A 49,745-nucleotide genomic window follows, 5' to 3' on the forward strand; every position below is an offset into this window, starting at 1 on the left:
TTAGCGCGCCGCCCTGTCACGGCGGAGGTCGCGGGTTCGAGTCCCGTCGGGGTCGCTCCTTCATGAGGGGGCCGGTTCGTCCGGCCCTTTCGTGCAGGGTCCGGCCAGGTAGCTCAGTTGGTACGAGCGTCCGACTGAAAATCGGAAGGTCGGCGGTTCGACCCCGCCCCTGGCCACTCCCGAAGCCGCAGTTCAAAACCCTTCTGAACTGCGGCTTTACTGCGGGACTCAGCCGCTGAACCGCCGGCGCGCCGCCCGTGACCCACCCCGAGTTACCCCGTTTGACCGGGAGATGTCGCACGAGATATCGCACGCCTCCTGATCCTGGGGTTCAGGGGGGTTCAGGGTCAGGGCGCTGGGTCTTGTCCTTATGCTCGCAGGAATTCGGTGTCGTGCGCTCCCAGTACGCTCCATCCATGACAGCGGGGGCTTCCGATGCCGGTCACGCGTTCATCTCTTACGTACGAGAGGACGCAGAGCGAGTTGAAGACATCAGGCGCGCACTTGCCGCAGCCAAGGTCCCCGTCTGGACCGACAAGACCATGTTGTCGCCCGGGGATGATTGGCAACTCACTATTCGGCGCGCCATCAGTCGCGGGGCCTTGGCCTTCGTGGCGGTGTTCTCTGCGAACAGTCAGTCGCGCCAGTCCAGCTATCAGAACGAGGAGTTGCTCCTCGCAATCGACATATTCCGGACGATGCCCCCTGGCAAGATCTGGCTGATTCCCGTGCGCTTGGACGAATGCACACTTCCTGAGTACCCCTTGGGCGCAGGGCGCACGCTCGACAGCTTGCAGCGGGTCGACCTCTTCGGAGAAGACATCGAGAGCGAGCGCATCAAGCTGGTCGTCGCGGTCCTTCGGGCCCTGGACTTGGGGCACTCGGACGGGGCTACGGTGCGCGCAGCCGTAACGCAGGCAACAGGCGCGGACCGAGGTAAGGCGCTTGTCTCGGCGATCAAAGGGATGTTGCTCGACCCGGCTCGCCAACTGGAACTTGAGGACCTGCTCCTCGAGCAGGCGGCTGAGGCTCGTGATGCGTTGAGGGATCCCGAGCGCTTTCCCAGCGATATCGCGATTGCAAGGGATGAGGAGACTGCTCACCGGCTATCCGACTGGCTTTGGACTAGATGGGAAACTCTCCAGCCTTTGGCGTTTGGTCTTGCGACCTTGGCCGCGCACGCGAAGGAGCAGCACCTCGCGCTGCTCTCCCGAGTTCTCAAGACTGTGTCTGCCGACGCCGCCGGTCCTCGCTCCGGCCGGGCAGTGCTTCTGGACCAGGCGTACTACGCCCCCATCGTCCTCGCATATGCGAGCACCATGGGAGCGCTTTCTAGGCGCAACTACGCCGCGGTTCGCGCGACGGTCGTTGAAACAACCGTGAAGGACAAGAGCGGCCTGAGGGGCCCAGTCATGGCAATAGTGCATCCCGGACTTGTTGGTCAGACCTGGGACCCTCCCGTCCACTTCCTTGCTTACCGAAGTGACGCAACTGAGATGTCCCCGGAGACAAGTGGGGCGCTGATTGGTGGCCGCCGTGGCGGACGCAAAACTCCGATGTCCGACCATCTTCATGCTGTCCTTCGTCACGCGCTTGACAGCCTTGTCCCTGATGACGACGAGTACGACGACCTCTTCGACGAGACCGAGGTCCTGTTGGCCTTGGTCGCTGAAGACCTCGCACTGCAAACGAGGTCCGATCGAACGGTCGCGTGGATCCCAGGTGCGTGGGTCGGGCGATTCGGGTGGCGCGAACACTTCGCAGGTGAGGACGGGACGGCTCAACGAGTGACCGGGGACCTTGTGCGTGCGGGGAGCTCGGGGGGAGCGCTACGCGATGGGCTCTTTGGAGGCTCCCCCGAGCGGTTGCAGGCGGCGGTCGATGCGTACGTCGCCGAGCTCGGCACAAGCCGACACATGTGGTTTTAGCGGTCCAGCTGGCAGAGGCGACGACCCCTCGATTCCGGGCCGCTGTGGTGCTTGCGGCGTGGTGTGGCCTGAGACGCGGCGAGGTTTGTGCACTCCGCACCGAGGACGTCGACCTCCACAGGGGAGTCGTCCGGGGGAGGAAGAAGGTCGGCGTGAGCATCTCGTTCCACGACCTACGCCACACTGGCCAGTCGCTGGCGGCGGCCACCGGGGCGAGCCTCGTGGACCTCAAGCAGCGGTTGGGCCACTCCTCGACCGCCGCAGCGCAGCGGTACATGCATGCCGTCGAGGGCCGGGACTCACAGATCGCCGCGGCCCTCTCCGACATGGCGCTCCACGGGGATGCCACCAAGCTCCCCCGCCGGCTCTGAGACGTCGATGTTGCCCGCCGGAACGCTCGAACCTCGCAGGCGGCTACGCGCCGTCGCGGTGGATCCGCAGGAGGGCGGCGAGCCCACGGACGACGAGCGTGCCGGGGTCGGCGTCGACGGTCAGCCGGCAGGCGGCCCACGGCTCGGGAAGGGCGGCCTCCGCGGCCGCCTCCTGCACGGCGTCGACGTAGCCGGGGTAGCGCGTCGTCCCGCCGGCGAGCACGACGCGCGCGGGGTTGAGGAGCGTGACCACCCCACCGACCGCCCGCCCGAGGGCCCGGCCCGCGTCCCGCACCACGCGGACCGCCTCGGCGTCCCCGGCCGCGACGAGCTCGGCCACCTCGGCCCCGGGGCGGCGCACGGCCTCCGTCACGGCGCGTCCCGAGGCGAGGTCGTCGAGCCGGGCCGTCGTGCCGCCGGCCAGGTCGACCGGCACGCTGCCCAGCTCTCCCGCCCACCCGGTGGTCCCGCCGAGCATCCGTCCTCCCGAGAGCACCGCGGCGGCGATGCCCGTGCCCACGACGACCACGACGAGGTCGCGCACCTCCGGGTGCGTACTGCGGGCCGCGGCGAGCGAGGCGCGCACGTCGTTCACGACGAGGTCGACCCCCCGGCCGGCGCCCGGCCCCCAGCCGGCGAGGCGGGGCAGCACGTCGGAGACGACGACGCGCCCCTCGGCGTCGACGAGCCCGGGTACCGCGACCCCCACCGACGCCACCGCACCCTGCCGCGCCGCGAACGCCGCCACCTGCTCGTCGAGGAACGCGCCGTCGGCGTCCGGGCCGGTGGCGCGGCGCTCCTCGTCGAGGACCTCTCCGCCGGGGGCGAGGGCGCGGAGCAGGAGCTTGCTGCCGCCGACGTCCGCGACGACGTCGACCTCTGCGGCACCGGGCACGTCGACCAGCCTAGGTCGACCGCGTCACGGGACCGTCACACGATCGCAAAGCGGTCGGCCGACGAACCGTCACACCGGGTTGCGAGGGTCGGAGGACACCAATCGACCGCCGTCCGCACGGGCGGGAAGGAGCAGACCGATGACCTCCGGTTCCATCGTCCTCGAGAGCACCGACCGCGTCGACGACCGCACCCACGCGATCGCCGCCGCCCAGCTGCGCGGCGAGGCCCGCGCCGCCGGACGCCGCCCCCGCGAGCTCGTGCGGGCCATCGCCAGCGAGCTCGAGCACCTGGGGATGCGCCCCAACCTCCCCGAGCTGACGCGCCGCTACCGCGCCGGCGAGTCCCGGCTCCCGCAGCACCTCGCCGAGGCCTCGCACGCCTGAGCGCCCGGGCGACAACGACTACGCCACCCTGCCGGCCCCCTCAGCCGTCCGACGCCGAGGAGGCCAGCAGGGTGGCGTAGTCCTGCGCCGTCAGCGGCCGGTCGGTCAGGGCGCCACCGGGCAGCGGCGCCTCGATGGGCGAGCCGTCGGAGGTGAGGACGACGTCGTCGACGCCCGGCACCGAGGTGAGGGTGAGGACGAGCTGGCCGGCCGCCAGCGGCAGGCGCCCGGCACCGGTCGGCAGGGAGCCCGCCCGCAGGTCGACCGTCGCCCGGCCGCCCTCGAGTGAGGTGAGCGTGGCCTGCACGTCGGGCCCGAGCGCGGTCGAGCGCCCGGCGGCCCGGTCCGCCTCCGTCGGCCCCTCGACGAGGAGGCGCAGCGCCTGCCCGACCGCGTCGCGCGACGAGCCCGGGTCCGCCACGGGGGACGCCGGCACCAGCCGGTCCTCCCGCACGAGGAAGACGAACGGACCCCGCGTCGCCGACTCCGTCGGGGAGGGCGCCGCCGCGTCCGAGGGCGCGAGCAGGTCGTACGGCACCGAGGCGATGGTGCTCGCCGGGGTGTCGTGCGGTGCGCCGCACCCGGCGAGCGCCGCCGCGACGAGCAGGACCGACGCGCCGACCGTCCACCGCCCGGCGGTCACGACCCGCCCTCCGCACCGTCGCCGCCGGCGGGCAGGCCGATGACGAAGGTCGCCCCACCGCCCGGCGTCTCCTCGACCCACACCCGACCCCCGTGCGCGCGGACGGTCTCGGCGACGAGGCTGAGGCCCAGGCCGGTGCCCGGGGTCGACCCCCGCGAGCCGATCCGGCTGAACCGGTCGAAGACCCGCGAGCGCTCGGCGTCGGGCACGCCCGGGCCGCGGTCGACGACGAGCACCTCCACCGAGCCGCTCCCCGACCGCAGGAGCACCTGCTCGACGCCGCCGCCGTGGCGGTCGGCGTTCTCCAGGAGGTTGACGAGTGCCCGGTGCAGCTGGGGCTTGCTGCCCTCGACGGGCGTGAGGGGCCCCACCACCTCCACCCCGACGTGCGCGCGCCCGGTGTCCGCGAGGGTGTGCCGCACGAGGGCCTCGAGGTCCATCGGTTCCGGATCGCGTTCGAGCACACCGGCATCGAGCCGGCCGAGCTCGAGGAGGTGCTCGAGCGACCGGTGCAGGCGGCGGACCTCGCGGTCGACGAGGTCCGCCGCCGCGCGCTGACGCTCCGGGTCGCGCCCCTGCGCGGAGCGCAGCACGGTCACCGACGTCATGAGGGTGGTCACCGGTGAGCGCAGCTCGTGGGCGACGTCGGCCGCGAACCGCGCGTCCCGCTGCATCCGTTCCTCGAGCGCCTCGACCATCGAGTTGAACGAGCCGACGATGACCGCGAGGTCCGGGTCGGAGGTGTCGGGCAGGCGCGTCGTCATCCGGCCCGCCGCGATGGCCGCCGCCGCCGAGGCGACGTCGCGCAGCGGGGCGAGGGTGCGCGCCGAGGCCGACCCGCCGAGCAGCGCACCGACGGCGGTCGTCCCGGCCGCGAAGGCGGCCAGCACCACGGCGAGGGTGCGCAGCGTCGACTGCAGCTCGGTCGTCGGCGAGATCTCGTAGACCGCGACCCCGACCGCGGGCACCGGGACCCCGACGACCACGGCCGGTCCGCCCGCGAGGGTCGTCCAGGCCCGCGACGCCCGCCCCTGCGCGGCCGCGGCCCGCACGTCGGCGGGGACGTCGGCCTCCCCGGTCTCGAGGGAGGAGGTGTACCACTGCCCCGAGCGGTCGACGAGGACGACGGCCCCGGGCGGCGGCGAGGTCTCGTCGAGGACGTCGCTGACCGAGGAGCCGGCGGTGAGCAGGCCCTCGCGGAGCAGCGCGGCGTCGACGAAGGCCTGGCGGGTCGCGGTCGCCTCGCGCTGACCGACGAGGTAGTGCCGGGCGGTGAGGTAGGTACCGACGGCCAGCAGGGTCGAGACGACGAGGGCCAGCAGGGCGAAGGAGGCCGTCGAGGTCGCCCGGATGCCCAGCCGCCCCGCCGCCGGCCTCACTGCGGGTCCAGCCGGTACCCCAGCCCGCGGACCGTGACGACGAGACGGGGGTCGGAGGCGGTGACCTCGACCTTGGTGCGCAGCCGCCGCACGTGGACGTCGACGATGCGCTCGTCGCCGAAGTAGCCGTGGTCCCAGACCCGTTCGAGCAGGACCTGCCGACTGAGCACGCGCCCGGCGGAGGCGGCCAGCTCGCGCAGGAGGTGGTACTCGGTGACCGTGAGGTGCACGACCTCCTCGCCGCGCCGGAGCACCGCCGCCCCCGTGTCGAGGACGAGGGGGCCGTTCTCCGCGTCGAGCACGACGACGTCCGGGGCGTCGGCCGTCTGCTCGGCGGAGCGGGTGGGCGGCCGGCGCCGCAGGGCCCGCAGCCGCGCGCTGACCTCCTTGATCTCGAACGGCTTGGTGACGTAGTCGTCGGCGCCGGCCTCGAGCGCGGCGACGATGTCGTGGGTGTCGCCCTTCGCGCTGAGCACGATGATCGGGACGTCGGAGCGGCGGCGCACCTCGCGGATGAACGAGTAGCCGTCCATGCCCCCGAGCATGAGGTCGACGAGGTGGAGGTCGACCTCGCCGAGGGACGGGTCGCGCAGCGCCTCCTCGGCGCTCGGGTGACCGGTGACCTCGTAGCCCTCGTCCTCGAGGGCCATGGTCACGGACGTGCGGATGCCGTCGTCGTCCTCGAGGACGAGCAGCCGGACGGACATCCCCGCAGTCTGCCAGCCGGCCGCTCGGCACCGGGCCGGCGCACCCGCTCGGGCGCAGGTTGTCACGAAACTGCAAAGTGACGGCGCGCCCACCGTCATCCCCGGTTGGGAGCCTGCGGGCATGACGACGCCCCCGCCCCCCGACGACCGCGAGGACGCCCTCACGCTCGCGCTCGACGGTGTCTCGGGCGCCGACGACCGCCGCCGGGTGCGCGCCGGGGTCGCGGCGGGGGTGGTGTCCGGCCGGCCGGTGCGGGTCGACCTCTCCGGGCTCGACCGGCTCTCGTCCCGCACCGTCGCCACCATCCTCTGGGCCCGGCGCAGCTGCGCCCTGCGCAACCTCGGCTTCTCGGTCGTCGGCGACCACGGGATGACGCGCCGGGTCCTGCGCGGGAGCGGCCTCGGCGGCGACGAACCGGGTGCCCCGTGGTGACCCGCATCGTCGGGACCGCCCTCGTGCACAGCGAGGAGGCCCGCGGCTGGCGCGTGAGCACGGTCGAGTACCCCGAGGGCCGGGCCCACATCGAGCACCGGTCCCGCCTGACGCAGGTGCTCGTCGGCGACCGGTCCGGCAGCATGGCGGCCCCCGGTGTCCCCTGCTACTCGACCGCCGCGTGCACCCCCGACGGCGAGCTGCTCGTCGCGGTGCGCTCGGCCCCGCCCGCCCTCGTCGTGACCACCGACGGCTGCCGGGTGCACCCGGCGGACGGGACCGGGCACGACAGCGTCTTCCCCGCAGCGGGCGAGCGGCTGATCCTGCTTTCCTGCAACGCCTACGAGGTGGCCCCCGACCTGCTCGCCGAGGAGGTCCGGGCCTCCCCCGGCCGGCTGGCGCTCGACGCGCCCGAGGACCTGCTCCTGGCGCTCCTCGGGCCGGGCGGCCGCGGGGCCGGCGCCGTCATCACCCACGACTGACCGACCCGAGGAGACACCGTGAACCACAGCCCCGCCTTCCTCGACGCGCTCGCCGAGGAGCGTGCCGCCATCGCCCTCCGGCTGGGCCTCGCCCCGACACCCGAGGACGCCGCCGAGGCCCGGGGGCGGTTGCGCGACCTCGATGAGCTCGAGGCGCGGGCCCGTCCCGACGTCGTCGGGCCCGAGGGCTGTCTGGGCTGAGCTCCCCGGCGCCGGCGCTCGCCCGTCGACCCCGAGCGCCCCCCGTCCGCCCCGGGGTCGATCTGGGGGTGACCCCTGATGCGCCCCGGCCCGGCCCCGCGGCACGGTGAGGCCCATGACGACGGTGTGGGGTCCGGGGGTGCGGCTGGCGGCCGGTGCGGCGCTCGCCGCCGCGGTCGTCGCGATGGCCCTGCCGCGGGTCACCGGTACCTCGTGGGAGCCGATCCTCGCCGCCCTCACCCGCCCGAGCCCGGCGCAGCTCGGGCTGCTCGCGGCGCTCTGGCTGGTCGGGCTGTGGGTGCACACCCCGTCGCTCACCGCGGCCCTGCCCGGCCTCTCGCACCGCCGGGCCCTGCTCCTCAACCTCTCCGGTTCGTTCGTCTCCAACCTGCTCCCCCTCGGCGGTGCCGCCGGCACGGTCGTCAACTGGCGGATGGCCCGCGGCTGGGGCTTCGGGTCGGCCGCGTTCGGCCGCTGGGCCCTCGTGACCAACCTCGCGGACACGGTCGTCAAGCTCCTCCTGCCCGGCGTCGTCCTCTGCTGGGTCGCGGTGTCCGGTCGTGACCTCGCCGGGCCGCTGACCGCCCCCGGGACGGTCGGGGTCGCGCTGCTCCTCGCCCTCGTCACCGGCGTCGTCGTGCTCGGGCGGGACGACCGCGCCGTCCGCCGGCTCGGCCGGCTGCTCGACCGGCTCGCCGCCCGCCTCCGGCCGCTCCCGGTGGCGCCGGAGGGCTGGGGCGAGCGCGCAGCACGGTTCCGGCGCGACAGCGCCCACCTCGTGCGCACCGGCTGGGCCCGGATGCTCGGGGGCAAGGTCGGCTACGCGCTGTTCCAGGCACTGCTGCTCTGGGCCTGCCTCGAGGTGGTCGGCGCCCCGGCCGCGCCGGTCGTCGTCGCGTCGGCGTTCGTCGTCGAGCGCCTGCTCTCGATGCTCGTCATCACCCCGGGGGCCACCGGCATCGTCGAGGTCGGGATGGCCGGCGCCCTCACGGCGCTGGGGGTGCCGGCCGCTCCGGCCGCCGCCGGGGTCCTGCTCTACCGCGCGTTCGTCGTCGGCATGGAGGTCCCGGTCGGCGGGCTGGCGCTCCTCGGGTGGTGGGCCGGTCGGCGGCGCGGGGCCCGGGCGGTCCGGCCCGTGGTCCGCTCGCACCCCGCCGACCGCACGGCCGGTCGGACGGCGCATGATGCCAGGAGCGACCCGACCGAAGGAGCACCCTCGTGGAGTACACCCGTCTCGGCAGCACCGGGCTCACCGTCAGCCGGATAGCCCTCGGCTGCATGAGCTACGCCGACGGCTCGCGCGGCAACCATCCGTGGGCCCTCGACGAGGAGACGTCGGGCGCGTTCTTCCGGCAGGCCGTCGAGCTGGGAGTCACGTTCTGGGACACCGCGAACGTCTACAGCGCCGGCACGTCCGAGGAGTTCGTCGGCCGGGCGCTGCGCCGGTACAGCCGGCGCGAGGACATCGTGCTGGCGACCAAGGTCCACGGCCGGATGCACGACGGTCCCGGCGGGAGCGGCCTGTCCCGCAAGGCGATCCTCGAGCAGGTCGACGCCTCGCTCTCCCGGCTCGGCACCGACTACGTCGACCTCTACCAGATCCACCGCTTCGACCCCGAGGTCCCCGTCGAGGAGACGATGGAGGCCCTCCACGACGTCGTGCGCGCGGGCAAGGCCCGGTACATCGGCGCCTCCTCGATGTGGGCGTGGCAGCTCGCGACGATGCAGCACGCGGCCGACCTCGGGGGCTGGACCCGGTTCGTCTCGATGCAGGACCAGTACAGCCTCCTCATGCGCGAGGAGGAGCAGGAGATGTTCCCCCTGCTGGCCCACCAGGGGCTGGGGTCGCTCCCGTGGAGCCCGCTGGCCCGGGGACGGCTGGCCCGGCCGTGGGGCGAGCAGACCGAGCGCTCGGGCACCGACGACTTCGGCAAGCGCCTCTACCGCGACTCGGACGCCGAGATCGTCGGCGCCGTCGAGCGGGTGGCGCGGGAGCGCGGCGTCGCGATGTCGACCGTCGCGCTCGCGTGGGTGCTGCGGAACCCGGTCGTCGACGCCCCCATCGTCGGCGCCACGAAGGAGCACCACCTGCCGGACGCCGTCGCCGCGCTCGACCTCGACCTCACCGACGACGAGGTCGGGGCGCTCGAGGCGGCCTACACGCCGCGGCGGCCCAGCGGCTTCTGAGCGGCCCGGTCAGCGCCCCGGCGCCACGAGGCCGCACGCGATGCGCACCCGCTCGGCGACCATCGCCATCGTCACGCGCGCCCGCACGGGGTCGTCCGTGAGGAAGTAGTGGTCGACGTCCGGGGTCACGTGGTGGAGGACCTCGACGCCCGCAGCCCGCAGCCGGGCGGCGTAGCGGTCGCCGTCCGGGCGCAGGGCGTCGCGCCCGCCGGTCATCACGACGGTCGGCGGCAGGCCGGAGAGGTCGTCGGCGAGCAGCGGCGACGCGTACGGCTCGCGGCGCCGGGCGACGTCGGGGAAGTAGACCCGTCGGACGAGGCGGCGCAGGTCGGGCCCGACCATCCCGGGCCGGTCCTCGACCGGGGAGGCGAGGTCGAGCGCGGGGACGCCGAGGACCTGGAGCACCGGCGCGTACGACCCGTGGTCGCGCGCCATGAGGCACACGGCGGCGGCCACCTGCCCGCCCGCGCTGAACCCGCTGACCACGAGGCGCCGGCCGTCGACGCCGTACTCGGCTCCGTGCGTGGCGAGCTCGGCGGCCACGTCGTCGCCCTCCTCCTGCCCGACGGGGTAGCGGGCCTGCGGCGCGACCGACCAGTCGACGTTGGCCACCGCGACACCGGCGGTGGCGGCGAGGTACCGGCACCACCAGTCGTCCATCTCCGGGTAGCGCATGACGAAGGCCCCACCGTGGAAGTGGACGACCACCGGCGGGGTGCCGTCCGAGTTCGTGTCCTGCGGACGGTGGAGGTCGACGCGGACGTCACCGTGCCGCGTCGGGACCCGCAGCCGCTCGGGCGCCGGCAGGTCCTGGCCGGCGAAGCGCAGCGGCTCCCCGTAGCGCACGGTGAACGGCGCGGACTTCTGCATCAGCCACGCCTGCGCGTCGTCGAGGAGGGTCACGCCCGGTGGTTCGTGGCGACCGGGTCCGCGGATGGCCGGGCGGTCAGGCCGGGTCGGGGTCCGTGTCCTCCGCGAGGACGGCCCGGACCCCGGCCGCCAGGACCGCCGCGTCGCTGGTCACCGCGAGGAACCCGATGCCGTGCGCCCGCAGGCGCCGGGCCGCGGCGGGCGAGCCGGCGAACGCGCCGACGAGCAGGCCCTGCCGCCCGGCGGCCGCGACGACCCGGGCCAGCGGCCCGTCCGGGTCGTCGTCGTCGAGGAGGGCCTCGACCGTCGTGCCGAGGGAGAGCGCGAGGTCGAGCGGGCCCACGAAGAGACCGTCGACGCCGGGTGTGGCCGCGATGGCCTCGACGTCGTCGAGCGCTCCGGGCGTCTCGACCATCACCCAGCAGCGGACCAGCTCGTTCGCCGCCTCCGGGTCCTGGGCCACACCTCCCCAGAGCGGCGCGAACGGTCCCCAGCTGCGTTCTCCCAGAGGGGGGTAGCGAGCGGCCAGCGCAGCCCTCTCGGCGTCGGCGGCGCTCGTCACGGACGGGACGACGACCCCCGCCGCACCGGCGTCGAGGGCCGCCCCGATCCAGGCGGCATCGACGGCCGGGACGCGGACCAGGAAGGGAGTGGGCACGGACGCCAGTGCCCGGCCGAGGACGTGTAGCGCGGCCCGGTCGACCGGCCCGTGCTGGGCGTCGAGGGCGAGCCAGTCGAACCCCGAGCCGGCCAGCCGCAGCAGCAGGTCGACGTCGGCGGTGCTCGTCCAGATGCCGCGGGAGGACTCCATCGCGCCATCGTGCCAGCCGACCGACGGGGTGACGCCGCTCTCGCGCGGCCCGCGCGACCCGGCCCCGGTGGGACGATGGACGTGGCGAGGCACGCGCCCTGCCGGTCGAGGTGCGGCGTCGGTGCACCGCCGGGAGGAGGAGGCCATGTCCGCCACCCACACCCACCCCACGCGCGGGTCCCGTCCGGCGCGCCGGCTCCGCCCCGCACCCCGTTCCGCGAACCTCGGCGGCCTCGTCGTCAACCTCGTGCTGCTCTACCTCGTCAACGAGCGGCCGGGCTGGGACGCCGTGCCGTTCCTCACCGGCGACACCCCGCTGGTCCTGCCGCTGGTCAACGCCGCGCTGTGGACGGGCGTCGTCGTCGAGGCGCTGGCCGTGCTGCTGCACACCCCCGGCTTCCGGGCGCTCGGTGACCTCGTGACGTCGGCGGTCGGCCTGACGGCGACGCTGCGGGTCTGGGACGTCTTCCCGTTCGACCTGACCTCGGGATGGCACCTCGTCGCGCGGGGCGTGCTCGTCCTCGCGGTGGTCGGCGGGGTCGTCGGGATCGTCGCGGCGCTCGTCCGGCTGCTCGGGTCACCCTGGCGCCCGCAGGCCTGACCGGCCGTCCGGCTCAGGACCCGCCGAGCGCGCGCACGGCGTCGATGGTGTCGGTCTCGTCGAGCGGCTTGTCGTCGCGGTAGCGCAGGACCCGGGCGAACCGCAGCGCCACCCCGCCCGGGTACCGCGACGAGCGCTGCACGCCGTCCAGGGCGATCTCGACGACCTGCTCGGGGCGCACCGTGACGACGTACCCGTCGGTGGGCCCGTCGGCGAGGTCGGTGAAGCGCTCGGTCTGCCACGCGAGCATCTCGTCGGTCATCCCCTTGAAGGTCTTCGGGGGGCGCCATGCACAAACGCTCGGTTCGCCTGATCAGCGGTCGCCGGGTGGTGTTTCGGGCATGGAACGCCTTGCCCGAGGCCAGCGGGTGCTCACGGATTGCGAGACTCGCGCATCGAACGAATGTTGAGTATGGCGCGAACAGCGTGTATGTTCGAACACATGAGCGAAGAGAACACCAACCGACCTGTTCGGAAGTCGCGGATCAGCCAAGCGGACATTCCGACCATGACGCTGCAGAAGTCGGTCCGCGTGCCACAAGCGCTCGCAGACAACTACGCCTCCCACCCCACTCGTCCCTTGGACGTGGCCTCCGCGTTGGACATGACGCCGTCCTCGGGGCCGTTTCGTCGCCTGTGCGGGGCTGCCGTTGGCTATGGACTGACCGATGGTGGGCCGAACGCTCCGACCATCTCCCTCACCAAGATGGGTGCCCGTGTCGTAACTCCTACCGAGGTAGACGACGACAAGAAGGCTCTCCGCGACGCTGCTCTCAAGCCGTCGGTCGCCAACAAGTTCTACACGCGCTACGACGGGTCTCCGCTCCCGCCGAAGAACATTGCCCAAAACGTTCTGGCGACGTTCGACGTGCCCACGGATCGAACGGGCGATGTCTACGAACTGTTGATCGAGAACGCGCGCTTCGTCGGCTTCCTCAAGACGATCAAGGACAAGGAGTACATCGACATCGGTGGTCCGATCGTGACTCCGGTGGAGAACCAGGGCCACGACGAGGACTTGGCGTTGGACGACGACTTTGAGGATGAGGAGGAGGCCGCGCCTCCAGCCACCGAGCAGCGCGAGGAACGGCGGGAGCACCCACCCACTCAGGCCTCACAGGACCCGGCCAAGAACGCCATCTTCCTCGGCCACGGGGGCAACAAGAAGCCGATGGAACAACTGATCAAGGTGCTCAACGAGTACAAGATTCCCTACAAGGCAGCGGTCGAAGAGCCGAATCGCGCGCGTCCCATTCCCCAGAAGGTGAGGGAGACGATGCAGGAGTGTGGCGCTGCGATTTTGGTCTTCACCGCCGACAAGGAGTACTTCGATGCCGATGGGAACAGCATCTGGCGGCCGAGTGAGAACGTCTCGCACGAACTCGGGGCGGCGTCAGTGCTCTACGGGGAGCGCATCGTGGTCTTCAAGGAGAAGGGGATCGATCTGGCGTCCAACTTCAGTTCCGTGGGGTACATCGAGTTCGAGAAGGACAAGCTCAGTGACAAGGGGCTTGACTTGTTCCGCGAGCTCGTGAGCATGGGGATCTTGAAGTTCTCGGTGGGCTGACGCCGACAGGCGATGGAGCGTCACGCCAAGAACGATCGGACGGCGTCGATCGTGTCGGCTTCCTCCGGGGTCTTGTCGCTCCGGTACCTCAACACGCGTGCGAACCGAAGGGCCACGCCCCCCGAGTAACGCTTGGAGCGTTGAACACCGTCGAAGGCAATCTCCACTACTTGCTCAGGGCGGACCCTCACAACCCAACCGTCATCATCGATCTTCAGATCCGTGAAGCGCTCGGTCTGCCATCTAAGGGTTTGGTCATCAAGGCCCTTGAACGTCTTGCCGACCATCACCCACCCGCCGGTGTCGGGGTCGCGGGCGCCGAGGTGGATGTTGGAGAGCCACCCGCGCCGGCGCCCCGAGCCGCGCTCGACGGCGAGCACGACGAGGTCGAGGGTGTGGGTGGGCTTGACCTTGACCCAGCCGCTGCCGCGACGACCGGCCGCGTACGGGGCCGCGGCGTCCTTGACGACGACCCCCTCGTGGCCGGCGGCGACGAGCTCGTCGAAGAAGGCGCCGGCCTCGGCGGGGTCGGAGGTGAGCAGGCGGGGCACGACGAGGTGGGGCGCGAGCGCGGTGAGGACGTCGTGCCGCTCCTGCGCGGGGGCGTCGACGAGGTCACGGCCGTCGGCGTGGAGGACGTCGAAGAGGTAGGTGGTCAGCGGCACCTCGGCCCGGAGCCGCGCGACGTCGGCCGAGCTCGCGGTGCGGGCGCCGGTCACCTGAAACGGTTCCGGACGCCCGTCGGCCCGGAGCGCGATGGCCTCGCCGTCGAGCACGAGGTCGCCCCCGGGGAGGCCGGTGACCGCCTCGACGACCTCGGGCACCCGCTCGGTGATCTCGTCGAGGCTGCGGGTGAAGACGGTGACCTCGGCGTCGCGCCGGTGGACCTGGACGCGGATGCCGTCGAGCTTGCCGTCGACGAGCATCGGCTCGCCGGCGAACCCCTCGACCGCCTCGTCGGTGGTCTTCGCCGAGGCCGCGAGCATCGGGCGCAGCGGGCGCCCGACGACGAGCCCGACCTCCTCGAGCGCGGGCCGGCCGCCGGACGCGGCGATCCCGGCGACGACGTGCGTCGACCCGGCGAGCATCACGGCCCGGCGCACGACGGCGTCGGGCACCTCGAAGGCGGCGGCGACCGCCCCGAGGACGACGCCGTCGAGCGCGCCCTGCCGGAGGTTGCCGGTCATCAGGGCGCGCAGGAACGCCTGCTCGTCGGCGGTGGCCCGGCCCATCAGGTCTGCGAGCGCGGCCCGGCGGGCGGCGGTGGAGCCGGCGCCGGCCGTGGCGGCCAGCCCGTCGAAGGCGGCATCGACCTCGGCGACCGTGAGCGACGACGCGCCCGCGGGCTCGGGCAGCGCCGACAGCGACCGGTACCCGACCCCGAGGCGGCGCTGCGGCAGCACCCCCGAGAGGAACGCGACGACCGTGCCGACCTCGTCGGCGTCGGCGCGCGCGAGCAGCCCGGCGATGGCGGCGGTCTTGGCCGTGCGCGACCGGGTGGCCGCGACCTCGCCCGAGACGGCGACGAGGTCGGCGAGCGCGAGGGTCATCCGGCCGGCTGCCAGGCCCCGAGCTCGTTGCCGGCGGGGTCGGTGAAGTAGAAGCGGCGACCACCCGGGAACTCGTAGGGCTCCTTGCTCACGGTGCCGCCGGCGTCGAGCACCGCCTGCACGGTGGCGTCGAGGTCGTCGGAGTAGAGGAGGACGAGCGGGCCCCCGGTGCCCGGCTCTCGCCCGGCGTCGACACCGCCGGCCTCGTCGTCACGACCCGGGACGCGGTAGCCGAGGTAGTCGGGGCCGTACTCGGTGAAGGTCCAGCCGAAGGCCCGCTCGTAGAAGGCGCGGACGGCCGGCAGGTCCGGGGCCCCGAGCTCGACGTAGTCGACGGCGTGGTGGGTGTGCGTCATCCCCGCACGCTAGCGGGACCCTCCGACACCAGGGGGGCGACGACGACCGACACAGTCGTCGATCGTCGTCAGCGGGCCAGGCGCATCGGGACGTGCGGGATGCCGTCGTCGAGGAACTCCGCGCCGTCGCGGGCGAACCCGAGCCGCTCGTACCAGTGCTCGAGGTGGGACTGCGCGTCGAGGACGACCGGCCCGCGGGTCGCCGCGAGCACCCCGAGCACGAGCTGGCGTGCCACCCCGGCGCCCCGCGCGTCCCGGGCCGTCGCCACCCGTCCCACCCGGACGACGCCCTCACCGTCGTCGAGGGCCCTGAGCGTCGCCACCACCGCGCCGACGCCGTCCTCCGCCCACCACTGGACGGTGCCGGGCTCGAGGTCGCGGCCGTCGAGGTCGGGGTAGAGGCACTCCTGCTCGAGGACGAACACGTCCTGCCGCAGCCGCATCAGCGCGTAGAGCACCTCGGCGGACAGGTCACGGGTCGGGGCGGAACGGACGACGGGCACGCCGACCACCCTAGGCACCCCCGGGACGGCCGAGCGGTGGGAGGCGCCGTGGTCAGGCGCGGGCGACCTCGGAGGCCTCGCTCGGGGTGCTGTCGCCCTCGCCGAGGACCGGCTCGTCGGCCGGCTCGACCGAGAGCGCGAAGTCGTCGCCGTGCCGGGTGGCCCCGGTGACGACCGCCTTCTCGACGGCGGCCACGGCGTAGCGCCGGCGCACGACGACCGGGTCCTGGCGCAGGTCCTTGACGAGCGCCCAGGCCAGCCCGACCATGACGAGCGCGAACGGCAAGGCCGCGACGATCGTCAGGTTCTGCAGCCCGGTCAGCGCCGAGTCACCGCCGACGAGGAGCATGACGGCGGCCACACCACCGGTCGCGACGCCCCAGAAGACGACGTTCCAGCGGCTCGGCTCGAGCGTGCCGCGCTGCGAGAGCGTGCCCATGACGATGGACGCCGCGTCCGCGCCGGACACGAAGAAGATCGCGACGAGGAGCATGACGACGACGGTCGTGACGCCCGCGAGCGGCATCGTGTCGAGCAGCCCGAACAGCTGGCCCTCCGAGGTCGACCGGCCCGCGAGGTCGGTGCCGTTCTGCTGCGCGTGGATCCCCGCGCCGCCGAAGATCGCGAACCACACGAGGCTGACCAGGCTCGGGACGAGCAGGACGCCGGTGACGAACTGGCGGATGGTGCGGCCGCGCGAGATGCGGGCGATGAACATGCCGACGAACGGCGTCCACGACATCCACCACGCCCAGTAGAAGACGGTCCACCCCGACAGCCACTCGGCCATCCCGTCGCCGCCCGCCGCGTCGGTGCGTGCGGACATCATCGCGAGGTCCTGGAAGTACGAGCCGACCGCGGTCGGGACGAGGTCCAGCATGAAGACGGTCGGACCCACGACGAAGACGAAGAGGGCCAGGGCGATGGCCAGCACCATGTTGATGTTCGACAGCCACTGGATGCCCTTGGCCACACCGGAGACCGCCGAGAGGATGAAGGCGACGGTGAGGACCGCGATGACGGCGACGAGCACGCCGTTGCCGACCTTCCCGATGCCGGAGACGATCTCGAGCCCGCTGCCGATCTGCAGCGCGCCGAGCCCGAGCGAGGCGGCCGAGCCGAACAGCGTCGCGAAGATCGCGAGCATGTCGATGACGCGACCGGCGCCGCCGGTGGCCCGGCGCTCGCCGATGAGCGGGATGAACGCCGACGAGACGAGCTGCGAGCGACCCTTGCGGAAGACGCCGTACGCGATGGCGATGCCGACGACCGCGTAGATGGCCCACGGGTGCAGCGTCCAGTGGAAGAGCGTCGTGGCCATCGCGGTCTGCACGGCCTGCGGGTTGCCGGCCTCGCCCGTGCCGGGCGGCGGGGTGACGAAGTGCGACAGCGGCTCGCTGACGCCGTAGAACATCAGGCCGATGCCCATGCCGGCGGAGAACATCATCGCGATCCACGAGACGGTGCGGAACTCCGGCTCCTCGTCGTCGGTGCCGAGCGGGATGTCGCCGAAGCGGCTCACCGCCAGCCAGATGACGAAGGCGACGAACGCCGACGCGAGGACGACGAACATCCACCCCATGTTCGTCACGGACCAGCCGAGGGCCGCGTCGGACGCCGAGCCGAGGGTGTCGGTGCTGAGGAAGCCCCAGGCGACGAAGGCGACGGCGATCACGGCGACGACACCGAAGACGACCTTGTCGACCTGAGAACCGCGCGACGGCTGTTCGACGACGTCGATCCCGAGGACCGGGTGGGGTGCCTCGCCGACGGCCGTCGTGGTGCGGGGCGGCTCCGTCCCGGGCGTCGGTGGCGGGGTGGTCTGCTCGGTCGTTCGGGTGTCGGTGCTCACTCTGCGTGCGTCCGCGGCGGGGTCGCCGCGGCCTCCGTCCATGGCTCGGCGTCGGGGGTACTCGGTCCTGTCAACCTGTCCACCAGACCAGAGACGCCCACCGGAGCCCAAACCGGCGGGTCGCCGAGGGCGCCGATCGGCCCACCCCCGCACCCTGTCTGACCTGCACGGATGCCGGGAGTATTCCGATCGGGCGACGAGACGAACCGCACAGGCGCTCACTCGACGAGGCGGTACCCGATGCCCGGCTCGGTGAGGATGTGCCGCGGCGCCGACGGGTCGTCCTCGAGCTTGCGCCGCAGCTGGTTGCCGTACACCCGCAGGTAGTTCGACTCCCGCCCGTACCCCGGCCCCCAGACGGCGCGCAGGAGGTCGGCCTGCGTGACGACCCGCCCCCGGTGCCGGGCGAGCTCGGCGACGAGCCGCCACTCGGTGGGCGTCAGGTGCACCGCCTCACCGCGGTGCGTGGCGGCCAGCGTCGCGAAGTCGAGGGCGAAGGCGTCCGTGGCCACCGGGGCGACCGCGGCCAGCCCGTCGTCCTCGCCTCCGCCGCGGCGCAGCGCCGAGCGCACCCGGGCCATCAGCTCGTCCATCCCGAACGGCTTGGTGACGTAGTCGTCGGCGCCCTCGTCGAGGGCCTCGACCTTGTCGTCGGACTGGTGGCGCGCCGACAGGACGACGACGGGCACCCGGCTCGTGGCCCGCAGACGCCGCAGCACCTCGACGCCGTCGAGGTCGGGGAGGCCGAGGTCGAGGACGACGAGGTCGGGCGGGGCGTCGTGGACGGTGGCCAGGGCGTCGAGCCCCGAGCCGACCTCCTCCACCTCGTAGCCGCGCGCCCGCAGGTTGATCCGCAGGGTGCGCCGGATGGTCGGGTCGTCGTCGACGACGAGCACCCTCTGGACCATCACGCTCCCTCCGCCACCGGCAGCTCGACGACCACCGTGAGCCCGCCACCCGGGGTGTCCTCCGCGGACACACTGCCACCCATCGCCTCGGCGAGCCCGCGCGCCACGGCGAGGCCGAGCCCGACGCCGTCGCCCGCCGGGGCGTCCCCGTACCGCTGGAACGGCAGGAAGATCCGGTCGCGCGCGGCCTCGGGGACGCCGGGACCGGTGTCGCACACCCGGATCTGGACGCGGTCACCCAGCCGGCTGGTCGCCACCCGCACCCGCCACGGCGGCTGCTGGTGGCGCAGGGCGTTCTCGACGACGTTGCCGAGCACGCGGTCGAGCAGGCCGGCGTCGGCGACGACGGTGCGGGCGTCGGCCCCGAGGTCCCAGACCACGCGCTCGGGCTCGGCCACCGCCGCGACGACACCGGGCACGACCTCGCCGAGGTCGACGGTGCGGGGGTTGGCCACGAGGGCGCCGGCCTGCAGGCGGGACATGTCGAGGAGGTTGCCGATGAGCACCTCGAGCCGGTCGGCGGAGTCCTCGATGGCCGCCTCGAGCTCGGCCTCGTCCTCGGGGCTGAAGGTCACCTCGGTCGAGCGCAGGCTGCCGATGGCGGCCTTGATCCCCGCCAGGGGGGTGCGCAGGTCGTGCGAGACCGCCGAGAGCAGGGCCGTGCGGGCGGAGTTGTCGCGGGCCAGGACGGCGGCCTCACCCGCCGAGGCCTGGAGCGAGCGCCGCTGGAGGATGGCGCCGGCGTGCGCGGCGAAGGCGGCGAGCAGGCGCTGGCGACCGGCGGGCACGGTGGCGCCGACAAGGACGAGCTCGTGGTCCTCGTCGGCCTCCTCGCGGGGCAGCCCCGGGGCGCGCAGGTCCTCGAGGGTGAGCGACGGGTCGGTAGCCGAGACGACCTCCATCCGGTGGTGCGCGTCCGGCCGGCGGACCACCGCGGCGGCGTCGGCGCCGAACATGTCGAGGGCCTGCTGGAGGAGCAGGGCCATCTGGTCGGTGGACCCGAGGAGGGTGTGGCTCAGCTCGGCGAGGGAGGCCGACTCGGCCTGCGCGCGCAGCGCCCGGTCGGCCCGCCGGGCGCTGCGGTCGACGACCCAGGCCACGGCGGCCGCGACGAGCACGAAGACGGCGAGCGCGACGGCGTTCTCGGGCTCGGAGATCGTCAGGCCGCCGGTCGGGGGCGTGAAGAACCAGTTGAGGAACAACGAGGACGCCACCGCCCCGAGGAGGGCCGGCCCCATCCCGCCGAGCAGGGCGGTGAGCACGCTGAGGAGGAGGAAGAGGGGCACGGTGAGCGGCAGGTCGGGGTCCTCGGGGAGCCCGGCGAGGACCTCGGTGAGGACGAACGGCCCCACGACGCCGAGGCCGTAGCCCAGGAGCTTGCGGCGCCGGGGCAGCCCGGCCCGCGGCGCCCGCCAGCCGCGCCCCGCGGCGAGCTTGTGCGTGACGACGTGCACGTCGATGTCACCGGACTCGGTGATGACCTCCTCGGTCGTGCTGGGGGACAACAGGGTCCGCCAGCGCGGGCGTCGGGAGGACCCGATGACGACCTGGCTCGCGTTGACGCCGCGGGCGAAGTCGAGGACGGCCTCGGCGAGGTCGTCGCCGGTGACCGTGTGGAAGGTGCCACCCAGCTCGTCGGTGAGCCGGCGCTGGGCGACGAGATCGGGCAGGGTCGGGCCGGTCAGTCCGTCGGAGCGCACCACGTGCACGGCGAGGAGCTCTCCGCCGGCGCCCCGCGCCGCGATGCGCGCCCCTCGCCGCAGCAGCGTCTCGCCCTCCGCCGCACCGGAGATGGCGACCACGACCCGCTCACGCGTCGGCCAGCTGGCGTCGATGCCGTGGTCGGCGCGGTAGGTCTCGAGGCCCTCGTCGACCCGGTCGGCCAGCCAGAGCAGGGCGAGCTCGCGCAGCGCCGAGAGGTTGCCCACCCGGAAGTAGTTGGCGAGCGCGGCGTCGACCTTCTCCGGCGCGTAGACGTTGCCGTGGGCCATCCGGCGGCGCAGGGCCTCCGGGGACATGTCGACGAGCTCGATCTGGTCGGCGGCGCGGACGACCGCGTCCGGCACCGTCTCGCGCTGGACGACCCCGGTGATCGAGGTGACGACGTCGTTGAGCGACTCGAGGTGCTGGACGTTGACCGTCGAGATGACGTCGATGCCGGCGTCGAGCAGCTCGTCGATGTCCTGCCAGCGCTTCTCGTGGCGCGAGCCGGGGGCGTTCGTGTGGGCGAGCTCGTCGACGAGGGCGACCCGGGGGGCCCGGGCCAGCAGGCCGTCGAGGTCCATCTCCTCGAGGGTGGTGCCGCGGTGCGTCAGGCGCGCCCTCGGCACCACCTCGAGGCCGTCGATCAGCGCCTTGGTGTGCGCCCGCTCGTGAGTCTCGACGAGCCCGACGACGACGTCGGTCCCGCGGTCGAGGCGGCGGTGGCCCTCGTCGAGCATCGCCACGGTCTTGCCCACGCCGGGGGCCGCCCCGAGGTAGATCCGCAGCCGTCCGCGTGCCATGGGCCCATTCTCACCCGCGGGTGAGACCCGCCAGCGCCACGTTGAGCTCCAGGACGTTCACGCGGTCCTGCCCGAGGAACCCGAGCGGGGCCTCACGCACGTGCTGGTCCACCAGCCGGAGCACCCGGGTCTGCTCCAGGCCCCGGGCCGCCGCGACCCGGGCCACCTGCCAGCGCGCGTACTCGGGCGAGACGTCGGGGTCGAGGCCGCTGGCCGAGGTGGTGAGCGCGTCGGCCGGGATCTGCTGCGGCGCATCGGGGTTGGCCGCGCGCAGGGCCTTCTCGCGCTCCGCCACGTCGGCGGCGAGGTCGGGGTTGGACGGACCGTAGTTCGAGCCGCCGCTCACGTCGCCGGAGGAGTCGGAGGCCGACGGGCGGCCCTGGAACCACTCCGGCCCGCTCGGCGGCTGGCCGAGGAGCGCGGAGCCGACCTCGCGGCCGCCGACGACGACCGGCTGGCCGTTCGCCCGGTCGGGCACGACGAGCCCGACGGCGAGGATCGCCGCGGGGTAGAGCACACCGCAGAGGACGGTGAGGACGAGCAGTGCCTTGAGCGCTGCGCCGAGCTGTCGGGTGGTGGTCACGGTGCTGTCCTTCAGAGGCCGGGGATCAGGGACACGACGAGGTCGATCGCCTTGATGCCGACGAACGGCACGACCACCCCTCCGAGCCCGTAGACGAGGAGGTTGCGGCGCAGCATGGCGTGCGCCGAGAGCGGGCGGTAGCGAACGCCCCTGAGCGCCAACGGGATCAGCGCGACGATGACGAGCGCGTTGAAGATGACGGCCGAGAGCATCGCCGACGACGGGCTCGAGAGGCCCATGACGTTGAGCGCCTGGAGCCCCGGGAAGACCCCGACGAACATGGCCGGGATGATCGCGAAGTACTTCGCGACGTCGTTGGCGATCGAGAAGGTCGTCAGGGCGCCCCGGGTGATGAGCAGCTGCTTGCCGATGGCCACGACGTCGATGAGCTTCGTCGGGTCGGAGTCGAGGTCGACCATGTTGCCGGCCTCCTTGGCGGCCGACGTGCCCGTGTTCATCGCCACGCCGACGTCGGCCTGGGCCAGCGCCGGGGCGTCGTTCGTGCCGTCACCGGTCATCGCGACGAGCCGGCCGCCCTCCTGCTCCTTCTTGATGAGCGCCATCTTGTCCTCGGGGGTCGCCTCGGCGAGGTAGTCGTCGACCCCCGCCTCCTCGGCGATCGCCTTGGCGGTCAACGGGTTGTCGCCGGTGATCATCACCGTGCGGATGCCCATCTCGCGCAGCTGCGCGAAGCGCTCGGCCATCCCCGGCTTCACGACGTCCTTGAGGTGGACGACGCCGAGGACCCGCGGGGCCTCCCCCGGTGCTGCCTCGGCCACGACCAGGGGCGTGCCGCCCGACGCGCTGATGCCGTCGACGTGCACCTCGAGGTCGCTGCCGACCGTGCCGCCGTTCTCGCGGACCCAGGCCGACACCGCGCTCCCCGCGCCCTTGCGGACCCGGGCTCCGTCGGGGAGGTCGACGCCGGACATCCGGGTCGTCGCGCTGAACTCGACGACCTCGGCGCCGGCGCGGCGCAGGGCCGTCACGTCACCGAGCGCCGATGCGTCCACGCCGTCCTCGACCGTGTACTCGACGATCGAGCGGCCCTCGGGCGTCTCGTCGGCGAGCGAGGAGAGGTAGGCCGCGCGGGCCAGCTCCTCGCGGGCCACCGAGTGCACCGGGACGAGCTCGCTGGCCCGGCGGTTGCCGTAGGTGATCGTCCCGGTCTTGTCGAGCAGCAGGGTGCTGACGTCGCCGGCGGCCTCGACCGCCCGGCCGGACATCGCGAGGACGTTGCGCTGGACGAGCCGGTCCATGCCGGCGATGCCGATGGCCGAGAGGAGCGCGCCGATGGTCGTCGGGATGAGGCAGACGAGCAGCGCCACGAGCACGACCATCGAGAGGCGCTGGCCGGAGTAGACCGCCATCGGCTGGATGGCACCGACGGCGAGCACGAAGATGATGGTCAGCGTCGTCAGGAGGATCGACAGGGCGATCTCGTTCGGCGTCTTCTGTCGCGACGCGCCCTCGACGAGCGCGATCATCCGGTCGATGAAGGTCTCGCCGGGCTTGCTCGTGATGCGCACGACGATCCGGTCCGAGAGCACCGTCGTGCCACCGGTGACGGCGCAGCGGTCACCGCCCGACTCGCGGATGACGGGGGCGGACTCGCCGGTGATCGCCGACTCGTCGACGGTCGCGACGCCCTCGACGACGTCGCCGTCGCCCGGGATGACCTGGCCGGCCTCGACGACGACGTGGTCGCCGAGCGCGAGCGCGGTCCCCGGCACCTCCTCCTCCGTGCCGTCGGCGGCCAGCCGGCGGGCGGTGGTCTCGGTGCGGGTGCGCCGCAGGGTGTCCGCCTGCGCCTTCCCGCGGCCCTCGGCGACGGCCTCGGCGAGGTTGGCGAAGAGCACGGTGGCCCACAGCCAGACGGTGACCCCGACCGAGAACACCGACGGGTCGAGGACCGACAGCACGGTCGTGAGGACCGACCCGACCCAGACGACCATGATGACCGGGCTGCGCCACAGGTGGCGGGGATCGAGCTTGGCGAACGCCGCGGGCAGGTTCTGCCAGGCGGTGAGGGCGAGGGACGACGTCATGAGAGGGCCTCCGCGATGGGTCCCAGGGCGAGGGACGGGAAGAACGTCAGGCCCGCGACGATGAGCACGGTGCCGACGACGAGCGTGGTGAACAGGGGCGTGTGGGTGGGCATCGTCCCGGCCGTGACCGGTCGCTTGCCCTGTGCGGCAAGCGAACCGGCGAGGCGCAGGACGAGGATGATCGGCACGAACCGGCCCACGAACATGCAGGCCGCGAGCAGCAGGTTGAGGTACGGCTGGTCCGCCGACAGGCCCGCGAACGCCGACCCGTTGTTGTTGGAGGCCGAGGCGACGGCGTACATCAGCTCGGAGAGGCCGTGCGGGCCGTCGTTGAGCCGCGCGTCGAGGGAGACGGGCAGGACCACCGAGAGGCCGGTGCCGAGCAGCACGAGGGCGGGCATCGTCAGGGTGACGAGCGCGGCACTGGTGATCTCGGTGCGGCCGATCGTCTTGCCGAGCAGCTCGGGGGTGCGCCCCACCATCAGGCCGGCGATGAAGACCGCGAGCACGACGACGACGAGGTACGAGTACAGACCCGTGCCGACACCACCGGGCGAGAGCTCACCGAGGAGCATGTTGACCAGCGGCACACCACCGCCCAGCGCGCTGTAGCTGTCGTGCATCGAGTTGACCGCGCCGGTCGAGGTGCCGGTGGTCGCGCCGGCGAATACGCTCGACCAGACGATCCCGAAGCGCTGCTCCTTGCCCTCCATCGAGCCGAAGGGCCCGGCGGCGGCGTGGGCCTCGGCCCAGGCGGCCAGGGCGATGCTGCCGACGAGCAGGAAGCCCATGACCCCGGCGGCGACGGCGCCCTGACGGCGGTCACGGACCATGAGGCCGTAGGTGTACGGCAACGAGAACGGGATGACGAGGATGAGGACGATCTCGAGGAGGTTGGTCCACGGCCCGGGGTTCTCGAACGGGTGCGCCGAGTTGGCGTTGAAGAACCCCCCGCCGTTCGTACCGAGCTCCTTGATCGCCTCCTGCGAGGCCACCGGACCGCCCTGGATGACCTGCTGGGTGCCGGTGAGCGTCTCGATGGTGTGCGGTGCCGCGAGGTTCTGGATGACGCCGCCGAGGAGGAGCAGGACCGCGCCGACCGCCGCGAGCGGCAGGAGCACGCGGACCGTCGAGCGGGTGAGGTCGACCCAGAAGTTGCCGAGCCGGTCGGCGTGCGCCCGCGCGAGGCCGCGCAGCAGGGCGACGGCCACGGCGAGCCCGGTGGCCGCGGAGACGAAGTTCTGGGTGGTCAGGCCGAGCATCTGCACCGTGTGCCCGGTGCCGGCCTCACCGGCGTAGGACTGCCAGTTCGTGTTCGTGGTGAACGAGACCGCGGTGTTGAGGGCGGTGTCCCAGTCCATCGTGCGACCGAGGTTCCAGGGCAGCCACCCCTGGACGGTGATGAGGACGAAGAGCAGGGCGACGGAGGCGACCGCGAACGCGAGCACCGAGCCGGCGTAGCCGGTCCATCGCTGCTCGGTCCGCGGGTCGACCCCGACGACGCGGTACACGGCGCGCTCGACGCGCCAGTCGGAGTCGTCGGTGAACACCCGGTGCATCCAGGTGCCGAGCGGCACGTGGACGGCCGCGAGGACGGCACCGACGAGGAGGACGGCCGCAGCCGTCTGGAGGGCGATGGTCACGAGAGGCTCCTCAGTACCGGTCCGGGCGCACGAGGGCGTCGAGGAGGTAGCCGAGGAGGAGCAGGCCGATGACGCCTGCGATCAGGTCTTCCCACATGCCGACCACGACACCAGCGGGGACGGATCGAGGCCGCGCCGGTGATGCCGCACTGACGGCGTCTTGACGCGTTCCTGACGCCGGTGGGAGCGGGTCAGCGGGCGCGGAACTCCGGGCGCCGCTTGCCGACGAACGCCGCCGCGCCCTCGCGGTGGTCCTCGGTCGTGGCGAGCGCGCGCTGGCCGACGTCCTCGCGGGCCAGCGCCGCCTCGACGTCGAGGGCCGCCGCATTGACCGCGGCCTTGGTGCGGGCCAGGGCGAGGGTCGGCCCGGCGGCCAGCGCCGCGACGAGCTCCGCGGACCGCTCGGCGAACCGGTCGGCCGGCACGGACTCCGCGACGAGGCCCCACGCGGCCGCCGTCGCACCCGGCAGCGCCTCACCGGTCAGCGCGAGCCGCATCGCCCGCGCCCGACCGACCGCCGCGGTGACGAGCGCCGTCGACCCGCCGTCGGGCATCAGCCCGATCCGGCTGAACGCGAGGACGAACGGCGCCTCGTCGGCCGCGAGCACGTAGTCGCAGGCCAGCGCCATCGGGACGCCGATGCCGGCCGCGACGCCGTGGACGAGCCCGACGACCGGCGTCTCCGAGCCCAGCAGCGCCCGGACGAGGTCGGCCCCCGCCTCGAGCACGCCCATCTGTGCCCCCTCAGCCGTCAGCGGCGCCCCGGCGCAGAAGCCCCGGCCCTCGCCGGTGAGGACGACGACGCGCACCGCCGGGTCGGCGTCGAACCCGCGGACCTCCTCCGTCACGGCGTCGCACATCTCCGGGTCGACCGCGTTGAGCCGCTCCGGGGCGTCGAGGGTGATCCGGCCGATGGCTCCGTCCGCCTCCACGCGGACCCGTGCGCTGCTCATCCCGCCATCCAACCGCACCCGACCGGGCGTCGCACCGGACGCCGTGCTGGACTGGGCCTGTGCCCGACCTCCTCGACGTCCCGCTCCTGCCCGCCCTCGTCCACGGCGCCCTCGAGCTCGAGCCGACCGAGGACGGCGGCCTGCGCCCCCACCGCCTCCCGGCGTGGGCCCGGGGCCAGAACACCGACCCGATGCTCGCGATCAACGAGGCGCAGCCCTCGGGCGTGCGCGTCGTCGGGCGGACCCGGGCCACCGTGGTCGAGCTCGAGGCCCTCGTCACGCGACGGGCGCTGAGCGGCGCCCCGGCGCGGGCGCTCGGCAGCGTCGACCTCGTCGTCGACGGCGAGGTCCTCGGCGGCGAGGTGGTGCCGAACGGCGACCTGCTGACGACGGACGTCACCACCGGCGTCACCGAGCTGACGCGGGGCGGTCCCGGCACCGTGCGCTTCGACCTCCCGTCCGGCGAGAAGGTCGTTGAGCTGTGGCTCCCGCACCAGGAGGGCGTCGAGCTCGTCGCGCTGCGGGCGGACGCCCCAGTGGAGCCCGTCCCGACCGACGACCGGCCGCGCTGGGTGCACCACGGCAGCTCGATCAGCCACGGCTCCAACGCGGTCCGGCCCACCGGCACCTGGCCGGCGGTCGCCGCGCGGCTCGGAGGGCTCGACCTCGTCAACCTCGGCTTCGGCGGCTCGGCCGTCCTCGACCCCTTCGTCGCCCGGACGATGCGCGACACCCCGGCCGACCTGCTCAGCCTCAAGGTCGGCATCAACATCGTCGGCGGCGACCTGATGCGCCGCCGCGTCCTCGGTCCGGCGGTCCACGGCTTCCTCGACACGATCCGCGACGGCCACCCGGACACCCCGCTCCTGCTCGTGACGCCCGTGCTCTGCCCGGTCCACGAGGACACCCCGGGCCCGGGGGCCGTCGACCCGGTCGCCCTCCGGGAGGGCCGGCTCGTCTTCACCGCGGTCGGCGACCCGGCCGAGGTGCCCGCCGGCCGGCTCACGCTCCGGGTCGTCCGCGAGGTGCTGGCCGAGGTGGTCGACCAGCGCCGGCCCGGCGACCCGCACCTCCACCTCGTCGACGGGCTCGGGATGTACGGCCCCGACGACACCGGGGCCCACCCCCTGCCCGACGCCCTGCACCCCGACGCCGACACCCACCGGCTGATGGGGGAACGGTTCGCGCACAACGTTTTCGGACCCGCAGGGCCGTTCCCCACGGCCTGAGGCCGCGGCCCGCACCTCAGGCCTGGACGACGGCTCCCGACGCGAGCAGCCCGGCCACCTCGTCGTCGCCGAAGCCGTGGGCGAGCAACCACGACGTCGTGTCCGCCCCGGGCGCCGGCTCGGGCCCGGGTGTCCGCACCGGGGTGGCCGACAGGCGGGGAGGGGTGCGCGGCACCGGGTTCCCCGAGCCGTCGTCGACGAACGAGCCCCGCGCGACCGCCTGCGGATGGCGCGACGCCTCGGCCAGCGACAGCACCGGCGCGACGCACGCGTCCGAGCCCTCGAACTGCGCCGCCCACTCGTCACGCGTCCGCCGCGCGAAGGCCTCCGCGAACGTCGCCCGCTGCGCCGGCCAGGTCGCGGTGTCGTACTGCTCGCCGTCCACCGAGACCCCGAGCCGCGCCACGAGCTCGGCCCAGAACTGCGGCTCCAGCGCACCCACCGCGACGAACCGGCCGTCGGCACAGGCGTACACGTCGTAGAACGGCGCACCGCCGTCGAGCAGGTTGGCCTCCCGCTCGTCGCGCCAGGTGCCCGCACCGAGCATCGAGTGCACCATCGTCAGCAGGTGCGCCGACCCCTCGACCATCGCCGCGTCGACGACCTGCCCGCGGCCGGTGCTCCCCCGCGCCACGAGCGCGGCGAGGACCCCGACGACGAGGTAGAGCGACCCGCCCGCGAAGTCGCCGAGGGCGGGCACCGGCGCGATCGGGCGCTCCCGCGGCCCGAGCGCGTGCAACGTCCCCGAGACCGCGGCGTAGGTGATGTCGTGCCCGGCGCGCTGCGCCCACGGACCGTCCTGCCCCCAGCCGGTCATCCGGGCGACGACGAGCCGCGGGTTGGCGGCGAGCAGGTCGTCAGGCGCCAGGCCCAGGCGCTCGAGCACCCCCGGCCGGTACCCCTCGACGAGCACGTCGGCGTCCGCGAGCAGGCGCCGGAGCACCGCCACGCCGTCCGGGTGCTTGAGGTCGACGGCGATGCTCGGCCGTGAGCGCCGCAACCCGCCGGCGAGCGCCAGGAGGTTCGACTCCCCCGGCCGGTCGACCCGGACGACCTCGGCGCCGAGCTCGGCGAGGTGGGTCGCCGCGAACGGGGTCGGACCGATGCCACCGAGCTCGACGACGCGCACGCCGGCCAGCGGCCCCGGCACGCCGGAGTCGCTCACCGGGCGGCGGGGACGAGCTCGCGCAGCCCGGGCAGGACCTGCTCGGAGAAGGTGCGCAGGAACCGCTCCTGGTCGTGCCCGGGACCGTGGACGACGAGGTGGTCGAACCCCAGGTCGGTGTAGAAGCGCAGCGCCTCGACGACCTCCTCGGGCCGCGACGCGACGACCCACCGCTTGGCGACCTGCTCGATGGGGAGCTCGTCGGCGGCGCGCTCCATCTCCTCCGGGGAGTGGATGGAGTGCTTCTGCTCGGCCGAGAGCGACAACGGCGCCCAGAACCGGGTGTTCTCCAGCGCGCGCTCGGGGTCGGGGTCCCACGACACCTTGACCTCGATCATCCGGTCGATGTCGGCGTGGTCGCGCCCGGCCTTGTCCATCCCCTCGTCGACCGAGGGCACGAGCTGGTCGCGGTAGAGCTCCTCGCCCTTGCCGGAGGTGCAGATGAACCCGTCACCGTGGCGGCCGGCGTACCGGGCGACCATCGGGCCCCCGGCGGCGATGTAGACGGGCACCGGCTCGTCCGGGCGGTCGTAGATCGCCGCGTCCTCGGTGCGGTAGTAGTCGCCCTCGAAGGTGACCCGCGGCTCGGTCCACAGCTGCCGCATCAGCGTGACGGCCTCGCGCAGCCGTCCGAAGCGCTCCTTGAACTCGGGCCACTCGCCCTCCGCCACCGACCCGACGGCGATCTCGTTGAGCGCCTCCCCGGTGCCGACCCCGAGCATCACCCGCCCGGGCGCGAGGCAGGCCATCGTCGCGAACGTCTGGGCGACGACGGGCGGGTTGTAGCGGAACGTCGGCGTCATCACCGAGGTGCCGACCATGATCCGCTCGGTGCGCGCCAGCACCCACGCCATCCAGGCGAGCGAGTTCGGGGCGTGGCCGCCCTCGAGCCGCCAGGGCTGGAAGTGGTCGGAGATGGTCACCGAGTCCAGCCCGAGCTCCTCGGCGAGCACCGCGTACCCCGCGAGCTCCCCCGGCGCGAACTGCTCCGCGGACGCCTTGTACCCGACCCTGATGCCGTGCGCTGCGCTCATGCGGCCATCCTGCTACAGGGACGCACTTCGGGGTGCGGACCGACCCCCTCGACCGGTCCGCACCCCGTGGTGGTGGTGCGTCCCGCGCCACCGACCCCCCGGTGGCGCGGGTCCCGCACCGCCGTCCCCCCGGTGGTGCGTTGGCACCACTCTCCCGGGGGCCGCTACGCGGGCGCTGCGAATCCGCTGCGTGCTCCGGCGGGCCGGGTCAGCCGGCGGTGGTGAACAGCTCGAGGGCGATGTTGTCGGGGTCGCGGAAGGACAGGCCGGAGCCGTAGCCGGCCCGCTTGACGCCCCCGTGCTCGATGCCCAGCCGGTCGAGCCGCTGCACCCACTCCTCGAGCTCGGCGACCGACCCGACCGCGAACCCGACGTGGTCGAGGCCGGTGCGCTCCTCGTCGAAGGAGTCGCCGGACTCGCGGCCCTGGTGCGTGTGCAGCCCGAAGAGCTGGCCGCCCTCGAGGACGAAGACCGTGTGGTGGAAGCGACCCGCCTCCTCGTCCTCGTCGAGGACCGGTTCGGCCTCGAACAGTGCGGAGTACCAGCGCGTGCTGCGCTCGAGGTCGGTGACGGTGACGGCGACGTGCTGCAGACCGGGGAAGGCCATCGGGGCTCCTGGCGGTGGGACGGGCGTCCGCACCGGCGGCACGGACGGGCTCGCCCTCCGGTCTACCAGCGCCCCACCGGTCGGCTGACCCTCCGGCCGGAGGGGCGGCGGACGGGCCGGCCCCTCCCCGCGCGACTACCGTGACGGGCATGGCCACGGACCTCATCGACCTCGCCGGCCACGAGCAGGTCGTCTTCTGCTCCGACCCCGACACCGGGCTGCGCGCGATCATCGCGCTGCACTCCACGTCCCTCGGGCCGGGCCTCGGCGGCACCCGCTTCCACCCCTACGAGAGCACCGACGCGGCCCTCGCCGACGTCCTGCGCCTCTCGCGGGCGATGTCGAGCAAGAACGCGCTCGCGGGGCTCGACCACGGCGGCGGCAAGGCCGTCGTCATCGGCGACCCGCACCGCGACAAGACCCCCGAGCTGCTCCGGGCCTACGGCCGGTTCGTCGAGTCCCTCGGCGGGCGGTACGTCACGGCCTGCGACGTCGGCACCTACGTCGCCGACATGGACGTCGTCGCGGAGGAGACCCGGTGGGCCACCGGGCGCTCCCCCGAGCGCGGCGGCGCCGGTGACTCCTCGGTCCTCACGGCCCTCGGGGTGTTCCAGGGGATGCGGGCCGTCGCCCAGCACGTCTGGGGCGAGGCGACGCTGGCCGGCCGGCGGGTCGGCATCGCCGGGGTCGGCAAGGTCGGCGCCAGGCTCACCGAGCACCTCCTCGAGGACGGCGCCGAGGTCGTCGTCACCGACGTCGACGACGCCGCGGTCGCCCGGCTGCTCGGGCGCCACCCGCAGGTGCGGGCCGTCGACGACGCGACCGCCCTCGCCCGGCTCGAGCTCGACGTCTTCAGCCCGAACGCCCTCGGCGGCGCCCTCGACGACGACACCGTCGACGCCCTGCGGGCCCGGGTCGTGTGCGGGGGCGCCAACAACCAGCTCGCCTCCGCCGAGACCCCCGACCGCCTGGCCGCGCGCGGCGTCGTCTACGCCCCGGACTTCCTCGTCAACGCCGGCGGGGTCATCCAGGTGAGCGACGAGCTGCACGGCTTCGACATGGAGCGAGCGGCCGGGCGCACCCGGGCCATCTTCGAGAGCACCCTCGAGGTCCTGCGCACCGCCGACGCCGAGGGCCTGACGCCCGCCGTGGCCGCCGACCGGCTCGCGGAGCGGCGCATCGCCTCCGGTGGGAGCACCCCGTGGCTGCCCGGACAGGCCGGTGCCGTCCCAGAGGGCGGGACGCCGGCCCCGGAGGTCCGCTGACCCGGCGCCGGCGTCGCCGAACGGTCGCGGACCCATGTATCGTTGACGTCACGATATGCACACCATTCCCGGAGCCGCTCCGCGACGTGGGATGACCCCTTCCCGGGGCCGTCCGACCAGCGATGCCGCCCCGGCAGACGCACGAGGGGGTCACGCCATGGGGCGCGGCCGAGCCAAGGCCAAGCAGACGAAGGTCGCCCGCGAGCTGAAGTACTTCAGCCCCGACACCGACCTCTCCGCGCTTGAGCGAGAACTGCACACCCAGACGCACTCCGGCGACACCGCCGACGAGCGCAGCTGGGAGGACGAGGACGACTACGGTCAGTGGACCGGCGGGCGTCGTTGACCCCGCCCTGACCTCCCCCGGGACCCGGGAGCCCTCACCACGGTGAGCCCGGTGCGTGCGTGTGGTGGCTGCCGCACGCCGCCGTGGTCTGCCATGCTCGCCCCATGAGCACCTCGACCGCTCCCGCGGCCCCGCGCCCGGGCATCGAGACCACCGGCATCGAGATCATCGACGAGGCCGAGCGCACCGCCGTGCCGCGCGACCTCTTCTGGCCGTGGTTCGCCGCCAACGTGTCGGTCTTCGGCATCTCGTACGCCGCGTTCGTCCTCCAGTTCGGCATCTCGTTCTGGCAGGGCGCCGTCGTCACCGTCCTCGGCATCGTCGTCTCCTTCCTGCTCTGCGGCCTCGTCGCGGTCGCCGGGAAGCGCGGGTCGGCGCCGACGATGATCCTGTCGCGGGCCTCCTTCGGCGTCGTCGGCCAGAAGGTCCCGGGCGTCATCTCGTGGCTGACCTCCATCGGCTGGGAGACCTTCCTCGCGATCCTCGCGGTGCTCGCCACCTCGACGATCTTCGAGCGGCTCGGGTGGGGCGGCGGCACGGCCACGAAGGTCGTCGCGGCCCTCGTCGTCGCAGCCCTCATCGTCTCGGCGTCGGTCGCCGGCTACCACGTGATCATGCGGATGCAGTCGGTGCTCACGTGGCTCACCGGCATCGTCACGATCCTCTTCGTCGTCGTCGCGGCGGGCCACATCGAGTGGTCGGCGGTCGGCTCGGTGGCCTCGGGCCCGCCCCAGGCCGTCGTCGGCGCCTTCGTCATGCTCATGACCGGCTTCGGGCTCGGCTGGGTCAACATCGCCGCTGACTGGTCGCGCTACCAGCGCCGCGACGCCTCGAGCACGGCGGTCGTCGCGTGGAACACCTTCGGGGGCGCCATCGCCCCCGTGCTCCTCGTCCTCTTCGGGCTGATGCTCGCCGCGTCCGACGAGAAGGTCCTCGAGGGCATCCCCGCCGACCCCATCGGCACCCTGGCGACCATCCTCCCGACGTGGTTCCTCGTGCCGTTCCTCGTCGCGGTGATCCTGTCGCTGGTCTCCGGGGCGGTGCTCGGCATCTACTCCTCGGGGCTCACGCTGCTCTCGCTCGGCGTGCGGATCCCCCGCCCGGCCGCGGCCGGCGTCGACGGCGTCATCCTCACCCTCGGCACCATCTGGGTCGTCTTCTTCGCCCAGGACTTCCTCGGCCCGTTCCAGTCCTTCCTCATCACCCTCGGCGTGCCGCTCGCCGCGTGGGCCGGCATCTTCATCGCCGACCTGCTCCTGCGCCGCGACGACTACGACGCCGGGCCCGACGGCGGGCGCGCGCTCTTCGACTCCCGCGGCCGGTACGGCTCGTGGGACTGGGTCGCGATCGGCACGATGGCGCTCGCCTCGGTCGTCGGCTGGGGGCTCGTCGTCAACGGGTTCGCGCAGGACGCCGCGTGGAACAACTGGCAGGGCTACCTCCTCGAGCCGCTCGGGCTCGGCACCTACGTCACCGAGGGCGAGGGCGCGCCGTACTGGGACGGCAACTGGCCGTACGCGAACATCGGCGTCCTCCTCGCGCTGGTCATCGGGTTCGGCGTCACGTTCGTCGCCCGTCGCAGCACGGTGCGACGCCAGGAGCGGGCCGCCGAGGCGCCCGTCGCCGAGCCGGCCGCCTGATGCCCCACCGCGACGGCTGGCTGGTCGTCGTCGACCCGCAGGTCGTCTTCGCCGACCCCGGCGCCTCGCCGTGGGGGTCCCCGATGTTCGGCGCCGCGCTCGGCCGGATGCGGGCGCTGGCCGAGGAGTTCGGGCCCGAGCGCACGGTCGTCACGCGGTTCGTCGCCGACCCCTCGCTCGGGGGCTCGTGGGGCCCGTACTACGAGGAGTGGCCCTTCGCGCTCGTGCCCGACGACGACCCGTTGTACGCCGTGGTCCCCGAGCTCGACAGGGTCGCGGGTCACGTCGTCACCGCGGGGACGTTCGGGAAGTGGCCGGTGCTGGGCGGGCTCTTGCGGTCCGACGCGCACGTGACCGTCGCGGGGGTGGCCACCGACTGCTGCGTCGTCTCCACCGTGCTGCCGATGGCCGACGCCGGGGTCACGGTCGTCGTCGACGCGGCCGGCTGCGCGGGCTCGACGCCGGAGAACCACGAGCGGGCGCTGGCCGCGATGGCCCTCTTCGCCCCGCAGGTGACCGTGGCCTGACGACCGGCCCGACGGCTCAGGGGTGACGGCGCCACACCCAGAGGACGGCCAGCACGGTGGTGGGCACCCACACCGCGATGGCCAGCAGCAGGCCGACCACCACGTACCCGGCAGCAGCGGCGACCGGCGACCCGGCCCGGGGAGCGCGACCCCGCGCCAGGAGGAGCGCCGTCGTGAGCAGCACGACCACCGCGAGCCCGAACGGGGCCAGGAGCACCCCCGCCTCGGCCGACCACGCCCCCGTCCGCCCCGCGGGCGGCTCCCCGAGCACCTCGAGCACCCCGAGGACACCGACCGCCGGGACGACGAGGGCCGGGACGGCGGCCCACGTGAGCACCCACGAGGTGACGCTGCCGGGGTCGCGGGCCGCCCGGGCCCGGGCTCCGCGTCGCTGTCGGGTCCGCTCCATCGTCCGAGCGTGGCGGACCCGCGGACCCCCCGTCGTGGGGTGCGCTACTCACGCCGTCGCCGTTGACCCGCCCATGGGTGAGTCCTGACCGAATCCTTGACCCGGCCAGACCCCCGCCCGACTGCCCGACCGGCAGGGTCGGGGACCGTGATCCGACAGATGACCCCGCCCGCCCCACCGGCCCGGCGCCGCCTCGTCACCCCGTGGCTCGCCCTGGCCTCCGCCCTCGTCGTCCTCCTCGGCCTGTCGGCGCCCGCGTCGCAGGCCGCCACCCCGCTGACCGTGGCGCAGGCCGTCGCGAGCCAGAACGGCACGAGCCAGACCGTGCGTGGCTACGTCGTCGGGCAGCCCACCGCGACGAACACCGTCGTGCGCTCGGCGTTCCCGAACGACTACGCCCTCGCGATCGCCGACTCCGCGTCCGAGACCACCACGTCCCGGATGCTCTACGTCCAGGTGCCCTCGGCGCTGCGCGGCCAGTGGGGCCTGCGGACCAACCCGACCCTCCTGGGGAAGCAGGTCGACGTCACCGGCACGCTGGCGGCGTACTTCTCGCACCCGGGGATGACCGGCACCTCGGCGATCGCGACCGCCGGCACGGGCGGCGGGACCGGTGGCGGCACCGGCGGGACGGGTGACTACGACAGCACCTACTACGCGCCGGCCATCGGCAAGACCGGCACGGCCCTCAAGTCGTCGCTGCACGGCATCATCGACGACCAGACGAAGCTCACCTACGACCAGGTCTGGGACGCGCTCAAGGACACCGACCAGGACCCTAACAACGCGAACAACGTCGTCGAGATCTACTCCGGCCGCTCGATCGCCAAGTCCGACAACGGTGGTGGCGTCGACCAGTGGAACCGCGAGCACGTCTGGGCCAAGTCGCACGGCGACTTCGGCACCGCCACCGGACCGGGCACCGACGTGCACCACCTGCGCCCCGAGGACGTCACCGTCAACTCCACCCGCGGCAACCTCGACTTCGACAACGGGGGCAGTGCCGTCGCGCAGTGCACCGGGTGCCTCTCCGACGGCGACTCCTTCGAGCCGCGCGACGCCGTCAAGGGCGACGTGGCGCGGATGATCTTCTACATGGCCGTCCGCTACGAGGGCGACGACGGCTGGGCGAACCTCGAGATGAACAACTCCGTGGGCAACGGCAGCGCGCCGAACATCGGCAAGCTCTCGGTGCTGCTCCAGTGGAACGCCGAGGACCCGGTCGACGCCTTCGAGATGCGCCGCAACGACCGCATCTACGAGGCGTGGCAGCACAACCGCAACCCGTTCGTCGACCACCCCGAGTGGGCGGCCGCGATCTGGGGGTGACCCCGCCGCGGGGGCACGCGTCCCCGCACCCGAGCCGCCGGCCGTCCACCCCGGGGATTCCTGTCCTCTGACCCGGGGTGGGCGGCCGGCCCTCGTGCGTCGGCTGTGGAGGTGGGCGTCAGGTGGTGGGGTGGTCGCCGACGAGCTCGACAGAGCCGCCGTCGACGCCCTTCGCGCCCCGGACGACCTCGCCGGTGGCGGCGTCGGCGGTCGAGCCGTCGGCCACCTCGCCCATCACCCAGGTGTCGATGCCCCGGGCCGCCAGGTGCGCCGTCGCGGCATCGACCGAGTCGGCCGGCAGCACCGCGACGAAGCCGACGCCCATGTTGAGCGTGCGCTCGAGGTCGGCCCGCGGCACGTTGCCGAGGGCGCCGACGGTCGAGAAGACCGCCGGCGGGGTCCACGAGGCGCGGTCGAGGCGGGCGTGCACGTGCGCGGGCAGCACACGGGCGAGGTTGGCGGCCAGGCCTCCCCCGGTGACGTGCGAGAGGGCGTGGACCTCGACGCCGTCGAGGCGCACGAGGTCGAGCAGGTCGGCGGCGTAGACGCGGGTGGGCGTCAGCAGCTCCTCGCCGAGGGTGCGGCCGAACTCGTCGACGTGCCGGTCGAGCGCCCATCCGGCGTGCGCCACGACCCGCCGGACCAGCGAGTACCCGTTGGAGTGCAGCCCGCTGCTCGCCAGCCCGAGGACGACGTCACCGGCCTGCACCCGCTGCGGCCCGAGGACGGCGTCGTGCTCGACGACCCCGGTCGCCGCCCCGGCCACGTCGTACTCGTCGGGGTCGAGGAGGCCCGGGTGCTCGGCGGTCTCGCCGCCCACGAGGGCGACCCGCGCCTGCTCGCAGGCCCGCGCGATGCCGCCGACGATGGCCGCGATCCGCTCGGGGACGACCTTCCCGCAGGCGATGTAGTCGGTCATGAAGAGCGCCTCGGCCCCGCAGACGACGATGTCGTCGACGACCATCCCGACGAGGTCGAACCCGATGGTGTCGTGCCGGTCGAGCGCCTGGGCGATGGCGACCTTGGTGCCGACGCCGTCGGTGGAGGTGGCCAGCACGGGGCGGCGGTACGTGGCGAGCGCGCTGGCGTCGAACATCCCGGCGAAGCCGCCGAGCCCGCCGAGCACCTCGGGGCGGGTGGCGCGGCGCACCGACTCCTTCATCAGCTCGACGGCCTGGTCACCGGCCTCGACGTCGACACCGGCCTCGGCGTAGGTGATGCCGGTGGGGCGGTCGGGCGCGCTGGGGTCGCTCACGCCGGGAAGCCTACCGAGGCGGCCCGCCCGGGGTCAGAGGGCCTGGATGATGTCCTCGACCCGGGCCTTGGCGTCGCCGAAGAGCATCTGGGTGTTGTCGCGGAAGAAGAGCGGGTTCTGCACGCCCGCGTACCCGGTGGCCATCGAGCGCTTGAAGACGATGACGTCCCTGGCCTCCCAGACCCGCAGCACCGGCATCCCGGCGATGGGGGAGGTCGGATCCTCGGCGGCGGCCGGGTTGACGGTGTCGTTGGCGCCGATGACGAGGACGACGTCGGTGTCGGCGAGGTCGTCGTTGATCTCGTCCATCTCGAGGACGATGTCGTAGGGGACCTTGGCCTCGGCGAGCAGGACGTTCATGTGCCCGGGCAGCCGGCCGGCGACGGGGTGGATGCCGAAGCGGACGTCGACGCCGTCGGCGCGCAACCGCTTGGTCAGCTCGGCGACGGCGTGCTGGGCCTGGGCGGTGGCCATCCCGTAGCCGGGGGTGATGACGACCGAGCGGGCCGAGGTGAGCAGCGCGGCGGCGCCCTCGGCGGTGACCTCGCGGTGCTCGCCGTAGTCGGTGTCGTCGGAGGCGGCGGTGCCGGCCTCGACCCCGAACCCGCCGGCGATGACCGAGATGAACGAGCGGTTCATCGCGCGGCACATGATGTAGGACAGGTACGCACCGGAGGAGCCGACGAGCGCCCCGGTGATGATCAGCAGGTCGTTGCTCAGCAGGAAGCCCGCGGCGGCGGCAGCCCATCCGGAGTAGCTGTTGAGCATCGAGACGACGACCGGCATGTCGCCGCCGCCGATGGAGGCGACGAGGTGCCAGCCCAGCCCGAGCGCGAGCAGGGTGACGAGCCCGAGCAGCAGGTGCCGGACGAAGACCGAGTCCTCCCGGACCAGCACATAGGCCAGCGTGAGCACGACGAACCCGCCGAGCGCCCCGAGGTTGATGAGGTTGCGCCCCGGCAGCATGAGCGGTCGGGACGAGATGCGCGCCGACAGCTTGAGAAAGGCGACGACCGAGCCGGTGAACGTGACCGCGCCGATGAAGACGCCGACGAAGACCTCGACGTCGTGGATGGTCGGGTAGGCGACGACCTCGTAGGAGCTGTTCCACCCGACGAGCACGGCGGCGAGCCCGACGAACGAGTGGAGCATCGCGATGAGCTCGGGCATGCCGGTCATCTCGACCTTGCGCGCCCGGTCGAGGCCGACGGCCGCGCCGACGGCCATCGCGACGACGATGAGCAGCAGCCCGAGCCAGCCCGACCCGCCGGTGCCGGCGGTCGCGGCGAGGATGGTCGCGACGAGCGCGACGGCCATCCCGACGATGCCGAAGCGGTTGCCCCGCCGGGCCGACTCGTGCCGGGAGAGCCCGGCGAGGGCGAGGATGAAGAGCAGGCCGGCGACGATGTAGGCGCCCTGCACGAGCGTCGTGCTCATCGGGCGGGCTCCTCGCGCTTGAACATCTCGAGCATTCGGGCGGTCACCCGGAACCCGCCGAAGACGTTGATCGACGCGACGAGGATGCCGACGAACGCGAGCACCGACACCGCGACGCTGTCGTGCCCGACCTGGAGCAGCGCGCCGACCACGATGATGCCGCTGATCGCGTTCGTGACGCTCATCAACGGGGTGTGCAGCGCGTGGTGGACGTTGCCGATGACGTAGAAGCCGATGACGACCGAGAGCATGAAGACCATGAAGTGGCCGAGGAACGGCTGCGGGGAGTAGGCCGCGACGAGGAGGAACAGGGCGGCGCCCACGCCGGCCAGCCCCAGCCTGGTCGAGCCCGACATCGGCTGGCGCGTCGGCTTCTCCGGGGCGGCCGGCACGGTGGCGACCGCCGTGCCGGGGGCCGCGGCGGCCGAGACCTGCACCGGCGGGGGCGGCCACAGCACCTGGCCCTCGTGCGCGACGGTCATCCCACGCTGGACGACGTCGTCGAGGTCGAGGTGGACCTCGCCGTCCTTGTCAGGGGTGAGCAGCTTGAGGAGGTTGACGAGGTTGGTGCCGAAGAGCTGGCTGGCCTGGGTGGGCAGGCGCCCGGGCAGGTCGGTGTAGCCGAGGAGGGTCACGCCGTTCTCGGTGACGACCTTCTCGCCGGCGACCGTGCCCGCGACGTTGCCGCCGTTGGCCGCCGCCATGTCGACGACGACCGAGCCGGGCTTCATCGAGGCGACCATCTCCTCGGTGAGCAGCCGCGGCGCCGGCCGGCCGGGGATGAGGGCGGTCGTGACGACGATGTCGACGTCGGCGGCCTGCGCGGCGTAGAGCGCGGCGGCCTTGGCGTCGAAGTCGGCGCTGGTCTCCTTCGCGTAGCCGTCGGCCGACGGTCCCTCGTCGGCCACGTCGATCCGGAGGAACTCGGCCCCCATCGACTCGACCTGCTCGGCGACCTCCGGGCGGGCGTCGAACGCGCGGACGACGGCGCCGAGGCTGGAGGCGGTGCCGATGGCCGCCAGCCCGGCGACCCCGGCCCCGACGACGAGGACCTTGGCCGGAGGCACCTTGCCGGCCGCCGTCACCTGGCCGGTGAAGAACGACCCGAACTCGTGCGCCGCCTCGATGACGGCGCGGTAGCCGCCGATGTTGGCCATCGACGACAGCACGTCGAGGCTCTGCGCCCGGCTGATGCGGGGCACGGCGTCCATCGCCATCGCCGTGACCCCGCGCGCGGCGAGCTGCTGGACGAGGTCGGGGTCGAGGGCCGGGGCCATGAGCGAGGCGACGAGCTGCCCGGAGCGCAGCCGCTCGACCTCGGCCTCGGTGGGGGCGGTGACCTTGAGGACGACGTCGGCGTTCCACACCGCGTCGTCGATGACGTCGGCCCCGGCCCGGCGGTAGGCCTCGTCGTCGAAGCTCGCGGCGGCGCCGGCCCCGGACTCGACGAACACGGTGTACCCGAGGCCGAGGAGCTGCTCGACGGTCTTCGGGGTCGCGGCGACACGGGTCTCCCCCGGTCGGGACTCACGGGGGACACCGATGCGCACGGGGCTTCCTCTCCGGTGGGGACGGTCCCGCACGAACCTAGCCTGTCGGGCGCCGCCGGGCACGGGATGTGTCACGGGCACCACATGACGGACGCGCCGGACCCCGGGTCGGGTCCGGCGCGTCGTCGGCCCCACGCGTATCGGGTGACCCGACAACCCTGCGCTTCACCCGGGAACGGTTCCGGGGTGAAGCGCAGCCGTATCGGGTCACCCGATACCCGATCAGCCGTCGGAGCGGCGGAAACCGCTGCGCTCGGCCGCGCCCTGGTCGTAGAACCAGACGTCGGCGGTCGCGTCGTCGTAGCCGGGGTCGCCGGGCACGCGGTAGGTCATCGTGTCGCGGTAGGCCTGCACCGGGTGGTCCATCGGCTGGGCACCGTCGTCGAGGGCCGCCGCCGAGCCCATGCCGTAGCCGCCGTCGCGGATCTCGTGGAACTCCGAGACGCGACGGGGCGCGCGCGGCTCGTCCTCGGCCGGGGCCTCCGTCGGGGTCTCGTCCTCGGTCGGCGCCTCGTCGGCGGCCGGCTCGTCCGCGACGGGCTCCTCCGCCGGGGTCTCGGCCTCGGTCGACGCCTCGTCCGCGACGTTCTCGTCCGTGACGGGCTCCTCCGCCGGGGCTTCGTCCGCCTCGGCCTCGGCCTGCTCGACGACCTCGGGGTGCACCGGCTCCATGCCGGCGGCGGCGGCGTCGCGGTCCATCTGCTCGCGCTCGGCGGCCAGCTCGTCGGCCTTGGCGCTCGACTCCTCGAGCAGCTCGCCCTCGTCGGCGGACCAGTCGCGCTCGGGGGTCGGGTCGTACGCGTCGGCCTCCTCGACGTCGGGCTCCTCGTGCTCGGTGAAGGCACCGGCCCCCGGGTCGTCGACCATCTCCGCCTCCTCCGTCGGCGCGTCGGCCTCCGGCGTCGTGGCCTCCTCGGCCTCCGGCTGCGCGTCCTCCGCCGACTCCGGCTGCGCGTCCTCCGCCGACTCCGGCTGCGCGTCCTCCGCCGACTCCGGCTGCGCGTCCTCCGCCGCCTCCGGCTGCGCGTCGGCCGCCCTCGGCTCGGTGTCGGCGTCGGTGGCGGCCTCGGCGGCCGCGACGTGGGGGCCGCCCCAGTCGCTCGTGGGGGCCTCGGCGTCGCTCGCCGCGGTGGGGGTCTGGTCGTCGGGCTCGGCCGGGCGCTCGTCCATGGCCTCCTCGGTACCCGCGCGTGAGGCCCCCCACACGTACGGCTCGTCCTCCTCGTCGTCGCGGAAGTCGGTGGCCGCGGCGATGCGTGCGCTGCGCTCCTCGGAGCCGGCGTCCACCGGCTGCTGCTCGGCCTCCTGCTCCGGGGCGTCGAGGGCCGTGGACTCGTCCGCACCGGGCTCCTCGAGGACCGGCTCCTCGGCGACGGCGTCGTCGGCCACGGCGGGCTCGGCGACGACGGGCTCCTCGGCGGTTGGCGGCTGCTCGTCGACCTCGGGCTCCGCCACGGGCGGCCCGAAGCTCACCCCGCCGGTGTCGCGGCCCATGACCGCCGCGCCGGCCGCACCGGGGACCGGGGCCGCGGGGCTCCCGGCCCAGGCCGCGCGCTCGGCCTCCTCACGCATCTGGCGGGCCTCGGCGCGGGTCATCGGACGACGCTCGTCCTCGCCGGCGGCCGGCGTGGAGACGTCCGGGTCGACCTCGTCGGCCCGCGCGAGCATCGAGCGGTAGTCGGTGCGGGTCACCTCGACGGTCTCGCGGTACTGCGAGGCCTCGTCCGCCAGCCGGTCGGCCTCCGCCTGCGCGACCCCCGCCCGGTCCTCGGCCTGCTCCGCGAAGGCCTCCTGCCCGGCGAGCGTGCCGGCGAGCCCCTCGGCCTCGACCCGCAGCCCGGCCGCCTCGGCCCGCGCGCCGTCCTTGCGCGCCGCCGACCGGCGCACGAGGAGCCAGACGAGGGCGATCGCCACGACGATCACGAGGAGGAGGACGAGGAGCTGTGCGGTGGTCATGCGGACTTCCTGTCGTCGGGACACCGAGGTGTCGGCATCGGCGGACAACCTACCGTCGGGACCCGCTCGCACCCCCGGAGGGTGACGCACCGGTCCCTACCCCTGCGCTCGGCAACCTAGGGCCTCCGGCGGTCGGCGCGCCAGCGGGGTCCGCACCGCGCGCCGGGGCCGCCCGGGTCGCCGTCGTCGCAGGTCAGAGGCCGAGCTCGGCGACGGTCGCCTCACGCATCTCGACCTTGCGGACCTTGCCGGTGACCGTCATCGGGAACTCCTCGACGACCTTGACGTAGCGGGGCACCTTGTAGTGCGCGAGGCGCCCGTCGCAGAACGCGCGGACGGCCTCGACCGTCAGCGGCTCGGCACCGTCCTTCATCCGGACCCAGGCGCACAGCTCCTCGCCGTACTTCTCGTCGGGGACGCCGATGACCTGGGCGTCGAGGACGTCGGGGTGGGTGTAGAGGAACTCCTCGACCTCGCGCGGGTACACGTTCTCGCCGCCGCGGATGACCATGTCCTTGATCCGGCCGGTGATCTCGACGAAGCCGTCGGCGTCCATGACGGCGATGTCGCCGGTGTGCATCCAGCCGTCGACGAGCACCTCGGCCGTCTTCTCCGGCTCCTCCCAGTACCCGAGCATCACCGAGTAGCCCTTGGTGCAGAACTCGCCCGGCACGCCGCGCGGCAGGGTCTCGCCGGTGACCGGGTCGACGACCTTGATCTCGAGGTGCGGGTGCACCGACCCCACCGTGCCGACCTTCTGCTCGAACGTGTCGTCGGTGTGGTTCTGGGTCGACACCGGCGAGGTCTCGGTCATCCCGTAGCAGATCGTCATCTCGTCGATGCCCGACTCGATGAGCTTCGTCATCATCGACGCGGGGCACGGCGAGCCGGCCATGATGCCGGTACGGACCGACGACAGGTCGTACGAGTCGAACTCCGGCAGAGCCCATTCCGCGATGAACATGGTCGGGACGCCGTAGAGCGAGGTGCAGCGCTCCTCGACGACCGCGGCCAGGGTCGAGGCGGGGTCGAAGCCGGGTGCGGGGATGACCATGCAGGCCCCGTGGGTGAGCGCCGCGAGGTTGCCCATGACCATCCCGAAGCAGTGGTAGAAGGGCACGGGGATGCAGATGCGGTCGGCCTCGGTGTAGCGGCAGGTCTCGCCGACGAGGTAGCCGTTGTTGAGGATGTTGTGGTGCGACAGCGTCGCGCCCTTGGGGAAACCGGTTGTCCCCGAGGTGTACTGGATGTTGATGGGCTCGTGGGGGTCGAGCTCGCGCTGGAGCATCGTGAGCCGCTCGGGGCTGACCTCACCGGCCCGCTCGAGCAGGTCGGTCCACGACTCGCGGCCGATGACGAAGACCTGCTCGAGGTCCGGGCACTCGGGCCGCGCCGTGGCGACCATCGCGACGTAGTCGGAGGTCTTGAACGACTCGGCGGTGACGAGCATCCGGATGCCCGCCTGGCGGAGGACGTAGGTCAGCTCGTGCGTGCGGTAGGCCGGGTTGATGTTGACGAGCACCGCGCCGAGCTTGGCGGTGGCGAACTGGGTGAGCACCCACTCGCTGCAGTTGGGTGCCCAGATGCCGACGCGGTCCCCCTTGGCCAGGCCGGCAGCGGCCAGCGCCCGGGCCAGCCGGTCGACCTCCGCGCCGAGCTCGGCCCAGGTGAGGCGCACGCCCTGGGCGCGGTCGACGAGGGCGTCGCGCTCCGGGTGCGCGGCGACGGTGGCGTCGAGGCTGTCACCGATCGTCTGCTCGAGGAGGGCGGGCTCGAGCACCCCGACGGTGTGCGAGAGCTGGGGGTCCGGGGTCGTGGCCATCGTCCGTCCTTCGCGCGGGTGCGGGGTCGTTGCACAGCCAACACGCCCGCACCGGTCTCGGCAACCACGGGGACCGAGGAGGGGTCGAGGGCCCCGAAGGTCAACCGTGGGTAGATCCAACGTAAAGACTTCACAAGGGCTTGCGCGAACGGCCTCCTCGGGTGGTCCCGCCGCCCCTACGGTCCCGCCATGACCCTCCGCTCCGGCGCCGTCACCGCCCTCCTGACGGCCACCCTCATCGCCTCCACCGCGGCCACGGCCGCCTCCACCCCGGCCGCACCGCGCGGCGAGGGCGCCGGCGTCCTCCGCGTCTCGACGTCGACGCCCCTCACGACCGCCGCCCGCCTCCAGGCCGCCGGGTTCGACCTCGTCGAGTCGCGCATCGGCACCGACCTGCTCGTCGTCGGCGACGCGGCCGTGCGCTCGCGCCTCGGCCGGATGGGATACCGGGTCACGGTGCAGCAGACCGCCCCCACGACCGAGCGGCCCGTGAGCACCGGTCGCACCAACGGCATCGCCGCGGCGGCGGCGACCTTCTACGGCGGGTACCTCACCGCCGACGAGTACGTGCAGCACCTGTCCGACGTCGCCGCGGCCCACCCCGACCTGGCCGTGACGCGCGACGTCGGTGACTCGTGGCGCAAGACCCAGGGCCTCGCGACCGGCAACGACCTCGTCGCCATCTGCCTCACGAAGCTCCAGCCCGGCGACTGCCAGCTGACCCCGACCTCGACCAAGCCGCGCTTCCTCCTCATCGGCGCCGTGCACGCCCGCGAGCTGTCAGCGACCGAGCTGTCGAACCGCTTCGTCGACCTCCTCGCCAACGGGTACGGCACCGACGCCGAGGTCACCTCGCTCCTCGACTCCACCGAGGTCTGGGTCGTGCCGGTCGGCAACCCCGACGGCCGCGAGATCGTCGAGCAGGGGACGACCTCCCCGTACCTGCAGCGCAAGAACGCGAACAACTCCCTCGGCGCCTGCGCGGTGCCCCCGACCTCGAGCAACCAGCACGGCGTCGACCTCAACCGGAACTTCACGTGGAAGTGGGGCGGCACCGGCACCTCGACCAACCCGTGCGACCAGACCTTCCGCGGGTCGTCCGCCGGGAGCGAGCCCGAGACCGTCGCGCTCTCCCAGCTGATGACGACGCTGTACCCGGACCAGCGCGGCCCGCTGGCCACCGACGCCGCGCCGCTGACGACGCCGGGCTACATGCTCACGCTGCACAGCTACGCGAACATGCACGTCATCCCCTGGGGTGACACGACGACCAAGGCGCCCAACGACGCCGGCCTGCGCTCGGCGGCCTTCCGCGCGAGCTACTACAACGGGTACCAGACCGGCCAGCCGGGCCAGATCCTCTACACGGTGACCGGCTCGACCGACGACTACCTCTACGGCGAGCGCGGCGTCGCGGCCTCGACGATGGAGGTCGGCCCGAACTCCGGCAGCTGCACCGGCTTCACCCCGGCCTACTCGTGCCAGGACGGCTTCTGGACGGCGAACAAGCCCGCGATGATGTACCTCGCCAAGGCCGCGCGCGCTCCGTACCAGCTCTCGCTCGGCCCGACGACGACCTCGGTCACCGCGCCGACGACGACCGTGACGGCCGGTACCACCTTCACCCTCACCGCGACCGGCAACGACAACGCGTACGGCACCTCGGGCGTCGGCAAGCCGACCGCCCAGACCGTCAACGCCGGCCGCTACTTCGTCGACACCGCGCCGTGGAACGGTGGGACGGCCGTGGCGATGACCGCGAACGACGGGTCCTGGAACTCGACGTCCGAGGTGGCGAAGGCGACCGTGCCGACGGCCGGCCTCACCGCCGGGAAGCACCAGCTCTGGGTCCAGACACGCGACAGCAGCGGCAACTGGGGGCCCGCGACCTCGGCCTTCGTCACCGTCGGCTGACCCGACCCGCCCCGGACGAGGGCCCCGTCACCCGTGGGGGTGCCGGGGCCCTCGCTCGTGGGGCCTTGCCGGGAGGACGGGCCCGGCACCCTCAGCCGGGGTCGCGGCCGAGCGCCCGCCGGATCCAGCGGCGGGCCCCGCGGACGGCGACGACGTCACCGAACCCGCCTCCGGACAGCGAGCCGAGGACGAGCGCGTCGTGGTCGTGCTGGCAGGACGTGCAGATCGTCCGGCCCAGGCTCGTCACGTGCTTCTCCCCCCGGACGGCGCGACCGCACTGCTGGCAGGTCCATCGGCTCGACAGCGACGACGTCATGACGGCTCCCCTCGTGGTGCTCAGGTCTCGGACGGCGCCGGGCCGGCGGCCGTTCCGGTGGGCCGCGAGAGGCGGTCGAGCACACCGACGAGCAGCGCCTCTCGCAGCCGCGGCGGGCAGGCGTCGAGGAGGGCGTTGACCGGCGCCATCCGAGCGGGCAGGGCGATGCCGCCGTCGCCGCCGGCCAGGCCCGCGGCGGCGAGCAGCCCGGCGAACGCGGCGTCGTCGAGGGCGGTCGGGTCGAGGCCGGCGAGCATCCCGCCGAGGCCCGGGTCGACGGCCACCGGACCGGCCGTTCGCGCGGCCGCGACCGCCTCGCGCAGCGCCGAGACGAACTCGGGGACCGACGGGGCCGTGGCCGCCGACAGGGTGAGGTGCAGGGTCGGCGGCAGTGCCCCGAAGGCCATCTGCGGCTGGACGAACCACCCGCGGGCCAGCATCTCGTCGGCGATCGTGAAGACGTCGCACGACCCGTCGGTGGCCAGCGCGAGGAGGGTGGAGTCGGGGGCGGCGACGACCCGCAGGCCGTCCGTGGCGCCGGCCGCGTCGGCGAGCTCGAGGGTCGCGGCACGCGCCGCGTGGGCCAGCCGGGCGTAGCCCTCGGCGCCGATGTGCCGCGTGACCGCCCAGGCCGCCGCGAGCGGGCCACCGGACTTCGTCGACTGCAGCGTGCTGTTGAGCATCGTGTAGCCGGGCCAGTCGGCCGAGGCGAAGAGGTGCCCCCGGCGCAGGGCGGCGTCCCGGTGGAGCAGCAGCGAGACGCCCTTCGGGGTGTACGCGTACTTGTGCAGGTCGACGCTGATGCTCGTGACGCCCGGGACGGCGAAGGTCCACGGCGGCACGTCGTCGAGGTGGGGCAGCACCCACCCGCCGATGCAGGCGTCGACGTGGCAGCGGATGCCGCGCGCCGCCGCGACCGTCGCGACCTCGGCGACCGGGTCGAGCACCCCGTGGGCGTACGAGGGGGCCGAGGCGACGACGAGGACGGTGGAGTCGTCGACGGCGTCGGCGACCGCCGCCGGGTCGGCGCGCAGGGTGTGCGGGTCGACGTCGACGACGACCGCCCGCACGCCGAGGTACGCCGCGGCCTTGAGGAACGCGGCGTGGGCCGACGAGGGGAGGACCATGCTCGGGTCCGCGACGTCCGGCGCTTCCTCGCGCGCGGCCAGCACCGCGAGGAGGATCGACTCGGTGCCGCCCGAGCTGACGACGCCCGCGAACCCCGGAGGGGCGTCGAGCCACGACCCGGCGAGGGCGACGAGGTCGTTCTCCATCCGCTGGAGGGACGGAAAGGCGGTGGGGTCCAACCCGTTCGAGGAGGCGAACATCGCCAGCGCCTCGCGCCCGAGCGAGTCGGCCTCGGCGAGACCGGAGTCGTAGACGTAGGCGAGGGTGCGCCCCCCGTGGGTCGGCAGGTCGCCGGCCTGGAGGGCGCGCAGCTCGGCGAGGACGCTCCCGGCGGACGGGCCGGCGTCGTGGGTCATCGGTGGACCTCCGGGTCGAGGCGGTACCGGCGCAGCACGACGAGTGAGGCGCCGACGAGCAGGGCAGGGAGCACGGTGAAGCCGAGAGCGATCGCGGTGCGCGCCGAGTCGGGCTGCGCGGCAGCGGCATCGGTGGACGAGACGTACCCGCCGAGGGCCAGCACGCCGGCGTACACGAACGGTCCGAGCGCCAGGCCGAGCGTCTCGCCCGCGGTCCAGACGCCGGTGTAGGTACCGGCCCGGTCCTCCCCGGTGCGGGCGGTGTCGGCGGCCGCGACGTCGGGGAGCATCGCCAGCGGGAACATCTGGCACGCGGCGTAGCCCACCCCGACGACCCCCACCGTGACGGCGGTGGCGCCGGCGCCGGCCCGGGTCGCGAGGAGGGTGGCGAGGGCGCCGACCCCGAGGAGCACCGACCCCCAGACGTAGCCCGTGCGCTTGCCGTACCGCTCCCCGACGCGCTGCCAGAGTGGCGTGACGAGCAGGGCCGGGCCGACGAAGCAGACGAAGAGGATCGTGGAGGCGCCCGGGCGACCGAGCAGGACGCGGGCGACGTAGTCGACGCCGGCGAGCATCGTCCCCGTCGCGAGGGCCTGGAGCACGAACACCGCGAGCAGGGTCCGGAAGTCGGCCGACGCGGCGACGACGCGCAGCTGGTCGCGCAGGCTGCCGCCCGCGGTCGCCGCCCGGCTCATCGGGGCGCGGCGGGTCCCCCACCACGCGCCGACCGTGCCGACGACGATGAGCACGCCGACGAAGAGGCCCACGCCGCGGTAGCCCCACGTCGGGCCGAGGGCGTCGCGGACCGCCGGGGACAGGCCGCCGCTCACGAGGATGGCCAGCGCCAGGACGGCCACGCGCCAGGTCATGAGGCGGGTGCGCTCGTCGTAGTCGTCGGTCATCTCGGCGGGCATCGCGACGTACGGCACCTGGAAGAACGCGTACGCCGTCGCGCAGGCGAGGAAGAGGACGACGACCCACGCGGTGGCGAGCCCGGTCGGCGACGTCGGGCCCGAGAAGAGGAGGACGAACGCGACGGCGAGCGCGAGGCCGGCGCGCAGGAGGAACGGCCGGCGCCGCCCGGCGGGGTGCTCGGACCGGTCGCTGACCCGCCCGGCGACCGGGTTGAGCAGCACGTCCCACGCCTTGGGGAGGAAGACGACGAGGCCGGCGAGGCCGGCGCCGACCCCGAGCCGGTCGGTGAGGTAGGGCAGGAGCAGCAGGCCGGGCACCGTGCCGAACGAGCCCGTGGCCACCGACCCGAGCCCGTAGCCGCGGCGCGCGGACGCGGGGAGGGCGGTCCCCGTCGAGGGTGGTGGCGTCGCTGCCATGCCCGGACCCTAACCGGGATGATGGGCGGGTGAGGGCACGTCGCAGGTTCCGGGGCCGGATCGCCGGCGTGGGCTCGTCGTCGGGGGTCCGGGTGGTCGTCGGCTGGTGGCTGGAGTCACCGTTCGGCGCCTTCGCCGACGCGATGGTCGAGACGGCCGACGGGCACCGGGTGCTGCTGGCCCCGACCGACGAGGTGGCCGAGCTCGTCTCGACGACGTACACCTTCGACGAGGTGCGCCTCGAGCCGGTCGAGGTGCACGCCGGGTGGGCCGACGGCGACGCGTGGGTGCGCTCGTGGGGGTCGAGCTCGCCGTCGTTGTCGCTGACCCTCGACGTCGGGGAGCGGACGGGGCTCGGCCGGCTGCTGCGCGTCGTGCCGCCGGCCCTCGCCACGAGCCCGGCCTTCGCGACCCTCGCCGACCCGGTGGCGCGGGTGGCGCTGCGCGGGGTCCGGACCCGCGGCGTGGCCCGCGCCGGACGCCGCGAGTACTACGGCGCCACCGACGTGCGGGCGGTCACCGGGATGACCGGCCGCTTCGACGGGGTCGACCTCGGGGCCCTCGCGCCCGTGGACCCGCCGTGCCGGTTCGGCTTCTCGTCGACGCCGCGTCGCCCCTCGGTCACCGAGGTGACGACGACGATCGTCGACACCGCCTGACCCTCGCTCCGGGAGCGCCTCCCGGGTCGAGGGGGGGGGGGGCGGGGGGGGGGGGGGCCCGGGGGGGGGGGGGGGGGCCGCCCCCCCCCGGGGGGGGGGGGGGTTGGGGG

General features: G+C 73.7%; 47 protein-coding genes, 2 tRNA genes and 1 pseudogene (1 of these 50 cut by a window edge). 20 read left to right on the top strand and 30 right to left on the bottom strand.

Annotated features, from left to right (window positions below; all coding sequences use genetic code 11):
• The 4 genes from JQN70_RS18325 to JQN70_RS18340 form a co-directional block, all read left to right on the top strand.
• A tRNA-Asp gene (locus JQN70_RS18325) sits at positions 1-55 on the top strand; it begins 19 nt to the left of the window's first position.
• 47 nt (positions 56-102) lie between these two features.
• Positions 103-176 (top strand) — tRNA-Phe (locus tag JQN70_RS18330).
• 240 nt (positions 177-416) lie between these two features.
• Positions 417-1,928 (top strand): toll/interleukin-1 receptor domain-containing protein, encoded by a 1,512-nt coding sequence (locus tag JQN70_RS18335; RefSeq protein WP_204132821.1) that lies wholly within the window; start codon positions 417-419, stop codon positions 1,926-1,928.
• A gap of 152 nt (positions 1,929-2,080) precedes the next feature.
• Positions 2,081-2,299 (top strand): hypothetical protein, encoded by a 219-nt coding sequence (locus JQN70_RS18340; protein ID WP_204132822.1) that lies wholly within the window; start codon positions 2,081-2,083, stop codon positions 2,297-2,299.
• Between the two features lie 43 nt (positions 2,300-2,342).
• On the opposite strand, the gene JQN70_RS18345 is transcribed toward JQN70_RS18340, so the two are convergent.
• Positions 2,343-3,194, bottom strand: coding sequence for an ROK family protein (locus JQN70_RS18345; RefSeq protein ID WP_204132823.1), 852 nt, complete (start codon positions 3,192-3,194; stop codon positions 2,343-2,345).
• Positions 3,195-3,333: 139 nt separating this feature from the next.
• Here JQN70_RS18345 and JQN70_RS18350 point away from each other — a divergent pair, with 139 nt between their 5' ends.
• Entirely contained in the window at positions 3,334-3,579 is a 246-nt protein-coding gene (locus tag JQN70_RS18350; protein ID WP_204132824.1) for a hypothetical protein, read from the top strand.
• A 40-nt stretch (positions 3,580-3,619) separates the two neighbouring features.
• Here the strand turns inward: JQN70_RS18350 and JQN70_RS20415 are convergent, their stop codons facing one another.
• The 3 genes from JQN70_RS20415 to JQN70_RS18365 are packed head-to-tail and all read right to left on the bottom strand — an operon-like array spanning position 3,620 to position 6,308.
• Positions 3,620-4,222 (bottom strand): GerMN domain-containing protein, encoded by a 603-nt coding sequence (locus JQN70_RS20415; protein ID WP_204132825.1) that lies wholly within the window; start codon positions 4,220-4,222, stop codon positions 3,620-3,622.
• Complete coding sequence (locus JQN70_RS18360; protein ID WP_204132826.1) at positions 4,219-5,601, bottom strand: HAMP domain-containing sensor histidine kinase; 1,383 nt, start codon at positions 5,599-5,601, stop codon at positions 4,219-4,221. Before JQN70_RS18360 ends, JQN70_RS20415 begins: the two co-directional genes overlap by 4 nt.
• The gene (locus tag JQN70_RS18365; protein ID WP_204132827.1) at positions 5,598-6,308 is read right to left on the bottom strand and encodes a response regulator transcription factor; all 711 of its coding nucleotides are present in this window, start codon (positions 6,306-6,308) and stop codon (positions 5,598-5,600) included. The genes JQN70_RS18360 and JQN70_RS18365 overlap by 4 nt, the downstream gene beginning before the upstream one ends.
• A 121-nt stretch (positions 6,309-6,429) precedes the next feature.
• Here JQN70_RS18365 and JQN70_RS18370 point away from each other — a divergent pair, with 121 nt between their 5' ends.
• The 5 genes from JQN70_RS18370 (at position 6,430) to JQN70_RS18390 (ending at position 9,611) form a co-directional block, all read left to right on the top strand.
• Entirely contained in the window at positions 6,430-6,741 is a 312-nt protein-coding gene (locus JQN70_RS18370) for an STAS domain-containing protein (protein WP_204132828.1), read from the top strand.
• Complete coding sequence (locus JQN70_RS18375) at positions 6,738-7,223, top strand: hypothetical protein (protein WP_204132829.1); 486 nt, start codon at positions 6,738-6,740, stop codon at positions 7,221-7,223. The genes JQN70_RS18370 and JQN70_RS18375 overlap by 4 nt, the downstream gene beginning before the upstream one ends.
• Before the next feature lie 18 nt (positions 7,224-7,241).
• Positions 7,242-7,424: a hypothetical protein gene (locus tag JQN70_RS18380; protein ID WP_204132830.1), complete on the top strand. Its 183-nt coding sequence runs from the start codon at positions 7,242-7,244 to the stop codon at positions 7,422-7,424.
• A gap of 115 nt (positions 7,425-7,539) precedes the next feature.
• Positions 7,540-8,691, top strand: a complete 1,152-nt coding sequence (locus tag JQN70_RS18385; RefSeq protein WP_204132831.1) for a lysylphosphatidylglycerol synthase transmembrane domain-containing protein — start codon at positions 7,540-7,542, stop codon at positions 8,689-8,691.
• Complete coding sequence (locus JQN70_RS18390) at positions 8,643-9,611, top strand: aldo/keto reductase (RefSeq protein WP_204132832.1); 969 nt, start codon at positions 8,643-8,645, stop codon at positions 9,609-9,611. The genes JQN70_RS18385 and JQN70_RS18390 overlap by 49 nt, the downstream gene beginning before the upstream one ends.
• A gap of 9 nt (positions 9,612-9,620) precedes the next feature.
• Here JQN70_RS18390 and JQN70_RS18395 read toward each other — a convergent pair whose 3' ends face one another.
• Positions 9,621-10,514 (bottom strand): alpha/beta hydrolase, encoded by an 894-nt coding sequence (locus tag JQN70_RS18395; RefSeq protein WP_204132833.1) that lies wholly within the window; start codon positions 10,512-10,514, stop codon positions 9,621-9,623.
• Positions 10,515-10,557: 43 nt separating this feature from the next.
• Positions 10,558-11,292 (bottom strand): HpcH/HpaI aldolase family protein, encoded by a 735-nt coding sequence (locus JQN70_RS18400; RefSeq protein WP_204132834.1) that lies wholly within the window; start codon positions 11,290-11,292, stop codon positions 10,558-10,560.
• A 145-nt stretch (positions 11,293-11,437) separates the two neighbouring features.
• On the opposite strand from JQN70_RS18400, the gene JQN70_RS18405 reads away from it, so the two are divergent.
• Positions 11,438-11,893, top strand: coding sequence for a hypothetical protein (locus JQN70_RS18405; RefSeq protein WP_204132835.1), 456 nt, complete (start codon positions 11,438-11,440; stop codon positions 11,891-11,893).
• A 13-nt stretch (positions 11,894-11,906) separates the two neighbouring features.
• Here JQN70_RS18405 and JQN70_RS18410 read toward each other — a convergent pair.
• A pseudogene (locus tag JQN70_RS18410) lies at positions 11,907-12,170 on the bottom strand (ATP dependent DNA ligase); the annotation flags it as partial.
• A gap of 231 nt (positions 12,171-12,401) precedes the next feature.
• On the opposite strand from JQN70_RS18410, the gene JQN70_RS18415 reads away from it, so the two are divergent.
• The gene (locus JQN70_RS18415; protein WP_204132837.1) at positions 12,402-13,460 is read left to right on the top strand and encodes a TIR domain-containing protein; all 1,059 of its coding nucleotides are present in this window, start codon (positions 12,402-12,404) and stop codon (positions 13,458-13,460) included.
• A gap of 20 nt (positions 13,461-13,480) precedes the next feature.
• Here the strand turns inward: JQN70_RS18415 and JQN70_RS18420 are convergent, their stop codons facing one another.
• From JQN70_RS18420 to JQN70_RS18470, 11 genes are all read right to left on the bottom strand, one after another.
• On the bottom strand, positions 13,481-15,010 hold the full coding sequence (locus tag JQN70_RS18420) for an ATP-dependent DNA ligase (protein ID WP_204132838.1): 1,530 nt from the start codon (positions 15,008-15,010) through the stop codon (positions 13,481-13,483).
• Complete coding sequence (locus tag JQN70_RS18425; RefSeq protein ID WP_204132839.1) at positions 15,007-15,366, bottom strand: VOC family protein; 360 nt, start codon at positions 15,364-15,366, stop codon at positions 15,007-15,009. The genes JQN70_RS18420 and JQN70_RS18425 overlap by 4 nt, the downstream gene beginning before the upstream one ends.
• A 68-nt stretch (positions 15,367-15,434) precedes the next feature.
• Positions 15,435-15,869, bottom strand: coding sequence for a GNAT family N-acetyltransferase (locus tag JQN70_RS18430; protein ID WP_307836076.1), 435 nt, complete (start codon positions 15,867-15,869; stop codon positions 15,435-15,437).
• Between the two features lie 52 nt (positions 15,870-15,921).
• On the bottom strand, positions 15,922-17,721 hold the full coding sequence (locus JQN70_RS18435; RefSeq protein WP_434063755.1) for a BCCT family transporter: 1,800 nt from the start codon (positions 17,719-17,721) through the stop codon (positions 15,922-15,924).
• A gap of 218 nt (positions 17,722-17,939) precedes the next feature.
• Positions 17,940-18,629: a response regulator transcription factor gene (locus JQN70_RS18440; RefSeq protein ID WP_204132875.1), complete on the bottom strand. Its 690-nt coding sequence runs from the start codon at positions 18,627-18,629 to the stop codon at positions 17,940-17,942.
• Positions 18,629-21,133 (bottom strand): sensor histidine kinase, encoded by a 2,505-nt coding sequence (locus JQN70_RS18445; RefSeq protein WP_204132841.1) that lies wholly within the window; start codon positions 21,131-21,133, stop codon positions 18,629-18,631. The genes JQN70_RS18440 and JQN70_RS18445 overlap by 1 nt, the downstream gene beginning before the upstream one ends.
• A 10-nt stretch (positions 21,134-21,143) precedes the next feature.
• Positions 21,144-21,716 carry a potassium-transporting ATPase subunit KdpC gene (gene kdpC, locus JQN70_RS18450; protein ID WP_204132842.1) on the bottom strand — a complete coding sequence of 191 codons (573 nt, stop codon included), beginning with the start codon at positions 21,714-21,716 and terminating at the stop codon, positions 21,144-21,146.
• 11 nt (positions 21,717-21,727) lie between these two features.
• Positions 21,728-23,764, bottom strand: coding sequence for a potassium-transporting ATPase subunit KdpB (gene kdpB / locus JQN70_RS18455; RefSeq protein WP_204132843.1), 2,037 nt, complete (start codon positions 23,762-23,764; stop codon positions 21,728-21,730).
• A complete protein-coding gene (kdpA, locus tag JQN70_RS18460; protein ID WP_204132844.1) occupies positions 23,761-25,407 on the bottom strand; it encodes a potassium-transporting ATPase subunit KdpA in 1,647 nt (548 codons plus the stop codon). The genes kdpB and kdpA overlap by 4 nt, the downstream gene beginning before the upstream one ends.
• Before the next feature lie 10 nt (positions 25,408-25,417).
• A complete protein-coding gene (locus JQN70_RS18465; protein ID WP_166124404.1) occupies positions 25,418-25,504 on the bottom strand; it encodes a potassium-transporting ATPase subunit F in 87 nt (28 codons plus the stop codon).
• A gap of 94 nt (positions 25,505-25,598) precedes the next feature.
• Positions 25,599-26,360, bottom strand: coding sequence for an enoyl-CoA hydratase-related protein (locus JQN70_RS18470; protein WP_204132846.1), 762 nt, complete (start codon positions 26,358-26,360; stop codon positions 25,599-25,601).
• A 59-nt stretch (positions 26,361-26,419) separates the two neighbouring features.
• On the opposite strand from JQN70_RS18470, the gene JQN70_RS18475 reads away from it, so the two are divergent.
• Entirely contained in the window at positions 26,420-27,589 is a 1,170-nt protein-coding gene (locus JQN70_RS18475; protein ID WP_204132847.1) for an SGNH/GDSL hydrolase family protein, read from the top strand.
• Between the two features lie 16 nt (positions 27,590-27,605).
• Here the strand turns inward: JQN70_RS18475 and JQN70_RS18480 are convergent, their stop codons facing one another.
• The 3 genes from JQN70_RS18480 to JQN70_RS18490 all read right to left on the bottom strand — a co-directional run bounded on the left by JQN70_RS18480 (position 27,606) and on the right by JQN70_RS18490 (position 30,395).
• Positions 27,606-28,754: a CaiB/BaiF CoA transferase family protein gene (locus tag JQN70_RS18480; RefSeq protein ID WP_307836077.1), complete on the bottom strand. Its 1,149-nt coding sequence runs from the start codon at positions 28,752-28,754 to the stop codon at positions 27,606-27,608.
• Positions 28,751-29,788: a glucose-6-phosphate dehydrogenase (coenzyme-F420) gene (gene fgd, locus JQN70_RS18485; RefSeq protein ID WP_204132848.1), complete on the bottom strand. Its 1,038-nt coding sequence runs from the start codon at positions 29,786-29,788 to the stop codon at positions 28,751-28,753. The genes JQN70_RS18480 and fgd overlap by 4 nt, the downstream gene beginning before the upstream one ends.
• Positions 29,789-29,996: 208 nt before the next feature.
• The gene (locus tag JQN70_RS18490; RefSeq protein ID WP_204132849.1) at positions 29,997-30,395 is read right to left on the bottom strand and encodes a VOC family protein; all 399 of its coding nucleotides are present in this window, start codon (positions 30,393-30,395) and stop codon (positions 29,997-29,999) included.
• Positions 30,396-30,544: 149 nt separating this feature from the next.
• Here JQN70_RS18490 and JQN70_RS18495 point away from each other — a divergent pair, with 149 nt between their 5' ends.
• The 4 genes from JQN70_RS18495 to JQN70_RS18510 all read left to right on the top strand — a co-directional run bounded on the left by JQN70_RS18495 (position 30,545) and on the right by JQN70_RS18510 (position 34,173).
• Entirely contained in the window at positions 30,545-31,660 is a 1,116-nt protein-coding gene (locus tag JQN70_RS18495) for a Glu/Leu/Phe/Val family dehydrogenase (RefSeq protein WP_204132850.1), read from the top strand.
• Between the two features lie 157 nt (positions 31,661-31,817).
• A complete protein-coding gene (locus tag JQN70_RS18500; RefSeq protein WP_204132851.1) occupies positions 31,818-32,006 on the top strand; it encodes a DUF3073 domain-containing protein in 189 nt (62 codons plus the stop codon).
• Between the two features lie 104 nt (positions 32,007-32,110).
• Positions 32,111-33,646, top strand: a complete 1,536-nt coding sequence (locus JQN70_RS18505; RefSeq protein WP_204132852.1) for a purine-cytosine permease family protein — start codon at positions 32,111-32,113, stop codon at positions 33,644-33,646.
• Entirely contained in the window at positions 33,646-34,173 is a 528-nt protein-coding gene (locus JQN70_RS18510) for a cysteine hydrolase family protein (protein ID WP_204132853.1), read from the top strand. The genes JQN70_RS18505 and JQN70_RS18510 overlap by 1 nt, the downstream gene beginning before the upstream one ends.
• A gap of 16 nt (positions 34,174-34,189) precedes the next feature.
• On the opposite strand, the gene JQN70_RS18515 is transcribed toward JQN70_RS18510, so the two are convergent.
• Positions 34,190-34,582 carry a hypothetical protein gene (locus JQN70_RS18515; protein WP_204132854.1) on the bottom strand — a complete coding sequence of 131 codons (393 nt, stop codon included), beginning with the start codon at positions 34,580-34,582 and terminating at the stop codon, positions 34,190-34,192.
• A 147-nt stretch (positions 34,583-34,729) separates the two neighbouring features.
• Here JQN70_RS18515 and JQN70_RS18520 point away from each other — a divergent pair, with 147 nt between their 5' ends.
• Positions 34,730-35,911 (top strand): endonuclease, encoded by a 1,182-nt coding sequence (locus tag JQN70_RS18520; protein ID WP_307836078.1) that lies wholly within the window; start codon positions 34,730-34,732, stop codon positions 35,909-35,911.
• Positions 35,912-36,029: 118 nt separating this feature from the next.
• Here the strand turns inward: JQN70_RS18520 and purM are convergent, their stop codons facing one another.
• The 5 genes from purM to JQN70_RS18545 all read right to left on the bottom strand — a co-directional run bounded on the left by purM (position 36,030) and on the right by JQN70_RS18545 (position 43,931).
• A complete protein-coding gene (purM, locus tag JQN70_RS18525; RefSeq protein WP_204132855.1) occupies positions 36,030-37,166 on the bottom strand; it encodes a phosphoribosylformylglycinamidine cyclo-ligase in 1,137 nt (378 codons plus the stop codon).
• A gap of 33 nt (positions 37,167-37,199) precedes the next feature.
• A complete protein-coding gene (pntB, locus tag JQN70_RS18530) occupies positions 37,200-38,603 on the bottom strand; it encodes a Re/Si-specific NAD(P)(+) transhydrogenase subunit beta (RefSeq protein WP_204132856.1) in 1,404 nt (467 codons plus the stop codon).
• The gene (locus JQN70_RS18535; protein ID WP_204132857.1) at positions 38,600-40,153 is read right to left on the bottom strand and encodes a Re/Si-specific NAD(P)(+) transhydrogenase subunit alpha; all 1,554 of its coding nucleotides are present in this window, start codon (positions 40,151-40,153) and stop codon (positions 38,600-38,602) included. The genes pntB and JQN70_RS18535 overlap by 4 nt, the downstream gene beginning before the upstream one ends.
• Before the next feature lie 222 nt (positions 40,154-40,375).
• Complete coding sequence (locus tag JQN70_RS18540; RefSeq protein WP_204132858.1) at positions 40,376-42,109, bottom strand: sunset domain-containing protein; 1,734 nt, start codon at positions 42,107-42,109, stop codon at positions 40,376-40,378.
• Between the two features lie 193 nt (positions 42,110-42,302).
• Positions 42,303-43,931 carry an AMP-binding protein gene (locus JQN70_RS18545; RefSeq protein WP_204132859.1) on the bottom strand — a complete coding sequence of 543 codons (1,629 nt, stop codon included), beginning with the start codon at positions 43,929-43,931 and terminating at the stop codon, positions 42,303-42,305.
• 189 nt (positions 43,932-44,120) lie between these two features.
• Here JQN70_RS18545 and JQN70_RS18550 point away from each other — a divergent pair, with 189 nt between their 5' ends.
• Positions 44,121-45,845, top strand: coding sequence for a M14 family zinc carboxypeptidase (locus JQN70_RS18550; RefSeq protein ID WP_204132860.1), 1,725 nt, complete (start codon positions 44,121-44,123; stop codon positions 45,843-45,845).
• 91 nt (positions 45,846-45,936) lie between these two features.
• Here JQN70_RS18550 and JQN70_RS18555 read toward each other — a convergent pair whose 3' ends face one another.
• The 3 genes from JQN70_RS18555 to JQN70_RS18565 are packed head-to-tail and all read right to left on the bottom strand — an operon-like array spanning position 45,937 to position 48,976.
• Entirely contained in the window at positions 45,937-46,161 is a 225-nt protein-coding gene (locus JQN70_RS18555; RefSeq protein WP_204132861.1) for a hypothetical protein, read from the bottom strand.
• Between the two features lie 20 nt (positions 46,162-46,181).
• Positions 46,182-47,645 (bottom strand): pyridoxal phosphate-dependent decarboxylase family protein, encoded by a 1,464-nt coding sequence (locus JQN70_RS18560; RefSeq protein ID WP_204132862.1) that lies wholly within the window; start codon positions 47,643-47,645, stop codon positions 46,182-46,184.
• Positions 47,642-48,976, bottom strand: coding sequence for an MFS transporter (locus tag JQN70_RS18565; protein WP_204132863.1), 1,335 nt, complete (start codon positions 48,974-48,976; stop codon positions 47,642-47,644). The genes JQN70_RS18560 and JQN70_RS18565 overlap by 4 nt, the downstream gene beginning before the upstream one ends.
• Positions 48,977-49,005: 29 nt before the next feature.
• Here JQN70_RS18565 and JQN70_RS18570 point away from each other — a divergent pair, with 29 nt between their 5' ends.
• Positions 49,006-49,635, top strand: a complete 630-nt coding sequence (locus JQN70_RS18570) for a hypothetical protein (RefSeq protein ID WP_204132864.1) — start codon at positions 49,006-49,008, stop codon at positions 49,633-49,635.
• Positions 49,636-49,745 lie beyond the last annotated feature (110 nt).

This window comes from Phycicoccus sonneratiae (assembly GCF_016887965.1).
Classification (GTDB): domain Bacteria; phylum Actinomycetota; class Actinomycetes; order Actinomycetales; family Dermatophilaceae; genus Phycicoccus; species Phycicoccus sonneratiae.

What these genes read in the sequence shown, in the direction of transcription:
- JQN70_RS18420 (WP_204132838.1), bottom strand. Translation starts at nt 15,010, where the DNA reads ATGACCCTCGCGCTCGCCGACCTCGTCGCCGTCTCGGGCGAGGTCGCG.
- JQN70_RS18400 (WP_204132834.1), bottom strand. Translation starts at nt 11,292, where the DNA reads ATGGAGTCCTCCCGCGGCATCTGGACGAGCACCGCCGACGTCGACCTG.
- JQN70_RS18425 (WP_204132839.1), bottom strand. Translation starts at nt 15,366, where the DNA reads ATGACGCACACCCACCACGCCGTCGACTACGTCGAGCTCGGGGCCCCG.
- JQN70_RS18515 (WP_204132854.1), bottom strand. Translation starts at nt 34,582, where the DNA reads ATGGAGCGGACCCGACAGCGACGCGGAGCCCGGGCCCGGGCGGCCCGC.
- JQN70_RS18565 (WP_204132863.1), bottom strand. Translation starts at nt 48,976, where the DNA reads ATGGCAGCGACGCCACCACCCTCGACGGGGACCGCCCTCCCCGCGTCC.
- JQN70_RS18495 (WP_204132850.1), top strand. Translation starts at nt 30,545, where the DNA reads ATGGCCACGGACCTCATCGACCTCGCCGGCCACGAGCAGGTCGTCTTC.
- JQN70_RS18540 (WP_204132858.1), bottom strand. Translation starts at nt 42,109, where the DNA reads ATGACCACCGCACAGCTCCTCGTCCTCCTCCTCGTGATCGTCGTGGCG.
- JQN70_RS18445 (WP_204132841.1), bottom strand. Translation starts at nt 21,133, where the DNA reads ATGGCACGCGGACGGCTGCGGATCTACCTCGGGGCGGCCCCCGGCGTG.
- JQN70_RS18440 (WP_204132875.1), bottom strand. Translation starts at nt 18,629, where the DNA reads ATGGTCCAGAGGGTGCTCGTCGTCGACGACGACCCGACCATCCGGCGC.
- pntB (WP_204132856.1), bottom strand. Translation starts at nt 38,603, where the DNA reads ATGAGCACGACGCTCGTGCAGGGCGCCTACATCGTCGCCGGCCTGCTC.
- JQN70_RS18365 (WP_204132827.1), bottom strand. Translation starts at nt 6,308, where the DNA reads ATGTCCGTCCGGCTGCTCGTCCTCGAGGACGACGACGGCATCCGCACG.
- JQN70_RS18550 (WP_204132860.1), top strand. Translation starts at nt 44,121, where the DNA reads ATGACCCTCCGCTCCGGCGCCGTCACCGCCCTCCTGACGGCCACCCTC.
- fgd (WP_204132848.1), bottom strand. Translation starts at nt 29,788, where the DNA reads ATGAGCGCAGCGCACGGCATCAGGGTCGGGTACAAGGCGTCCGCGGAG.
- JQN70_RS18555 (WP_204132861.1), bottom strand. Translation starts at nt 46,161, where the DNA reads ATGACGTCGTCGCTGTCGAGCCGATGGACCTGCCAGCAGTGCGGTCGC.
- JQN70_RS18490 (WP_204132849.1), bottom strand. Translation starts at nt 30,395, where the DNA reads ATGGCCTTCCCCGGTCTGCAGCACGTCGCCGTCACCGTCACCGACCTC.
- JQN70_RS18545 (WP_204132859.1), bottom strand. Translation starts at nt 43,931, where the DNA reads ATGGCCACGACCCCGGACCCCCAGCTCTCGCACACCGTCGGGGTGCTC.
- JQN70_RS18470 (WP_204132846.1), bottom strand. Translation starts at nt 26,360, where the DNA reads ATGAGCAGCGCACGGGTCCGCGTGGAGGCGGACGGAGCCATCGGCCGG.
- JQN70_RS18560 (WP_204132862.1), bottom strand. Translation starts at nt 47,645, where the DNA reads ATGACCCACGACGCCGGCCCGTCCGCCGGGAGCGTCCTCGCCGAGCTG.
- JQN70_RS18335 (WP_204132821.1), top strand. Translation starts at nt 417, where the DNA reads ATGACAGCGGGGGCTTCCGATGCCGGTCACGCGTTCATCTCTTACGTA.
- JQN70_RS18415 (WP_204132837.1), top strand. Translation starts at nt 12,402, where the DNA reads ATGACGCTGCAGAAGTCGGTCCGCGTGCCACAAGCGCTCGCAGACAAC.
- JQN70_RS18405 (WP_204132835.1), top strand. Translation starts at nt 11,438, where the DNA reads ATGTCCGCCACCCACACCCACCCCACGCGCGGGTCCCGTCCGGCGCGC.
- JQN70_RS18370 (WP_204132828.1), top strand. Translation starts at nt 6,430, where the DNA reads ATGACGACGCCCCCGCCCCCCGACGACCGCGAGGACGCCCTCACGCTC.
- kdpB (WP_204132843.1), bottom strand. Translation starts at nt 23,764, where the DNA reads ATGACGTCGTCCCTCGCCCTCACCGCCTGGCAGAACCTGCCCGCGGCG.
- JQN70_RS18350 (WP_204132824.1), top strand. Translation starts at nt 3,334, where the DNA reads ATGACCTCCGGTTCCATCGTCCTCGAGAGCACCGACCGCGTCGACGAC.
- JQN70_RS18465 (WP_166124404.1), bottom strand. Translation starts at nt 25,504, where the DNA reads ATGTGGGAAGACCTGATCGCAGGCGTCATCGGCCTGCTCCTCCTCGGC.
- JQN70_RS18510 (WP_204132853.1), top strand. Translation starts at nt 33,646, where the DNA reads ATGCCCCACCGCGACGGCTGGCTGGTCGTCGTCGACCCGCAGGTCGTC.
- JQN70_RS18500 (WP_204132851.1), top strand. Translation starts at nt 31,818, where the DNA reads ATGGGGCGCGGCCGAGCCAAGGCCAAGCAGACGAAGGTCGCCCGCGAG.
- JQN70_RS18385 (WP_204132831.1), top strand. Translation starts at nt 7,540, where the DNA reads ATGACGACGGTGTGGGGTCCGGGGGTGCGGCTGGCGGCCGGTGCGGCG.
- JQN70_RS18505 (WP_204132852.1), top strand. Translation starts at nt 32,111, where the DNA reads ATGAGCACCTCGACCGCTCCCGCGGCCCCGCGCCCGGGCATCGAGACC.